Raw genomic sequence first — 57,671 nt, 5'->3', positions numbered from 1 at the left:
GGCGAGTCGGGGCGCGCCGCGCAGCAGCGCGCGTATGCTCGGGAATCCGTAAGCATTGCGCGCGGATTGTTGTAAGGCGCGGGAGTTTGCGCGGGCGTTACGGCGTACCGTTGCGACAATACATCCGGTAGCCTTCACGCGTGGCGAGACGCGTCATATAGGCGTCAACCGCCGGCAAATCGCTGTGCTGCAGCGGTGTTTCCAGCCAGCGGTTGATGGACAGCGCGAGCGGAATGTCCGCGAGCGAAAACGCGTCCCCGGCGATGAACGCGCCGGTTTTCCGCAACTGTCCTTCGATCATGTCCATGTGCCTCGCCCAATTCGCGCAAGACAGCTCGATCTGCCGCGGATCCTGGTGGGCCGGAGAATGCCGGACCAGCGCCAGAAAGGCGTAGCTCCAGGAACGGTTCAATTCGCTCGCCTGCCAGTCGATCCATTGATCGCAGCGGGCGCGCTCGCATGGATCGAGCGGATATAGCCACTCGCCTCGATAGCGGCCGGCCAGATAGCGGATGATCGAATTCGACTCCCACAGCACGAACTCGCCGTCCTTGATGACGGGCACCATGGCGTTGGGGTTCAGCGCGAGAAATTCCGGTACGTTGGTCGCGCGAAATCCGGAGCCCCAGTGTTGCTGTTCGAATGGAAGCGCGAGTTCGGCGCAGGTCCACAAGACTTTGCGGACGTTGATGGATGAGGTCTTGCCGAGTATCTGTAGCATGGGTTCAAAGCGTAACGACGGCTCGATGGAACGGACAGACACAGTTTGCGCCACGCGCGCCGGGCCAGCTCCGCTCAGTGCGAGGCGACGAATACCGTACCCGGCGCGGGCGGCGGCACGGCGAAGGATTTGCGCATCCGTTCCGCTTCTTCGACCGGACTGCGGCCGAACAGGCGCTTGAATTCGCGGCTGAATTGCGAGGCGCTTTCATAGCCCACCTGCACGCACGCGTGCGCCGCCGTCACCTCGTTTCTCACCATCAGCAGGCGCGCCTGATGAAGCCGTGTCGACTTCAGATATTGCATCGGCGACGTACGCGTCACCGCCTTGAAGTGCGAGTGGAAGCTGGGCACGCTCATGTTCGCTTCCAGCGCGAGCTGCCCGATGTCGAGAGGTTCGCGATAGCACGCGTGAATCTTGCGAATCACTCTGGCGATCCGCGCGAACTGGCCTTGCGCGGTCAGTGCGGCGCGCATCGATCCGCCCTGCTCGCCGGTCAGCACGTGGAAGTAGATTTCGCGCACCAGCGCTGGTCCGAGTAGTTCGGCCTCGAGCGGCACGCTCATCGCCTCAAGAAAGCGCAATACCGAAGCGCTCAGCTTCGCGTCGAGCGGCGTCGACATCATGCCGCGCGGTTCGGCCGGCACGCCCGCGTCCCGCTCGTCCAGTTGCAGCATCAGGTCCGCGGCGACTTTGAAGTCGAGGCGGAAATAGATGGCGAGCAAGGGCTTGGCCTCGCTCGCTTCGGTTTCCATCGAGAACGGCACCGGCACGGAGACGGCCAGATAGTGCTGTGCGTCGTACACGTAGACCGTCTCGCCGAGAAAGCCCCGCTTGCGCCCCTGGCAGACGATCACGACGCCCGGGTCGTACAGCACCGGGGTGCGGCTCAGCGGCCGGTTCGACCGCAGAAAGCGCACGTCGGGCAGCACGGTAAGGTTGTAGCCTTCCAGCGGCGCGAGATTTTCGAGCAAGGCCACCATGCGTTGCCGCGCGCCCGGATCCTGATGCTTGTGCTTCATTGCGGGCCCCGTCGATATGGTTAAGCAGATTGGACTCTGCCACCGCAGCGTCGAAAAATCCATCCGTTCATAGGATTAGGCAATCAACGCAGACGACCCGGCATTCGCGCCCGGCCCTGCCGCTCCTACCATTCAGTTCTGGGCCGTTTCCGTCGATGCCCCGCGTTTTCGCCCGAAAGCGCCATGTGATGACGGACAAAATCGAGGAGTGGATCACCATGAGCAAAACGTTTCTGATCACCGGCGTCAGTTCCGGCTTCGGCCGCGCCTTCGCCCAGGCGGCGCTCGACGCGGGCCATACCGTCGTCGGCACGGTACGCAATGAGGCCGCGCGCGATGCGTTCACGGCGTTGGCGGCCGAACGGGCGCACGCGGTCGTGCTCGACGTCACGGATTTCGAGGCGATCACGCCCGCCATCGCCGCGATCACCCACAGCGTCGGCCCGATCGACGTCCTCGTCAACAACGCCGGCTACGGACACGAGGGCACGCTGGAAGAGTCGCCGCTCGACGATCTGCGCCGTCAATTCGACGTCAACGTGTTCGGCGCGGTAGCGATGATCAAGGCCGTGCTGCCCGCCATGCGCGAGCGGCGCTCGGGCCACATCGTCAACATCACGTCGATGGGCGGCTTCATCACGATGCCCGGCATTGCGTACTACTGCGGCAGCAAGTTCGCGCTCGAAGGCATCACCGACACGCTCGCCAAAGAAGTGGCGGGCTTCGGCATCAAGGTCACGGCGGTCGCGCCCGGCTCGTTCCGCACCGATTGGGCCGGCCGCTCGATGGTCCGCGCGGGCCGCAGCATCGCCGACTATGACGCCCTGTTCGACCCGATTCGCGAAGCACGCGAGGCAAAGAGCGGCAAGCAGGCGGGCGATCCGCGCAAGGCGGCGCAGGCGCTGCTGGAAATCGTCGCGGCAGAGAATCCGCCCGTGCATCTGCTGCTCGGCAACGATGCGTTCGACCTGGTGAAGACGAAGCTGGCGGCACTGAACGAGGAAATCGAAACGTGGGAGGCGTTGTCGCGCTCGACTGACTTCGCCTGACGCGATAACTCAATTGAGCTTGCGAATTGCGAGGCGAACGCGTGCCCTAAAACGGAACTACGTTCGTCGGCAAAAAAGCGCGCTGGGTGGGGCACTCGGCCGTCCGTCGTCAACGCCCAATGGCAGGACGTGCGGCGGCCGATCGAGCTCGAATTTGAATCATGCGGCGAAGTGCTTGCGCGAGTAGTGCCTGTGAGCGCGCAATGGGAAATCGAGCGCAATCTGGTGGGGCCGGCGGCGAGGTAGTGGCGGACGCATCACCCCGAACTGCTCAGCCGATGGCGTGCGTGATTGAACCTTAATCCGCCAACCTTTTATCCGACAAAGCATTCTGGCAATCGGCAATGACTTGCCGAACGAGCCGGGCCTGAGGATCGAGTTCATCCGTATCGAGAATCTCCTCGACCGCATCTCTCGCCCAGTCCGCCTCGACAAACCGCGCGTGGCGCCGCGCGATCTCCACCGCGGTAGCGGTCAGCTTGGCGACCGTCAGCCAGTCGGCCTCCCGCGCCCGGCGGTCGAGCCACTTGTGCGCGGCTTGCACGTGGAACGCCGCGTCGGGCCAGTCCTCATTCAGGTAATAAGCGCCAAGACTGCCGCATGTGAGCCAGCACAACAGCTCCAGACGGTCCCGTGGACTCAGATGATGGCGTACATCACTCATGGCGACGCTCGCTGCGGTGGATTGCGTTCCGGTGAGGACGGCGTGTCGCCGGCCTCCGCTTCGATAGAACAATATCACGCAGAATTCAAGCGCGGCAATTCCTGAGTACCCTGGCGCGGCGGCGCCACATCGGCACGGCAGCTGGCCCGCGGGCCGCACCACGCCTCGCTCGCGAGCCCGCGCCGCTAGCGCGTGGCGACGATGAACAGGCGCGGAAACGGCAGCAGCACCGTGCCGTCGGCGAGCGCCGGATAAGCCGCGGCAATCGCCTCGCGGTAACGCCCGAGAAAGGCGGCTTGCTCCGCGTCGTCGAGTTCGGCGAGAAACGGCCGCAGCGCGCTGCCTTTGAACCATTCGACCACGGCGTCCGCGCCACCCGCGAGCGGGTGGTGATAGACGGTGCGCCACACGTCGACCCGCGCGCACAGCGGTTCGAGCAAGGCGTAATACCACTGTGCGCCGTAGCGTATGGTGCGTTCGACACCTTTAAGCTTGTGCGCCCATGGACCATCGGCGGCAATCTCGCGCAGCAGGCGGTGCGCCGGTTCGTCGAGATTGTCCGGCATCTGCACGGCGAGGCTGCCGCCCGGCGCGAGCTTGCCGACGAGCGAAGGAAACAGCCGCTCATGGTCAGGCACCCACTGCAGCACTGCATTGGCGAGGATCAGGTCGTAGGGTCCGGGCGCGTCCCACGTGGCAATGTCGCTCACATCGAAGCGGAATTGCGGCAGTCGCTGGCGGGCCGCCGCGATCATGTCGGGCGAACTGTCCATGCCGCTGACCGCCGCTCCCGGCACGCGCACCGCGAGTGTCTCGGTCGAGTTGCCGGGTCCGCAGCCGATGTCCACCGCAGTCTTCACATTCGCCGTCGGCACGGCCGCCAGCAGATCCCTGACCGGACGCGTGCGCTCGTTTTCGAACATCACGTACTGCTTCGCGTGCCAATCCTTGTTCGACGTCATCCGGGACTCCTTGTGTTCAGGGTGGCCGGATCGGTGACCGTCGATCTGAACCGCGCGGCATTCCAACCGATCCAATCCGCCCATTCTCGGCGGCGCGACGTGCGGAGTAAAATGAATTTATCACTCCGATTCCTCAATTTTACTGATGAAAATCGACACGCTCGGCGTCCAGGCGTTCGTCGCCATCGCGGATCGCGGCAGCTTCCAGAGTGCTGCCGATTCGCTGCACGTCACGCAGACGGCCATCACGCAGCGTCTGCGCAAGCTCGAAACCTATCTCGGCGTCGCGCTGATCGAGCGGACCACGCGCTCCATGGCACTCACCGAAATCGGGCGCGGTTTTCTGCCGCAAGCACGCCGCTTGCTCGGCGAACTCGCCGATGCGCTGGTCGAAATCCGCGAGACGGGCGTGGCGCGCCGCGGCGATGTGTCCATAGCTTGTGTGCCGACGGTTGGCGTGCAGTATCTGCCGCGTATTTTGCAGGCGTATTCGGCGCGTTATCCGCATAACCGCATCCGGATTCTCGATCACGCGTCGTCCGCGGTGGAAGCGGCCGTGCTGCGCCGCGAAGTCGAATTCGGCATCAACATCGCAGGCGAGCATCATCCCGATCTGGCGAGCGTGCCGCTCACGGAGGACCGCTACGTTTTGATTTGCCACGAGGATCATCCATTGGCGAAGCGGCGCCGCATCGCCTGGCAGCAGTTGCAATCGTATGGCTGTCGGTTTGGTCGCGCAGGGTGTGGGCGCGGCGGTGGTGCCGGCGCTTGCGTTGCAAAAGGGCGCGTATCCGACGGTGCGCGTTGTCGAACTCACGCAGCCCACCGTGTCGCGCACGCTCGTGCTCGTGGCGCGCAAGACCGCGCAGTTGTCACCTGCGGCGCAAGCGCTCTACGACATGATTCTCGAGCAGGCGACGTTCAAGGCGTGATGTCAAAAGTTATGCCGCAAGCCCAACACCACCGAAACCTGCCGATCCGTATCCGAATTCACCACATTCGGAATCTGCGCCAGGTTCTCGCTCGCCCCGGTCACCGGATCAACCCCCAAGCCGGCGCCAGAAGATTTCTGCCCAATGGCCACGGCATAAACAGCAGTCCGTTTCGACAAGCTATACACCGCGCCGAGATTGATCTGATGCACGCGGGTCGAGCCACTGCCGCTCGGTTTGACGTCGTTGAAGATATAGGCCAACCCAAGCTGCAAATCCGGCGCGAGTGCATAGGTAGTGTTCAATTCGGCGATATCGAATGAAACGTCAGTGCCGGCCGGCCGCGCCGCGCTCGCAAAGTACTGGCTCTGCGACAGCCGCGTATGCGTATAAGTCACCGCCACGTTCGCCTTGCCGAACGAATATGAGCCCCCCGCCCCGAAAATCCGCACCTTGCTCGCATCCTGCAACAGACAATACGACGCGTCCGCGTTCGCACAACTGAAGTCGCCGATATAGCCACTCGTGCCCCCCAGCGCCGCCTGCAACGGCTGATTCAACTCCAGATACCCCGCGCTCAGCGACAATGGCCCCTGCGCGTAATTCGCCGCCAGCGCCCAGCCCTTGTTCTGCGCAAAATTCCCCGCTACGCCGCCGAGGCTGAACAATCCCCCCAGCGTGAATCCGCCGAAGCTCGGACTGATGTACTTGATCGAATTGTTGAAATTGAACGCCTCGTTCAGGTTATCGACGTCGCCGAAATGCGAGCCGTACAGCGTCGCCCAGTTATTACTCGATGCATACGCACCCATGTAATCCGAGAACGGATCGTATTGACGGCCGAAGGTCAGCGCGCCATACGTCGCATTGTTCACGCCGACCCACGCATTGCGATTGAACAGCGTATTCGATTGCAGCAGCGCGCCGCTGCCGATCAGAAAACTGTTCTCCAACGCAAAGTTGACCGTCGTGCCCGCGCCGATATCTTCCGTGCCCATCAAGCCCCAACGCGACGGCACCAGATTGCCGCCGCCGAGTTGATAGTTCGCGTGTCCGTTGGTGCTGCCGTTGGAGAGCGTGGTCTGCTGGTTGCTCGTGTAGATGAGGCCGGCGTCGACCGTGCCGTAAAGCGTCACCGAAGATTGCGCGTGCGCGCCCATCGAAAGGCCGAATGCGGCCAGCGCAAGCGCCGAGCGCTTGACGAAAGTGTCTGCCATGATTGTCTTGTCGAGAAGTGAGGTAAGTGGTTATCGCGCCGGGTTGACGCGATTCGTGCGGTGCGCGCGGTTCGCTTTTACTGGCCGAAGCGTGCGTAGATATCCGGGCGCTTTTTGCGCAGGATGAGACCGATCAGCACGCCGACCAGCGCCACCGTGAACACGATCCACGGAAACGATTTGACGATCGGACTATCGGAGCCGCTGAGCGCGTCGAGATTGCGCACCAGAATCACACCGATATACAACAGGCCAAAACCACCCACCAGCGGAGCAACGAACGAGTGCCATACGCGCGTGTCCTTGCGCGTCTTGCGGAAGAACGCGATCACCGAAAAACTCGTCACCGCCTGCAACATCACAATGCCGATCGTGCCGAGCGCCGAACTCCAACTGAACACGATATTGAACACGTCGCAGCCTGCCGCGATAAAGAGGCTGAGCAGCACGCAGACAGAGACCGTTTGCAGATAGCTCGCCACATACGGCGAACGATATTTTTCATGCACACGGTTGAGGACTTGCGGCAGGATGCCTTCGAGACTCAGCGCATGGATATAACGCACCAGCGTGTTATGAAACGACAACAGGCTCGCGAAAATACTGCTGAGCAGCAGGAAGCTCATGACCGTCGTCACTGCATTGCCCAGATATTTGCCGGACTGGATGAACCAGAAATCGCCAGGCTGTCTGGTCGCCACCGTGACCACATCGGCGAGGCCGTACGCGCAAACAATCGTCCACGTCACGAAAGCGAAGAACACGAGAATCAGCATCACGGACACATACGTGGCGCGCGGCACGGTCACCTTGGGATCGCGACATTCCTTGCCGTATATCGCGGTCGCTTCGAAGCCGATGAACGACGCGAAGGCGAACATCACCGCAATGCCGAGGTGGCCGCTGAACACATGCTGCGGCGTGAACGGTGCAAGCGTGAGCCCGTTGGGTCCGCCGCCATGCACGACGATCGCGATGGCGAGCACCAGCAGAATGCCCAGTTCGAGGCACATCAACACGCCGAGCAGGCGGCTATTCAGGTCGATACCGCGAATGCCAGTGAATTGCACCACGGCCACGCAGATCAGCGAATACCCGTACCAGGGCAACGCGGTGGGCAAGAGCGGCGAGAGGATCACCGTGCAGAAGAAACCAAACAGTCCGTATAGCGCGATCTGGATGAACGTGTACGACATCAGCGCGACGAGCGCGCCGGCCATACCCAACGGCCGCCCGAGGCCGGCGGTGATGTACGCGTAGAACGCACCGGCGCGCACCACGTGCCGGCTCATCGACGCAAAGCCCACGCTGAAAATCAGCAGCACGGCGCCGGCAATCACGAACGCGCCCGGAATGCCCGCGCCGTTGCCCAGACTGATCGCGGGCGGCACCGCGCCGAGCATGCCGGTCAGCGGCGCGGCCGCCGAAATCACCAGGAACACGATCTGCCATAAGCCCAGCGTATTGCCTTTCAGTTCCACGGGGTTCTCCGCGTCGACCGCTCGGGTCGGAGAATAGGGTTCACTCATCGCTGCCTCTGTTGTGTTGGCTAGTCTGGGACTCGCCTGAACCCTGCACTGCTGATCCAGACGCTCGCTTGACCGATCTCCGATACTTCGGTGTGAGCGCATGGTAGGTAGCTAAAAAATAAAGCGACTTCGCCAACCGCGCCAAATTTTCGATAATTTGCGCCAATGCGGGGAAGCCCGAATACGGTCGTTTTCGGCGAATATTTCGGCGGATATTTAGGAACCTGAACTATTCTCGCGCATTACTTTCAGGTTGAAAGAAAATACGGCCACGTCACGCGCTGTTTTTCTTCCAGCTACGCGTGGCGCGCCATAAGACCGTGGCGTCCGCATAACCGACAGCGCGTGCGATCGCGGCATTCGTGAGTTCTTCCCGTTCGAGCAGGCCTTCGACGCTGCGTTGCCGTTCCTCTCGCACGATCTGCCGCACGGAAGTGCCCTCTTGCGCGAGGTGCCGCTGCAACGAGCGATGCGAGAGACCGAGATCCTTCGCAATATCGGCGACGATCAGCTTTTCGTGCGCGAGCCGCCGCGTCACCAGATCGCGAACCTGCTCGGCAATGCTGTGCGGCATCGCATCCCGTGCGATCAGATCGGTAGCGTGGCGCTCCATCATGCGCGCCATTTGCGTGTCGGCACTTTTGAGCGAAGCGTCGAGATCCTGCGGCCGCAGAATCAAGCCATTGAAAGGCTGCTGAAAGCGCACCGGCACACGGAAGATGCGCGCATACGGTTTGAGATCGGCGGGCGCGGCATGTTCGAAATGCACTTCAACCGGATTCCACGCCGCGCCGCGCACGAGGCGCACCATATGGCACATGGTCGAGAGGCTGTATTCCGCATCCTGGCGGCGCGGCCAGATTTGCGGACTGGCAATCTGGTAGGTCCAGATCGGCCATTCGTCGTCGCGCAGCAATTCGCAGGTCGTGGTGTTTTGCCACGACGCGAGCGCGAGCACGAACTTGCGCATGGCGGCGTTCAAAGTGGGCGATGAGAGAAACACCAGACCTGCTGGCCCGAGTTCCGTCAATTGCAATTCACTGCCTAAACGCAGTCCGAGCGCGGACTCGCCAAGGACCTCCGCGGCACGTTCGAACGCCGCTACGTAGCGCGTGAGCGGCAGGATTTCATACGGATTCGACAGAAGCTTGCGGCTCATGCCGAACTCCTCCAGCAGCGTGTCGCATTGCGCGCCCGATGCATCGAGCGCGCGCACAACCGGTCCCATGACCGCGGCGCGGACCATCGGGAAACTGCCGTTGAGCGTGACTTTCTTCATGCTGAGCGTCTCCTCTCCAGTCTTCGCTGACGATTGCTCGAGCCATTCTCCTGGCGCACTTTATCGTTCATTTGGCGCAATGCGCAAGCGCGAAAATATTATTGGGTTCCTACGATTTGCCATCGACTCAGCGTTCGCCGCGCCTCATTCGCCTCGCGAGCACGCTGTCCGGTCCAGCAACTCCTTACGGGAATCTTATGAACACGAATGCCACGAAAGCCGCTCACGTCCCCGTTCATCCGCTCGATCCGCTGAGCGGCGCAGAAATGCAGCTCGCGTGCGATCTCGTGAAAGCCGCCGAGAAACTCGACTCGCACGCACGTTTTCCCATGGTCGAACTGCGCGAGCCGCCGAAAGCCGAAGTGGTGGCATTCAAAACCGGCAACTATTTTTCGCGCACGGCCTTCGTACTCGCGATCGATCGGTCGAATGGCGCGACGATCGAATTCGAGGTGGACCTGAGAGAAAAGAAAATCGCCGCGCGCCGTGTGATGCCGTTCGGCAAGGCGCCGTACGGCCAGCCGCCCATCATGATCGACGACTTCATGAACGCGGAACAGATCGTCAAAAGCGATGAAGCATGGCGCGTGGCCGTGATGAAGCGCGGCCTCAACGAAAAGGATCTGGAACGCGTCCAGGTCGATCCTTTCTCGGCAGGATGCTTCGATCGCGAGAACGAAAACGGCCGGCGTCTCGTGCGTTGCGTGAGCTATTACCGCGAGACACTGACCGATAACGGCTACGCGCATCCAATTGAAGGCGTGATGGCCGTGGTCGATCTGCTGGAAAAGAAAGTGATCGAACTGGTCGACGACGGCCGCATCATTCCGATTCCGCGTGCCAAACACAATTACGACACACCGAGTCTCGGCGAACCGCGCAGCACGCTCAAACCGTTGTCGATCAATCAGCCCGACGGCCCGAGCTTCACGATCGACGGCTGGCACGTGAACTGGCAGAACTGGAACTTCCGCGTCGGTTTCACGCCGCGCGAAGGGCTGGTGCTGCACCAACTGTCGTGGGACGACGGCAAAAGCACACGCCCGATCATCTACCGTGCGAGCGTCACGGAAATGTGCGTGCCCTACTCCGACCCGACCACTAACCACTACTGGAAAAGCGCGTTCGACGCGGGCGAATACGGTCTGGGCAAACTGGCGAACCAGCTCGAACTCGGTTGCGATTGCCTCGGCACGATCCGCTATTTCGACATTCCGTCCGCGGACGATTTCGGCAACGCGTTCGTGATGAAGAACGCCGTCTGCATGCACGAAGAAGACTACGGCACGCTATGGAAGCACTATGAATTCCGCACCGGCGTATTCGAAATGCGCCGCTCGCGACGCCTCGTGATTTCCTTCTTCGCCACGGTCGGCAACTACGACTACGGCTTCTACTGGTATCTGTACCAGGACGGCACGATTCAGCTCGAATGCAAATTGACCGGCATTGTGCAAACGTCGGCCGTGGCCGATGGCGACACCTACCCGTGGGGCGGCATGATCACGGAGAATCTCGGCGGGCCCACGCATCAGCACTTCTTCAACGCCCGCATGCACATGATGGTGGACGGCGAGCGCAACACGGTGACCGAACACGAATTCGTGCCGCGTCCAATGGGCGAGAACAATCCGTACGGCAATGTGTTCGATACGACCAGGCGCGTGTTGAAGACCGAAAGCGAGGCCGCCCGCAACGCGAACGGCAGCACCGGTCGCTACTGGAAGGTCAGCAACCCGAATGTGAAGAATGCCGTCGGCGCGAATCCGGGCTATAAGCTGGTCGTGAACGACTCGCCGCTGATGCTGGCCGACGAACGTTCGAAGGTGCGTCAGCGCGGCGGTTTTGCCACGCGCCACGTGTGGGTCACGCCGTTCGATCCGGCGCAGCGCTATGCGAGTGGCGATTATCCGAATCAGCATTCGGGCGGCGACGGCCTGCCGCGTTATATCGAGGCGAACCGCACCATCGAGAATGAAGATGTCGTGCTGTGGCATAGCTTCGGCCACACGCATGTATGCAAGCCCGAGGACTTCCCGGTGATGCCGGTGGAATACGCCGGCTTCATGCTCAAGCCGAACAACTTCTTCTCGGCCAATCCGACGATGGACTTGCCGGCCGAGCGTGATCTGAACAGCGTCGAAGACGGCAAGTCCACGGATCATGGCTGCTGCAAGCACTGATCCGGGCATGCTTCGCGCACGTCACGCCGCTCGCGCGAGCACGTTGTGCGCAAGTACGGCCTGCGTGTGCCTCGCGGGCGGCGGCGCTGCGCTGTTGATGCAGGCCGGCCTCGGCCGGCATGCCACCGAGCTATGGATGAGCGCGCTGATGCTGACAGCCATGATGAGCGTCCCACTGCTGATGTCGCGCTCATCGGGCCGAACCACGCTGCTGGCGAGCGCCGCGACGCTTATCGTGACGATCAGCGCAATGAATAGCGTGCCCGCATATTTGAATGATTCGGCGCACGGCATAGCGATTGCCGCGCTGATGATCGCGACGGGCGTCGTCATGTTGCTCAATCGGCTGCGCGCCAACATCGAAACGCGTCATGACGTGGAGCGCGGCACTCAACAAGATTCCGATTCGCTCAGGGGCGCGACTCCTTCAAGCGCGACGGCTCTTCTCGCCTTGCTCGCGGGGCTATCGAGTGGCAGCCTCGCTCGCTTCCAGCTTTTTGCCGTCTGCGGTGTCAGCGGCGCACAACCATTCTGGCGAATCTCGCTTTCGCTTGCGGCCGTCTGCGTGCTGGCATTGATCGCCGACCGCTTACGCAGCAATCGCCTGTTGATCGCGCTGTACATCGCTCGCGCCACGCTGCTCGGCACGCTCGCGACGAACGACAATCCCGCGCTTGCGCAACTTGCGGCCGCGGTCTTTCTAATTCTCGACTGCGTAACGATTCCCGCGCTCGCCAACCTGCGCGGCGTCTCGACCAGAGCGACCAGCGCGACCAGCGTATTGAGCGCGAGCTGCCCCGGCGTCGCACATCACATCGGCATGGTGCTGGGCGCTGCGTTGTCGACCACACCCTACTTTTTCGGCGAAGGATTCGTCTTGCTGTACGCATTGAGCGCGACGGCAAACGTGATCTGCGCCGCGTCGTTAGCAACGCGTTGGCGTGCCAGGCAGCACGTCCACCCACGCCTGAACCCATTCCGCCGTCAGACGAACCCTTCCGGCTAGCGCCACGGCCACTCACCCCCAACGGAGACGAAGCACCATGACCGAACACAAGCTGGCGGCCACATTGCCGCGCACCATGTTCATCAACGGCGAACAAACCGGCAGCGCCGCGGGCCAAACCTTTCCGGTCTTCAACCCGGCCACCGCGGAAGAAATCGCGCAGATTCCCGACGCGTCGGAAGCCGATATCGATCACGCCGTCAGAACCTCGAAGGCGGCTTTCGAATCCGATGCGTGGCGCAGAATGCCGCCGGCCGCCCGCGAGGGCCTGCTGCTGAAACTCGCCGACCTCGTCGAGCGGCATAGCGACGAACTCGCCACGCTGGAAACGCTGAATCAGGGCAAACTAATCGGCTTCTCGAAGATGCTGGAAGTGGCGGGCAGCGTCCAATGGCTGCGCTATATGGCAGGCTGGGCGACCAAGATCGAAGGCAGCACGTTCGATCTGTCGATTCCGTTCCCGCCGGGCACACGCTACAACGCCTCCACCAGACGCGTGCCGGCGGGCGTGGTGGCCGCGATCGTCCCGTGGAATTTTCCGCTGCTGATGGCGGTATGGAAAATTGCCCCGGCGCTGGCCTGCGGCTGCACCGTCGTGCTGAAACCCGCTGAAGAAACTCCGCTGACGGCCATCCGTCTCGCCGAACTCGCGCACGAAGCGGGCTTCCCTGCCGGCGTGTTCAACGTGGTGACCGGCCGCGGCGAAACAGCAGGCGCGGCGCTCGTGCGGCACCCGCTGGTGAACAAGGTCACATTCACGGGATCGACCGAGGTCGGGCGCATCATCGGTCGTCAGTGCGCGGACGATCTGAAGCGCGCGTCGCTCGAACTGGGCGGCAAGAGCCCGGTGATCGTGCTCGACGACTGCGATCCGCGCAAGGCGATCGAAGGCGCGGCCGGCGCGATCTTCTTCAATCACGGCCAGGTTTGCACGGCGGGCTCGCGCCTGTATGTCGCGCGCTCCATTTACGACGAAGTCGTGCAAGGCATTGCCGCCGTCGCTGACGGCATCACGCTCGGCTCCGGCTTCGACGCGGCGACGCAAATGGGCCCGATGGTCTCCGCGCGGCATCGCGACAAAGTGGCCGGCATGATCGCGCAAGGCAAGGACGAAGGCGGCGAGATCGTGTCGCGTGATGCGCGCGTGGAGCGCGAGGGCTACTTCGTGCGTCCGACCGTGATCGCCAATCGCGCCTGCAAGCCGCTTTCCGTCGTCAGGGAAGAGGTGTTCGGCCCGGTGCTGGTCGCCATGCCTTACGACGAGCTGGATGAAGTGCTGGCTCAGGCGAACGCCTCCGAGTACGGTCTCGGCGCGAGCGTCTGGACCAATCAGCTCGACAAGGCTCTGCGACTCGTGGACGGCATCGAGGCCGGAACGGTGTGGGTCAACACGCACAATATGGTCGATCCGGCCATGCCGTTCGGCGGATTCAAGGCGTCGGGCATCGGCCGCGAACACGGCAAGTCGATCATCGATTCCTATACGGAGAGCAAGTCGGTCTGTATTGCTTATTGACGCTGCAACGCCTGCACGGCGCATCATGGGCGCCGCGCCGGGCGGGCAAACCAGTAAAATACCGGGACATCGCGCCGCCGCGCCTTACCTCCCGGTCGAACATCTTGAAACGCAAAATGCCCGCGCTGAACGCGCTAAAAGCCTTCGAAGTCGCCGGCCGCACGGGCAGTTTCACCCGCGCCGCGGAACTGCTCAACGTCACGCAAAGCGCGGTCAGCCGCCAGGTCCGGCAACTCGAGGCGCAATTGGGCGAGACGCTGCTGCAGCGTCACCATCACCATCTGGAACTGTCGGCTGCCGGCCGCGTTCTTCTGCAAGCGCTGCAGCAGTCGTTCGATCGTATCGAACTCACGGTACGCGGCCTGCAGGAAAAGACCCATCGCAATCGCCTGCGCATCAATGCGCCGCCCACCTTCACCAGCCGCTGGCTCATGCCGCGCCTCGGCCGCCTGCGTGACGCGCATCCGCAACTCGAACTGAGTCTGTCGACGCGCGTCGACGACGACCTCGCGGAATCCGGCGTGCTCGATTGCGCGATCCGTTTCGGCAATGGCGAATGGGAAGGTGTCGAAAACCGTCTGTTGATGAGCGAGCGCCATATCGCGGTGTGCTCGCCCGCCTTGCTCGCGCGCCAGGCGGGCGGCGCGGCAATCGATCTGAATCAGTTCACGCTGTTGCATGTGCTCGCGAGCGCCGATCAGCGCTACCTCACCTGGCAGCATTGGCTGAAGGCGGCGGGCATTGAAAACGTGGATACGCGCGGCGGTTATGAATTCGATCTGCTCGATCACGCGATTCGCGCGGCAATCGACGGGCTCGGCGTGACCATCGCCGATCGTCACATGATCGCGCGCGAACTGGCCGAGGGCCAACTCGTGCAGGTGTTGAACGTGCACGTGAACGGGCATCAATCGTACTGGTTCGTCACGCGCGCCGAACAGGACGAACTGCCGCACGTTGTGCTGTTCCGCGACTGGCTGCAGCAGGAAATCTGGTTGAGCGGACGGGCGCTCGATGCGTCGGAATCGGCGCCTTTGAGCGACGCCGGTTGAAGCCGGTTGAAGCGCGCGTTACCGGATCACGCAGCCGCAGCCATCTCCGCCGCCACAGGCCGATACGCAACTTCGCTCGCGGCGTCCTCGAGAATCATGTCGGCGCCCTTCTCCGCCACCATCATGGTCGGCGCATTGATATTGCCCGACGTGATGTTTGGAAAGATCGACGCATCGACCACGCGCAAACCGGCGATACCGTGCACCCGCAACCGCGCATCCACCACCGAGCTTCGCGGGTCGTCGCCCATCGCGCACGAACCGCACAGGTGATAGATCGAACCCGATTGCTCACGGAAGTACCGCAGAAAATCTTCGCGCGTCTTCACCTGCGGCCCCGGCGAGATTTCCTCGACCGTGATCGCCTTCAACGCCGGCGACGCCATCACCTTGCGTACCAGTTCGCAACCCTGGATCACTTCGTCGATGTCCTTCTCCGTGGTCAGCGCGTTGATGCGAATCTTCGCGGCGTCTTCGGCGCGATTCGACGCGATCTCGATCGAACCGCGACTGGTCGGCCGGCACGGATTGAACGCCAGCAGAAAGCCCGAGTACGGTTCAGGTTCGAGATTCGCCTTGTTGCTCTTCGGGATGCGGTACGACAGCGGATTGAAGTACAACTGCAGATTCGGCTGCGCTTGCCGATCGTTGCCCTTGAAGAAGCCGCCCGCCTGGTTCACGCTCATCGCGAGCGGCCCCTTGCGCGTCAGCAGATATTGCAGACCGAGCTTGAGCTTGCCGAGCAGCGGACGCATTTCGTCGTTCAGCGTTTTCATGTTCGCGCGATAGTAGAAGCTCACGCACAAATGGTCCTGCAGATTCTGGCCCACCGCGGGGAGTTCTTTCACCATGGCGATGCGATGCTTCGCCAGCAATGCACTGTCGCCCACGCCGGAGAGTTGCAGCAGCTTCGGCGAATCGACCGCGCCCGCCGACAGAATCACTTCGCGCGTCGCCATGAATTGACGTGTGGTGCCATTCTGCGTGACGCTCACGCCGATCGCGCGTTGGTTGCCGTCGAATAGAACGCGGCTTGCCAGCACGTCTCGTTCGACCGTGAGATTCTTGCGCGACAGCACCGGGTGCAGATACTCGAAGCTGCTCGACGAGCGCTGCCCGTTGCGCGTATTCACGTCGTAAATGCCGGCGCCTTCGAATTGCGCGCCATTGAAGTCGTCGCTGCGCTGATAGCCGGCTTGATCGCAGCCTTTGAGGAACACGTGGCAGATCGGATGCACCGCGTCTTTCATCGGCGAAATACGGATCGGGCCATCGGCGCCATGATAGTCCGTGTTGCCCAGCGGATGCGATTCGAGCTTGCGGAAGTACGGCAGCACGTCGCGGAACGCCCAGCCCGGGTTGCCGGCGGCGGCCCAGTCGTCGAAATCGTGCGGCTGGCCGCGCACGTAGATCATGGCGTTGATCGAGCCGGAACCACCCTGCACCTTGCCGCGCGGACAATAGATCGGCCGGTTGTCGAGTTCTTTTTCCGGCTCGCTGTAGTACATCCAGTTGTAGGTTTCGTTGTAGTACGTCTTGGTGAAACCCACCGGAATCTTGAACCAGAACGAGCTATCCTTGCCGCCCGCTTCGAGCAGCAGCACCGAATATTGACCCGACGCCGACAGACGATTGGCGAGAATGCAGCCCGCCGAACCCGCGCCGACGATAATGTAATCGTAGTTCATGCTCTATATCGCCAGACGGCGCTCAATCCATTGAAACGTAGTAGTGAAACCCGTCAACTGCAAGGCGCACTCAACCCTTGGCCGGCGCGAGATCCTTCACATCGGCCGGTTGCGCCGCCATTTGCAGATGCAAACGCTCCCCGGTGTAGGGCGTGTGCTGCCTGACGACTTCCATGTTCAGCTCGACGCCGAGGCCCGGTTCCTGCGACGGAATGATGTAGCCGTCTTCCCATTGAATCGGTTTCTTCAACACGGCCGCATGAAAACCGTCCCACGTACCGATACTTTCCTGAATTAGGAAGTTCGGCGTGCACGTCGCGAGCTGAATGCTGGCCGCCGCGCCGATCGGCCCGTTGTACAGATGCGGCGCGATCTGCGCGTAGTACACCTCGGCCAGCGTGGCGACTTTCTTCGCTTCGAGCAGGCCGCCCACGCGCGCCACGTTCAATTGCAGAATCGACGCCGCGCCCGCTTCCAGCAGCTTGAAGAATTCGTACTTGGTGGTGAGGCGTTCACCCGCGGCAATCGGAATGCTGGTGTGCCGCGCGACTTGGGCCATCGCGCCTTCCTGCCCCGGCGGCACCGGCTCTTCGAACCATAGCGGGTCGTACTTTTCAAGGCGTTTTGCAAGCCGGATCGCCGACGACGGCACCATCTGCCCATGCGTGCCGAACAGCAGATCCGCCTTGCTTCCGACTGCTTCGCGCACGCGCCGGCAGAAGGTTTCGCAACGGTCCAGCACTTCCATCGACAGTTGATGGCCCGAGTACGCCGTGTACGGTCCGGCCGGATCGAACTTCACCGCCGTGAAGCCGCGCTTGACGTTTTCGAGCGCGCATTCGGCGGCCAGATCGGGATCGTCGTAGTCGTATTCGCCGCGGCTGTTCTTCGGATACAGATACGTGTACGAACGCAGGCGCTGATTCACCATGCCGCCCAGCAACTCATACACCGGCTTGTTAGCCGCCTTGCCGATAATGTCCCAGCACGCCATTTCGAGGCCGCTGACCACGCCCATCATGGTCAGATCGGGGCGTTGTGTGAAACCGCTCGAATACGCTTCGCGCCAGAGCCGCTCGATATGATGCGGGTCCTTGTCGAGCAGGTAGCGGCCGAATACATCGTCGATGATGTGGGTCATCGCTTTCGGATGGAAGGTCGCCGAATAGATTTCGCCGACACCTTCAATCCCGCAATCGGTCTTGAGCTTGACGAAGATCCAGTACATGCCGCCCACATGCGGCGGCGGTACGGCGACGATATGCGTTTCAAGCGAGACGACTTTCATTTACGCAACCTCTTTTCTATTGAGCATGCTTCTCAGCGCGAGCCCGGCAAAGCCGCCGAGCGCCGCCATGGCGGCTACATAGCCGAAGTAGAGCTGGTAGCCGAAGACGCCGGGGAACGTCTGCGTCAGATAGCCGTTGATGAGCGGCAGGAACACGTCCGGCGAATACCCGAGCACGGAGATCAGGCCGATCGCGAGACCCATCGTGGCAACCGGAATGTTGCAGCGATCCAGCAGCGACCAGTACAGGCCGCGAATCGCGTAAGTCAGAATGCCGATGATCAGCACGAGGAACACCAGCAGCACGTGGCTCGAAATACGCGGCGCCGCCATCAGGCCCAGCAGCGACAGCGCGGCCAGAAAGAGCGCGATCACGAGCACCGACACCTTCGAATAGCGATCGCCGAGAAAGCCGCCGCCGATGCCGCCGATCGGCCGCATCCACAGCTTGAGCGTGGTGATCGTGCCGGCCATCACGACCGTGAGGCCGATTTCGCCTTCATGCAGATACGCGGAGAAACTGTAGGTCGCCCAGAACACCTGATAACCGCAGAACACGATCGCCGCGACCAGCCACAGTTCGGGAATCTTCGCGAGCGTCTTCAAATCGACCAGAACGTTGTTGCGTTGACGCGCGGCGCGATTGGCGGCGGCATCTGCTTTGCCCTGCGAATCCTTGACGAGTGCGAGCACGACGCCAAGCGCAATGCAAAGAAACGCGTACATGTACACCACCAGCTTGAATCCGGCCGCGACCGGTTCGCCCCTGGTCTGCGTGATCCATGCGAACAGCGTGATCGCAATGGTCGCGAGCATCGCCTCGATCAGGCCGCGTCCGCCGTCGAGCAAACCGAAGAAACGGCCTTGCTCATGCGTACCGGCAATCATCGTCACACGCTTGATGACCGCGGCCCAGAACGTCAAGCCGGTCGACAAACCCCAGCCACCGAAGATCATCATCAGCATGGGGAAAGAAGGCGCGGTCGAATACCATAGCCCGAGCACGCCGGTGGCGATCAGAGAAAAGCAGATCAGCAAACGCGGCGCGATACGGTCCGCGAGCCAGCCGCTCGGCAGATAACTCAACAGAAAGATCGTGCCCAGCGACGAATACAGATAGCCGAGCTGGCTATCGGTGATGTGGAACACTTCGAGCATCGTCGGCTGATACACCTGCCGCAGATACAGAATCGGATAGATTGCGCCGGCTGCGATCACCAGCAGGATGAGCTGGACATAACGCTGCGTCTTGCTGTCTTGCAGCACGGCCTCTTCGTCGCTTAAAGCGAGCGAAGCATCGGTTCGAACGGGTTGGGATGACACGTGAGCGCTCCTCAGAGACACAGCGTCGGCCCATCGGGCCGCCCGGTCTCCAATATGTTTTGTTATGGACTGGCAGCAGAATCGCTGCGCTTTTCAGGTTGCAAGGCAGACACGCACCGAAGCTTCAACGTGCGGCGCGTGCCAGTTCAGCTTCAGTACTTCATGACCACGAGCCGGGTCTGGGTGAATTCGAGCATGCCGTGCTTGCCGTCGTCGCCGCCGAGGCCCGAACGTTTCCAGCCAGCGTGGAAGCCCTGATACGGATCGGCGGGCGTACGGTTCACGTACAGTTCACCGGCTTCGATGCCGTTGGCGATCTTCATCGCGCTGCGATAGTTCTCCGTATACAACACCGACGAGAGACCGAATTGATGATCGTTGGCCATCTCCAGCGCTTCGTCGAGCGTGCGGTATTTGACGACCGGCATGATCGGACCGAAGGTCTCTTCCTGGATGATTTCCATGTCCTGACGGCAGTTCGTTAGCAACGTGGCCGGATAGAAGAAGCCTTTGCCTTGACCTGGTATGGGCAGCTTGCCGCCGGTTTCGAGCGTGGCGCCCGCTGCGACCGCACGTTCCACCATCGCGTGAATCGATTGGCGCGACGCCTCGTTGACGAGCGGACCCATCAACGACGGCTGTTCGCTGCGATCGCCGCTTTCCACCGCGCTCATGTGCTTTTTCAGCAGCGCGACAAAGCGGTCATGCACGCTTTCCTGCACGTAGACGCGTTCGATCGCCGTGCACAACTGGCCGCAATGCGTGGTCTTGGACGCGACCAGATCGCGCGCGGCTTTCTCGAGATCGGCATCGGCCTCGATGATCGCGGGCGTCTTGCCGCCCAGTTCGAGCGACGGCTTGGCGATGTTCGCCTTGCAATAGTCGAGCACCTTGCGGCCCGCGCCGACGCTGCCCGTCAGCGTGATCATGCCGACCTTGGGATGCGTGCAAAGCGCCTCGGCGGTGGCGTGGTTCATCGCGAGAATGTTGACGACGCCCGCCGGCAAGCCGGCCTTCTCCACCGCCCTGGCGATTTCGAATGCGGATGTCGGCGTGTTGTTGCTCGGACGCACGACGACCGTGTTGCCGGCGATCAGCGCCGGCGCCACTTTGCGCATGAACGTATAGACCGGATAGTTGAACGGGATCAGACACGCGACCACGCCGATCGGCTCGCGATGCAGCACGAGGTTTTCGTCAGGCGTATCGCTCGGAATCACTTCGCCTTCGATGCGGCGCGCCCATTCCGCGTGGTAGCGGGTGATCTGGCCGGCGTAGATCGCTTCGTTGGTGGCGTCGGCCACGCTCTTGCCGGACTCCAGCGCGAGCGCCGCGCCAATGGCGGGCGCGCATTCGGTCAGCGCGTCGGCGAGTTTGTGCAGATAGACCGCGCGCTCGGCCGCCGGCAGCTTGCGCCAGCCCTTTTGCGCAACCGCGGCGGCATCGACCGCGGCGATGACTTCGGCCTGGGTGGCGCCGGTGACATGGGCGATCACGGCCTCGGTGGCCGGATTGCAAACGGCAATGAGCTCGCGGCTAGCGGTGTCGGTCGCGGGTTCGATGAACCGGCCGTTAGCAAAATTCCGATCGAGTCGCATGGTCGTCTCCTGAAAAGCATGGTGCGAAAAACGCATTACCCTCGGCTATGGCCTTCATGCCAAAGGTGCATGAACAGAATTTTTCTCTGGGTCACCGCCCCGCCACAAGCGAATAATTCGCGGAACAAACATTCGAAAAAATCACGTTTATCCAGGGATGTGCCTCATTCGCGATTCCCATCCCGAATAGCAGAATCCGGGCTTTGCCAAAAAGCAGCGGTCGTCGAACGCCTTCGGGTTCGTCCGGGGAATTCGGTCCGCTCACTACCAAGGTATGGAGCTCATGATGAAAAAGAACCGCATTGCGACCGCCGCGTTCGCCGCACTCGCCTCGCTGTCGGCGTCGCCGGCCTTCGCTCAAAGCAGCGTCACGCTGTACGGCGTGCTCGACGAAGGCATCGACTACACCAACAACGCGGGGCACGGCGCGGTGTGGGAAATGGCGAGCGGTTATGCGCAAGGCAGCCGCTGGGGCATGAAGGGTTCGGAGGATCTGGGCGGCGGCCTGAAGGCCGTGTTTCAACTCGAAAACGGCTTCGACGTGAGTTCGGGACGGCTCGCCCAGGGCGGCCGCATGTTCGGGCGTCAGGCGTATGTGGGTCTGAGCGATGGTCGCTTCGGCACGGTCACGCTTGGGCGCCAGTACGATTCCGTGGTCGATTACCTCGCGCAGACCACGGCCAACGGCAACTGGGCCGGCTACCTGTTCGCGCATCCGTATGACAACGACAACACCGACAACTCGTTCCGCCTCGGCAACAGCGTGAAATACGCGAGCCCGGAAATGGCGGGCTTCCAGTTCGGCGGCGCTTACGCCTTCAGTAACGACACCCACTTCGCGAACAACCGCGCGTATAGCTTCGGCGGTCAATATGCGAACGGCGGGCTGCTGGTCGCGGCGGCCTATATGCAGGCGAACAATCCCGGCGTGGGCTCGACCGGCGCGATTACCGCAAACGACGCCAGCTTTATCGCCGGACGCATGCGGGTGTTCGGCGGCGGCATCAACTACACGTTCGGCTCGGCGACGGCCGGTTTTGCCTACACGAACTCGAACTACAAGAATCCGACGGGCAACGGCTATATCGGCATTCCGCTGGCCGCGCCGGGCGTCACGTTGAATACGCTGAAGTATCAGAACTTCGAAGTGAACGGCAAATACCAGTTCACGCCGGCGTTCTTCGTCGGCGCGCAGTACGTGTACACGATGGAAAACTACGATGCGTCGTCAGGCAGCGTGAAGCCGAAGATTCACTCGGTCGGCCTGATGGCGGATTACGACCTGTCGAAGCGCACCGACGTGTATGTGCAGGGCGAGTATCAAAAGGTCGCGGGCGATTCGACTCACTCGATTCTCGACAACGCGTTCATTCCCGGTGTGCAGGCACCATCGTCGACGGGCACGCAGGTCGCCGTTCGGCTGGCGCTGCGGCATAAGTTTTAAGCGACGGTTTTCAGTCCTCCACCGCCGCCTTCAACTTCGACAACGCGTGATCCCACTGCCGCGAGATCGCGTCGAGCGCGCGGCGCGCTGCGTCGAGTTGGGTGGGCTCGAATTCCCACAAGCGTTCACGGCCCACCTTCACGTCGCGCACGAGCCCCGCGTTGGCGAGCACCTGCAAATGCTGCGTGACGGACTGCCGCGTGATGTCCGTTCCCGCAGTGAGTTGGGCGATCGACATCGCGCTGCCCGCGCACAATACCGCGACCAGACGCAGACGTGTCTCGTCGCCGAGCGCCGCGAAAATGGCCGCGGAACTGCGCAGCGCCGCCGCCTTCAGAGCCGTTCCGCCAGACGCTTTCTTAACCCTTGGCGACATGCCGTTCGATGTTGGTCATCTGTTCTTCCCAACCGCCGCTATTCATACGGAACGCTTCTTCGCGGCGGCTGGGGGGAAGTTGATCGAAGCCTGACTCGACCACGCGCAACAGGGTGCCCGACTCGATCTCGGTCAGCTCGAAGACCACCAGCGTGGTCGGCTCCGGCGAATAGTCCACCTTGACATCGACCGCGGCCGGATGCCAGCGCCACGACAGGTGATGCTCCGGTTCGACGCGTTCAACATGCACGTCCATGACCAGATACTCGTAGCCCGGATAGGTAATGTTGCCCTGCACGGACTGGCCGGCCACGAACTCTTTGCCGGTGAGATTCACGCCAAACCAGTTACCGAATTCCTCGGCGTTGGACAATGCACGCCAGACTCGCGAGCGCGGCGCCTTCAGCAGAATCTGTTTTTCGATGCGATCGGTGGATGTGTTCATATACAGCCTCCTGTCGACCAGAGTTCGCGCTTTAGCGCGTTACTCTGGTCCCATGCAAAGCTCGTTACTCTGGTCTCATGCAACATAGTCGCGAGCTGCATATTAGAAACCGCGCGGCCAACATGCAAGTATTTGACTGCATTTTTGCATAGCGGTCTTTCGTAGGCTCATGCGCCCACCGCGCCTTTATTTTTCTTCCTGTTCCCCGCTCTTGAAGAGCCGCGCGCTCGACAGAATGGCCAGCGCGATCGCCACGCTGAGAATCGCCGTGGCCTCGCGCCCGAGCCCCGCCGCCACGCCGACGCCCGCGCTGAGCCACAAGCTTGCCGCCGTCGTCAGACCGCGCACCTCGCGCTCGGCGCTGAGCTTGATGATGGCGCCCGCGCCAAGAAAACCGACCCCGGACACGAGTCCCTGCAAGACCCGGCTCATGTTGTCCTGCGAAAAACCGGCCTGCAGCGGCACGACCACGAACAAGGCCGCGCCGACCGACACCATCATGTGCGTGCGCATGCCGGCGTCGCGCCGTGACATCTCACGCTCGAAACCCAGTATGCCGCCGAGTATCAAGGCCAGCCCGAGGCGCATCAGGACCTGAGTGACGTCGGCCGCGCTGCCGAGATCGGAGAACTCTGCCCGGGCGGCTGCCCACACCGCGTGCCACCAGTTGTACATTACATTTGCCCGACGTTTTGGAAAACGCCAAGCATACGACAATAACGCGGCACTGCGTGGCTCATCCCGCCGAGGTTTTCTTCACGAACGCGCTCACCACTGATTTTTGATCGGCTGCGGCGCACGATCCGCACCGCCACGTCAGCGTGGCAGCCGGATCGCGCGCGTTACTGCGTTACTGCATCACTCCGTTGCGTGCGCGTGCATCACACCGGTGTGCATCGACCACGCCATCCACGGACGGCGCAGCGCGACGATTGCGACGAACGCGCAGGCCGCCAGCGCGCCGAACGTCGCGAAGCCCATCTGATAGCTGCCCGTGCTTTCCTTCGCGATACCCATCACGACAGGCAGATAGAATCCGCCGATGCCGCCCGCGGCGCCGACAATGCCCGACATCAGACCCGTGCGGCCGGCCCAGCGATGCGGCACCAGTTGGAAGGTCGCGCCGTTGCCGAGACCGAAGGCCACGTACAGGCACAGCAGCAGCGCGATGCCACCGGCCATGGTCGGCATAACCGCGGCGAACACGAAGTCGCACAGCGAGATGATCGCGAGCAGGACGGTCAGCGCGCGCACGCCGGACACCTTGTCGGCGATCAGACCGCCGAGCGGACGCACCATCGCGCCAGTCGCGGCGAGCAGCGCCATGAAGAGGCCGGCGTCGATCTTCGAGAGCTGATAGAGGTTGGTCAGCAGCAGCGTGACATACGAGGACATGCCGACGAATCCGCCGAACGTAATGCTGTACACCAGCATGATGGCCCACGTGTCACGCTCGGCCAGCACTGCGCGATAACGCTTGGGCAGCACCGCAATCGCCAGCAGAGCACCGATCACCGGCAACAGCAGCACACCTGTTTTGCCCGAGCCGAACATGCCCGCTTCGACCAGCAGCACCAGCACGATCAAGCCGATCAGCGTCACCGCGAAGCTGCCGAATGCGCGTAGCGCGCTGCCCGTTTTCACGCCGGAGTCGTTCGCCCAGAAATACAGCGTGATCGCGGCGATCGCGAGCAACGGCAGAGCGCCCCCGGCGGCCACCTGCCAGCCGTAGTGCGTCGCCAGTTGCGGGAACAGAAAGCCGTCGAGCACCGCGCCGATATTGCCGGCTGCGGCGAGGCCCAGCACGAGGCCCTGCACCTTCGGCGGATAGTTGCTGCCCGCCATCGGCAGCGCCACCGCGAAACTCGCACCGCCCACGCCGAGGAACACGCCGAGCACCAGCAGCATCGTGTACGACGGTACGGACGGCATCAACGGCAACACGATGGTCGGCACCGCGGACAACAGCACGCCCATCAGCGCGATGCGCTTGCCATGCGCGGATTGATACAGGTTACCGAGCGTCACGCGCAGGATCGCGGCCGACAGCACCGGCACCGCGACCAGCAAACCCTGTTGCGCGGGCGTCATCGCGATGCTCTTGCTGATGAACGGTGCGAGCGGTCCATACAGGACCCACACGGTAAAGCCCGTGTCGAAATAGAGGAAACACGCCACCAGCGCGCGCCAGTCCCCACTCTTTAGGGAGCTCATCACGTTTTTCATCAGATATCCTCACAAAACTGATTTTTCGACTATCCAGCAGATCGCGCTACGCGCCACGCACCGGAATGATCACCATGTTGATAACCGGCATAAACACGCAACCTCCATGCCATGCGGTTCCTTCTTTTGAAGCTGTACTGCGTACTCGTTGAAACCTTGAAACCTTCAAACGCGAGCGCGCTCGTTGCGCTGAAAACCGCATGACTATCAATAAACGTCGCGTGCGTAGCGCTTTTCCTGCGCGAGGCGGTTCACGTATTCGAGAGCTTTTTTATCGCTCATGCCGCCGTGACGGGCCACCACTTCCTTGAGCGCCGCGTCGACATCTTTAGCCATCCGGTTGGCGTCGCCGCATACGTAGAAATGCGCACCGTCTTCGAGCCACGACCACAGTTGCGCACCCTGTTCGCGCATGCGGTCCTGCACATAGACCTTGTCCGCCTGGTCGCGCGAGAACGCGACGTCGAGGCGGGTCAGCACACCGGTATCGCGCATCGCTTCGAGTTCGTCGCGATAGTAGAAATCGGAGGCCGCGTGCTGCTCGCCGAAGAAGAGCCAGTTGCGTCCCGTATCGCCGCGCGCACGCCGCTCGTGCAGAAAGCCGCGAAACGGTGCAACGCCGGTGCCGGGACCGACCATGATCATCGGCGTATCGGAACCATGAGGAGGACGAAAGTGCGCGGACTTCTGCACGAACACAGGCACGTTGACATCGCCCGCGCGGTCGGCGAGAAACGTCGACGACACGCCTTTGCGATGACGCCGGCCATTGCTGTAGCGCACCGCGGCAACGGTCAGATGAACTTCGCCCACATGGGCTTTCGGGCTCGACGCGATCGAATAGAGACGCGGCTGCAGACGCTTGAGCATGCCGGTCAATTCGGCGGCCGTGAGGCTCAGCGGAAATTCGTGCAACACGTCGGCGATCTGCTGGCCCCACAACCACTGCTTGAGGTCGGCCTTGCGCTCGGGCGACAGTAGATCGCGCAGCGTGCCGTTGTTGCTGCGCGCGGCGACGAACGCGAGCAGATCGGGGCTCGGCCGCGCGATCTCGTAGTGCTTGCCGAGCGCATCGGCAAGACGCATTTCGCCCACGCCAGCCACGTTCACCACGGCGTCCGCGCTCACGCCGCTCAGTGTGATCAATTCGTCGACGAGTTCCGGGCAGTTGCTCGGCCAGACGCCGAGCGCATCGCCTGCTTCGTATTCGAGTCCCGAGTCGCCGGTGCGCAGCGAAAAGTAGCGCGTGTCTTTCGCCGCGCCCTGCTTGTTCAGGCGCAGATTGCTGACGAGCCGCGATGCGGCCGGCCGCGTTTTGGTCGCCACCGTGCCCGGCACGACCGCGTTGATCATGCCGCCCGGCGGCACGGCATACAGTGCGGCATCCTCTTCCTTGATACACACGATGATGCGTTCGAGCCACGCGTCCGCGCTTTCCTGATACTCGCTATCGCAATCGACGCGCTCCATCAGGCGCAGCGCGCCTTGTTCGGCGAGCTGTTCATCGAGACGCCGGCCGTGGCCGCAGAACTGATCGTAGTTGCGATCGCCGAGCGCGAGCACCGCGAAGCGCACGCCGTCGAGGCGCGGCGCGCCCTCGCCGTTCAATTGCGTCCACAAGCTTTGTGCGTTGTCGGGTGGATCGCCGTCGCCGAAGGTGCTCGTCATCAGCAGCACGTATTGAGCTTTGGCGAGCGTCGAGGCCTGATAATCCGCCATGCACGACGTGCGGATTTCGAAGCCCGACTCCATTAACCGCGTTGCGTAGGCTTCGGTCAGCGACTCGGTGTTGCCGGTTTGCGAGGCCCACAGCAGCGTGACCTTCGGCCGTGCGCGCACGATGCGCACGCCGGCCGCCCCGTGCAATGTTTCTGCATTCGCCGCGGCGTGCGGCGTTGTCGATGCATCGCCCAGAACGGTCGCACTGCGGCTATAAAGACCGGCCAGCAGACCGTCGACGTAAAGACGGCTCGCCGTATCGAACGGCGCGCTAGCCGGCAGAACCGGAACGCGGTCGATACCTTGCGCTTGCGCCGAGCGCAGTCCATTCACGAAGCCGGCGAGATACGTGCGCTCCTGATCGGTGAACGAAGGCGCGGGAGTCGGCGGCAACTGCAACAGGCTGGTGAGTGCTTCGATACGGGGCATATCCAGGTCCTCGGCGCTAGCCGATACGGTGTCGGCCAGCGCAGCGCTCGCAGCGACTGCAACGGATGCATCCGCCAGCGATACATCGTCGTCATTCAGGAACGGCTCGACGCGCTCGACCGCCACCGGGCTCAGCGCCACAGCGCAGAACTTGAGTTCGGGCTGCTGCGAGACCGGGTCGATGGCGTCGCTCGTCACGGCGTTGATGCACAGGTCGTCGCCGAATACGTCGTTCCAGTGCATCGGCGCAAAGCACTGTCCCGCGCTCACGCGCTCGGTCACGACAGCCGGCAACACCGCGCGACCACGGCGCGAACGAATCTCCACCGGGTCTTTGGCCTTGATGCCGAGCGTGGCGGCATCTTCGGGATGAATCTCGACAAACGGGCCCGGGTTCAGCCTGTTGAGCATCGCGACCTTGCCGGTCTTGGTCATGGTGTGCCATTGATGCTGCAAGCGGCCTGTGTTCAACACGATCGGAAACTCACGATCCGGCAGTTCAGCGGGCGTCGCGTAGGCGCGTGCGAAGAACATCGCCTTGCCGCTCGCCGTCGGAAACACGAGCCGCGCACGGCTGCCGTCGGACCGTTCCTTGAGCGGTTGACTCACGCCGTCGTTGAGGTAGCGAACCGGGTTGCGGTCTGCTGAATCGTCCGATGCAAGCGGCCATTGCAACGGCGTTTCCTTCAGGCGGCGATGGCTCGCGCCGCGCAGGTCGTACCCGGTTTTCGGATTCGACGCGCGGGTGATTTCCGCAAAGACTTCCTCGCCGCTCGCGTACGTGAATGCATCGGCGAAACCCATTTCACACGCGACGCGCGCGATGATCTGCCAGTCCGGCAGCGCCGCGCCCGGCGGCTCGATGCCCTTTTGCATCAGCGTCAGATTGCGCTCGGAGTTGATCATCACGCCTTCGGCTTCGGCCCACAGCGCGCCGGGCAACAGCACGTCGGCATATCGGTTGGTTTCGGTATCGAGGAACGCGTCCTGCGCGATCACGAGTTGCGCCGCGCTCAATCCGTCGATCACGTTCTGACGATTCGCCACGCTCGCCACCGGATTCGTGCAGATGATCCAGCACGCCTTGATCTCGCCCGCCGCCATGCGCGCGAACATATCGATCGTGCCGTTGCCGACTTGCGGCTTGAGCGAGTCCTTCGGAATGCCCCACAGGTCTTCGATAAACGCACGGTCTTCTTCCACGAGTACCGAGCGTTGACCCGGCAGGCCCGGCCCCATGTAACCCATCTCGCGGCCGCCCATCGCATTGGGCTGGCCCGTCAGCGAAAACGGGCCGCTGCCGCGCCGGCAAATCTTGCCCGTCGCCAGATGCAGGTTGCAGATCGCGTTGGTGTGCCATGTGCCGTGCGTGCTCTGATTCAGGCCCATGGTCCAGCAACTGATCCACTCTTTGGCGGCGCCGATCATCCGCGCGGCCTCGCGGATATCTTCGACGGCGAGGCCGGTGATTTGCGCGACGTTTTCCGGCGTGTAATCGGCGAGAAATGCGGGCATTGCATCCCAGCCTTCGGTGGCCTCGGCGATAAATGCGGCATCTGTATGGCCGTTTTCGTGCAACAGATGCAGCAGCCCGTTGAGCAACGCGAGATCGGTGCCCGGCTTGATCTGCATGAACAGATCGGCTTTCTCCGCCGTGGTGTTGCGGCGCGGATCGACGACGATCAGTTTGGCGCCCGCCTTCACGCGATCCATCATGCGCAGGAACAGAATCGGGTGGCAGTCGGCCATATTCGCGCCGATCACGAAGAACAGGTCAGCGTGATCGATGTCTTCGTACGATCCGGGCGGGCCGTCCGCGCCGAGCGACAGCTTGTAGCCGCTGCCCGCGCTCGCCATGCACAGGCGCGAATTCGATTCGATGTTGTTGGTGCCGACAAAACCCTTGGCGAGTTTGTTGACGAGGTACTGCGCCTCGATCGACATCTGCCCGGATACGTAGAACGACAGCGCGTCCGGCCCATGTTCATCGAGCAGGCCGCGCAAACGCGCTGCGGTGGTGCTGATCGCCTGTGCCATCGGCAGCGGCGCCGGGTCCTGGCCACGCGCGTGGCGCACGAACGCGCCTTCGAGACGCCCCGACTTGCGCAATGCCACATGCGCCGATTGCCCCTTCGTGCACAGCCGTCCGAAGTTGGCCGGATGCTCCTTGTCGCCGGAGATTTTTACGACCTGGCCGTCCTCGACGTGCAGCACCATCCCGCAGCCAACGCCACAGTAGGGGCACACGGTTTTTACGTTTGTAGAGGACATGAGCGGGCGACGTCGTTAAGAAAGCATTCAGCGATTCAAACCGCGACCCACACCTGGCCGTTTTCCACACGCGCGGCAAACGCGCCGACGGAATGTGCCGGTGTTTCGAGGCACTCGCCGGTACGCAGATCGAAGTGATGCTTGTAGATCGGCGAGGCCACGACGATGCGTTCGCCGAGGCTGCCGATCAATCCGCGCGAGAGCACCGCCGCCTGCGAGCCCGGGTCGAAATTTTCGATCGCGTACACGATCGGGTCCGCGTCACCGTTGTTCACGTGAAAGACCGCGACCTGTTCGCCGTTGACGAGCGCGCAAACACCCGTGTTGGGCACGATGTCGTCGAGCAGGCAAACCGGCGTCCAGGAGCGTGGCAGGCGATCGTTGTTCATGACGGAAGTCCTCGGTGAATAGTGCGGTTCAATCAAACGGTTTCAACGACAACGGGAATCGCAGCGAGCTTCGAACGCCGCTCGGCGGGTGTGGCCGGCCGGATCTGGCCGCGCTCCTCGACGAACGCGACATGGCTGTCCGACTCGGCGCTGTTGACGAAATGACGGAAGCGTTTGCGCGTTTCGGGATCGGTGACGGCCTTCTTCCATTCGCACTCGTAGGTGTCGACCACGTGCTGCATTTCCGACTCGAGTTCTGCGGCCACGCCGAGACGATCGTTGACGACCACGTCGATCAGATAATCGAGGCCGCCTTCGAGGCTCTCGCGCCACACGCTGGTACGTTGCAGACGGTCGGCGGTGCGCACGTAGAACATCAGGAAACGGTCGATGTAGCGCACCAGCGTTTCCTTGTCGAGGTCCGACGCGAGCAGTTCGGCGTGGCGCGGCTTCATGCCACCGTTGCCGCACACATAGAGATTCCAGCCCTTTTCGGTCGCGATGATGCCGACGTCCTTGCCCTGCGCTTCCGCGCATTCACGGGTGCAGCCCGACACGCCGAACTTGATCTTGTGCGGCGTGCGCAGGCCCTTGTAGCGGTTCTCGATCTCCACCGCGAGACCCACCGAATCGCCGACGCCATAGCGGCACCACGTCGAACCGACACACGACTTCACGGTACGCAGCGACTTGCCGTACGCGTGGCCGGATTCGAAACCGGCGGCGATCAGTTCTTCCCAGATGAGCGGCAGTTGCTCGACGCGCGCGCCGAACAGATCGACACGCTGACCGCCGGTGATCTTCGTATAGAGGCCGTACTTCTTGGCGACCTGGCCGACCGCGATCAAACCATCGGGGGTGACTTCGCCACCCGCCATGCGCGGCACGACCGAGTAGGTGCCATCACGCTGAATGTTGGCGAGGTAGTAGTCGTTGGTGTCCTGCAGCGAAGCGTGCTCCTTCTTCAGCACGAACTCGTTCCAGCACGACGCGAGCACGCTCGCCACCACCGGCTTGCAGATATCGCAGCCGAGGCCGTGGCCGTGCTTCGCGAGCAGTTCGCCGAAGCTGCGCACGCCTTCCACACGCACGATGTGATACAACTCCTGGCGCGAATACGCGAAGTGTTCGCAGACATGGTTATTGACCGCGAGGCCCTGCTTCTTCATCTCGGCCTTCATCACCTGGGTGACGAGCGGCACGCAGCCGCCGCACGAGGTGCCGGCGGTCGTCGCGCATTTCAAAGCGCCGATATCGGTCGCGCCGGCACAAACGGCGGCGCACAACTCGCCCTTCGAGACGTTGTTGCACGAGCAGATTTGCGCGGAAGCCGGCAACGAATCGACGCCGAGCGCGGGTTTCGCATTGCCGTCGGCCGCCGGCAGAATCAGGAATTCAGGCGACGCGGGCAATTCGATGCGGTTCAACATCATTTGCAGCAGCGTGCCGTATTCGCCGGCGTCGCCCACCATCACGCCGCCCAGCAGATATTTGCCGCACTCGGACACCACCAGCTTCTTGTAGATCTGCTTGCGCTCGTCGCTGAACTGATACGCGCGGCTGCCCGGCGTGTTGCCGTGCGCGTCGCCGATGCTCGCCACGTCCACACCCATCAGCTTGAGCTTGGTGCTCATGTCCGCGCCGGCGAATTCGGCCGTGTCGCCGAGCAGTTGTTTCGCCACCGCGCGAGCCATGTCGTAGCCCGGCGCCACGAGGCCGAACAACTGGCCGTTCCACAAAGCGCATTCGCCGATCGCATAGATGTGCGGATCGCTCGTGCGGCATGCGTTGTCGATCACGATGCCGCCGCGCGGGCCGAGCGTCAGTCCGCTCGCGCGCGCCAGGTCGTCACGCGGACGAATGCCCGCGGAGAACACGATCATGTCGGTGTCGAGGTGGCTGCCGTCGGCGAATTGCATGCGGTGCGTGCCCTGCTCGCCATCGACGATCGCCGTGGTGTTCTTCTGCGTATGCACCGTCACGCCCAGCTCTTCGATCTTGCTGCGCAGCACGCGGCCGCCGCCGTCGTCCACCTGCACGGCCATCAGACGCGGCGCGAATTCGACTACGTGCGTTTGCAGGCCCATGTCGCGCAGCGCCTTCGCGCATTCGAGCCCGAGCAGTCCGCCGCCGACCACCGTGCCCGTCTTCGAACGCGCGCCGCACTCACGCATCGCTTCGAGATCGTCGATGGTTCGGTACACGAAGCAATCCGCGCGCTCGCGCCCCTGCACGGGCGGCACGAACGGATAGGAGCCGGTGGCGAAAACCAGCTTGTCATAAGGCAGCGTTTCGCCCGTCGACACCGTCACGGTGCGCGCATCGCGATCGATCGCCACAGCCTTTGCGTTCAGCTTCAGCAGCACGTTCTGGCGTTCGAAGAAACCCGGTTCTACCAGCGACAGATCGTCCGCCGTCTTGCCCGCGAAAAACTCGGACAGGTGCACGCGATCGTAGGCCGGCCGCGATTCCTCGCACAGCACGGTGATGTCGAGGCCGTGCGCGGCGTCCTGGGCGAGGCACTCGACCAGTTTGTGACCGACCATCCCGTGACCGATAACGATGATTTTCATGAGCGCGGTTTCCTCAATGTGCTGGTTGCGAGCGACGCCGTATGGCAGGTGGCGAAAACGATTCTGGAAATAAAAACGGCGTCCCGCGAACCCAGTCGATGACTGAATTCGGGGGACGCCGTTGTCCTGACCTGTCCTGCAGCGAGTGCTTTGTGTTGCACTCGCGCCGGATCCACGTTGATCCGATGGCAAGGCTTAATGCAAAGCCCATGCCAGTTGCACCAAATGCCCGTAAGGAGGCCGTGGCGCGGGGGTTTGCGGCGAATCGCATGCGTGTGCGGCAAGGCGGGCGCACGACGCGTTTTGATGCAGCGTGGCACATGGATGGTGCGACGCAGCACCCTGCGCGTGCGGGGAGTGCGCTCACGAACGGTGCGTGGCGTGCGCGCGGGCGGCGTTATTTGCGAGGCGTGGCAAGGCGTACAGCGCGCATGGCCGATGCATGGCGTAGTCCTTGCATAAGCAGTGGCGAGTTCATGGCGGCAACGCGGCAGCCACGACATGCAGCACATACCCACGCGGGCGAAACACGACGCTGTGTTTCACCGTGCTGGAAGCGAAACGGCAGAGCAGCACACACGCAGCAAACGGACAACGGCGTCCCCTCGTGATCATCACGAGCGGACGCCGTTTTTTATTGGGCGCCGGCGCGACAGCGATCGCCGGCCGACACAGAAGCGAAGGACACCGTGATAGATACCGCGATGAACACGAACACCGGCAAGGTCACCTTATTGAGCGCCGGCCCCGGCGATCTCGATCTGCTTACTCTCAAGGCCGCGAAAGCGCTGGCCGCCGCCGACGTCGTGCTGCTCGACGACCTCGCGAATCCCGAGATCGTGACGCTGGCGCCGCAAGCGCGGGTGATTCGCGTCGGCAAACGCGGTGGCTGCCGCTCGACACCGCAAGCGTTTATCGAACGGCTGATGCGGCGCTATGCGCTCAAGGGCTTGCACGTGGTGCGGGTGAAAGGCGGCGAAGCGCTGCTGTTCGGACGCGCCGGTGAAGAACTCGCAGTCTTGCGCGGCGCCGGCATTCCGGTGGAGATCGTCAACGGCATCTCATCGGGGTTCGCGGCCGCCGCCGGTCTCGGCATTTCGCTCACGCATCGCCGGCATTGCCACGGCGTCAGTTTCGCGACCGCGCATACCGAAGATCACGGCGAGCCGGATTGGGGCGCGTTGGCCGCGACACGCACCACGCTGGCGATCTATATGGGGATGCGCCGCATCGACAGTATCGCGGCCGCGTTGCTCGCGAGTTTGCCGGGCGATACACCCGCTGCCGTGGTGCAATGGGCCGGTGGCAGCAACGAACGGCGTCTGATGAGCCGCCTCGATCGGCTCGCCGCGGATGCGACGGACGCGGGCTTCGATAGCCCGGCAGTGATTCTGGTAGGCAGCGCGATCGGCGAGAGCGTCGAGCGTGTGTGGGCGGGAGATAACGCACGGCGCGGCGAAGCGAACGCGATGCAAAGCGACATGCCGAGCGCGCGCGAGGCAATCGCGCAGGCCGCGTGAGCAGTTCGCGCGTTTCTCGACCAATCAAGTCCGCTCGCTACTCTCAGGCGCGAGTTCGACACCTCGGCCGGGATTCGGCTCAATCGCGCAGAGATTACCGAAATAGCTGCCGTCGGGAAAAATGATCGGTACGGAGATATAACTGCCCAGCTTGTAGATTTGCGCCGTGACGCGGGCCACGGCGGCAAAGCCGATGCTGTGTTCTTGCGGATCATGGGCGGGGTGGAAGGCATCGCGTGGAGATGCTGGACCGCCTCGATATCCCGCGCGATGCAGGCGTCTGCATCGTTGCCGGGCGGTAATTTATTCGTGAGAAGCGGTGCTGCCTATCCTTACCGATCCGGCCTGAAAGTCACTTGATGGAGCGTTGATTCTGTCGGGACTTCAAATTGCTCACCTAACAGGATCACAACCTGAGGGAAATCAGATGGCCCATCACGCAGCCGCACGCCTTCTGATCGCCGACGACGACGCGAATCTGCTGGCCGCTTACGTACACTACTTCAGCGCGCATGGCTTCGAGATCCGAACGGCGCGCAACGGCCTCGACGCGCTGGCTCAATACTGCGCATGGCATCCGCAGGCCGCGCTGCTGGACGTCGAAATGCCGCGTCTGGACGGACGCGCGGTGGCGCGGCGAATCCGCTACGTGGGCGATATTCCGGCGCCGACGCTGGTCGCGGTCACCGGGCTCGAACGTGCCGAGGAAGTGAGCGAATCGCTGCGCTCGGGCTTCGACCATCATTTCGTCAAGCCAGTGCCGATGCCGGTGATTCTCGCGGCGTTGACCGTGGGCGTCCGGCACTAGCCCTCAACTCAATCGCCGAAGCCCAATTCCGCTTCCACTGCCTGCCCGACTCGCAGCCACGTCCCGGCGCCACTCGCGACAAGCGCATTGTTGCCGAACGTGATGGCCCCGTTTCGCTGTGGATTCGCGCGATAGACGCTCATCGTGTCGGTCGGCTCGTTCGGCCAGTCGGGATCGGGCGCGCCTTTCGCCTGGTCGATGGTCGGCATCGGGCAGCGCGTGCACGGCTTGACCAGTTGCAGTTGCGCGCCCCCGCCTGCTTCGCCAGCCACGCTCAGCGTCTCCACATAGTCTTCCTCATACGCGTCGAGCCCCGTCAGCACCACGTTGGGACGGAAGCGGTCGATCGGAATCGACGGCGCGCCCTTGCCGTTCAGGCGCGTGTTCAGATCGTCCAGCGACGCCTGGCCGATGACCAGCAGCGGAAACCCATCCGCGAAATGGGTGGTGGCGCCGCCCACGCTCTCCGTGTAGTCCGGATCGACAACGCGTTCGCGTTCGGGATTGAAGCGCAAGAGCCGCGCGGGCACGCCGAGAAATGTCGAGAACCACGCGGCGCATGCGTCGCCGGTGTCGAGTCCATAGGCCGCGTCGCGCCAGACCTTGGTCTGCACCGCCGGCGGCGCGTCGAGCCGCGCGCTTTCCAGCGGCGTGCGCAACTCGCTCATGCCGGGGGCGCGAATCACGAGCTCCTCGGCGCCGAGTTCGACCTGGATCAGCGCCATGCGCGGATACGCGCGCTGCGTGAGCATGGCGCCGGCCGGGTCGGTGACCATCCAGCAGCGGTCGTATTCGAGGCCGGTGGCGAGCAGCCGCGCCTCATTGAGGGCAATGCCCGCGCAGGATTTGATCGGATAGACGAATAGTTCGCTGATGGTCGGCATGGCGTGGGGGCGCACGTGGGGAGCGTGCGAATTCTTGTGTGCGATGCCTGATTGTAAAGCCCGCCGCTCGCTTCGTTCCAGCCGGAATAGCGGCCAAACGAACCGCCGAATACCGAAGCGCGCGATGCCGCCGTTTCATCCGGCGGCGCTTGGACGTAAAATCCCCAAGCAAAGCGCTTGGGCAAGGACCAGGCCGGCGCTGCGGCATTCGCGCACAATGCGGATACTGGAAGGCTGCGTGCAACCCGCGCCGTCACCGAATATCAACGCGGCCGCCGCGCGCGTGCACTGTGTAATTCCCGCGCGGCGCGGCCAGCCATCGAGGCCGAAGCCATCGTGCAAAGCGCGAGTGGCGGCGGGGCCGAGCCGATCCTTACCCTACACGAACCAGGAAATTCACTATGCTGAGCAAACCCATGTTGACCGTCGCCGAAACGACCCGCATTCTCGAAACCGCCCGCGCCGAAGCCGAGAAACACCAGTGGGCCGTCGCCATCGTGGTGGTCGACGATGGCGGCCATCAACTCGGCATGCTGCGTCTGGACGGCAGCGCGCCGGCCAGTTCGTACATCGCGACCGAAAAGGCCCGCACTTCGGCGATCGGCCGCCGCGAAACCAAGGTATACGAAGACATGATCAACAACGGCCGCACCGCGTTCCTCAGCGCGCCGTTGCAAGGCACGCTGGAAGGCGGCGTGCCGGTGATCGTCGACGGCCACGTGGTCGGCGCGGTCGGCGTGTCGGGCGTCAAGTCGGATCAGGACGCGCAGATCGCCAAGGCGGGTATTGCCGCTATCGCGGCCTGAGTTTTCAGTGCGGTTCCGTTCGCAAGCCGACCAGAACGGCCGCCATGAATCAAAGAAACTAACCGTTGCACAACGCGGGCCGATGCCCCCTCATCGGCCCCATTCAGATAGATGGAGCAGTCGATGACTCAGATGAACACGCGCGGCGGACTGCAAGTCGCCGCCAACCTCGACCAGTTCGTCGAAACCGAAGCCCTGCCCGGCACCGGACTCGACAGCGCCGCATTCTGGTCAGGTTTCGACGCCCTCGTGCACGAGCTGGCGCCCAAAAACCGCGCGTTGCTCGCCGAGCGCGACCGCCTGCAAACCGAGCTGGACAACTGGCATCGCGCCAATCCGGGTCCGGTGCGCGATCTGCGGGCGTATCGTGCGTTTCTCGAAGGCATCGGCTATATCGTGCCGGTGCCTGCCGGCGTCAAAGCCACGACGGACAACGTCGACACCGAAATCGCCGAACAGGCCGGCCCGCAACTCGTGGTGCCGCTGTCGAATCAGCGCTATGCGCTGAACGCGGCGAACGCGCGCTGGGGCAGCCTGTACGACGCGCTCTACGGCACCGACGCGATTCCCGAGACCGGCGGTGCCGAAAAGCAGAAAGCCTTCAATCCGGTGCGCGGCGCCGCGGTGATCGCCTATGCCCGCAAGTTCCTCGACCAGGCCGCGCCGCTCGCGAATGGTTCCCACACGGACGCCACGCGCTATAGCGTCGAAGCCGGCAAGCTGGTCGTCACGCTGAAGAACGGCACGAGCGAGTTGAAGACGCCGGCGCAATTCATCGGCTATCAGGGCGAGCCAAGCGCGCCGTCCGCCGTGCTGCTCAAGCACAACGGCCTGCACTTCGAAATCCAGATCGACGCGAGCGACTCGATCGGCCGGACCGACTCCGCGCACGTGAAGGACGTGGTGGTCGAAGCGGCGGTGAGCACGATCATCGACTGTGAAGACTCGGTCGCCGCCGTGGATGCGGACGACAAGGTCCTGCTCTACCGCAACTGGCTCGGCCTGATGACCGGCGACCTGACCGAAGAGGTCACGAAGAACGGCAAGACCTTCACGCGCCGGCTGAACGCCGACCGCGTGTACACCGCCGCGAACGGCACGGCGCCGGTGGTGCTGCATGGCCGCTCGCTGCTGTTCATCCGCAACGTCGGTCACTTGATGACCAATCCCGCCGTGCTGACCAAAGACGGCCACGAGATTCCGGAAGGCATTCTCGACGCCGTCATCACCACGCTGTGCGCGTTGCATGACCGCAAGCACCAGTTGAATTCGCGCACCGGTTCGATCTATATCGTCAAGCCGAAGATGCACGGCCCGGCCGAAGTCGCCTTCGCGAGCGAGCTGTTCGCGCGCGTGGAAGACCTGCTGAAGCTGCCGCGCAACACGATCAAGATGGGCATCATGGACGAGGAGCGCCGCACCAGCGTGAATCTGCTCGCCTGTATCGCCGAAGCGTCTGAGCGGGTCGCGTTCATCAACACGGGTTTCCTCGACCGCACCGGCGACGAAATGCACTCGGCCATGGAAGCCGGTCCGATGATGCGCAAGGGCGACATGAAGTCGAGCGCCTGGATTGCCGCTTATGAACGCAGCAACGTGCTGGTCGGTTTGAGCGCAGGCCTGCGTGGCCGCTCGCAGATCGGCAAGGGCATGTGGGCGATGCCTGATCTGATGCACGCCATGCTCGAACAGAAGATCGCGCATCCGAAGGCCGGGGCGAACACCGCGTGGGTGCCCTCGCCGACCGCCGCCACGCTGCATGCGTTGCACTACCACCAGATCGACGTGCAGGCGGTTCAGCGGGAACTGGAGCGCACGGATTACGCGCAGGTGCGCGACGAACTGCTCGACGGCCTGCTGACGATTCCGGTCGTCGCGGAAACGAAGTGGAGCGACGACGAGATCCGCAGCGAGATCGACAACAACGCCCAAGGCATTCTCGGCTACGTGGTGCGCTGGATCGATCAGGGCGTGGGTTGCTCGAAGGTGCCTGACATTCATGACGTCGGCCTGATGGAAGATCGTGCCACGCTGCGTATTTCCAGCCAGCACATTGCCAACTGGCTGTATCACGGCGTGGTGAAGCGCGAGCTCGTCGAAGAGACGTTCAAGCGCATGGCGAAGGTGGTGGACGAGCAGAATGCGGGCGACCCGCTCTACAAGCCGATGGCGCCGGGCTTCGATACGATCGCTTTCAAGGCCGCGCAGGCGCTGGTGTTCGAAGGACGCCAGCAGCCGAGCGGCTACACGGAACCGTTGCTGCACAAGTTCCGGCTGGAAGTGAAGAAGGAAGTTTGACAGCGGGTTGGCCGGGCTGCGTGTGATGCGTGGGCCGGCTGAAAGAAAGACGGGCGCCGTGGTTTACGACGCCCGTTTTTTGTTGTCGTTCGCGGTAACTGCCCCGGTGCAATACCGGGGCTACGATCGGGTTCCGACGGTCATTGTTTGCGGCTTAGTGGCGCAGCATCAGATAAACGACGAAAGTGCCAACGAGCACGGCACCTGATGTGTAGAACACGATGCGATTTCGCAGGGCATCGAGTTTGGACGGAGAGGATTTTTTCTCCCCATCCAGGTCCCAATAGTCGACGCCGGGGTCCCCGGTGAGATTGATAACGATAAGCCCCGCCGAGCCGACAAAGAGCACGAGCAGAATCACGAACAGCGGCGTTGGCATGTCGGTCAATCGTTCATCCAATGCATGAAGGCAGGCAGTTCTTCCTGATACATGTCGTTGGTCGCCTGGCCGGCCAGGCCGCCCAGATTGCTACCAATGCATACCAGTGCGACGGCGCATGCAGGTTCAGCCGGTCCGCACACGAAAGAAACCGCAAACCCTGCCAGACCGCCTCCAATCATACCGCCCGCGATGATACTTCCCTGTCTCGCGACCTCTTTGACTCTATCCGTCGCCGCAACCACTTCACCCGTGGCAATAACAGCAGTAAAGATGATGGCAACCCTGGCGCTGACCTGCAACCGACGCACCTTGGTGGTGACATCGGCGTTGGCGCCGCCCGCCTTTTTGAGCACCGTATAGTAGACGGCGTGGCGCTCTTCGAAAGTCAAGGTATCAAAGTTCTTGCTGAACTGAACTTGCGCGTACCTGTTAAGGTAGTAGTCGAAACCGCGAGCCTCGAGCTTGAGCTTTTCCGCACGGGCGACGCCAACAGCCGACGTATATTTCCGGTATTCAACGAAGAGCCTGTCGCGCAACTGGCTGCAGTACTCAGCCCCGTCCTTGACCGTCATGTTGCCGTAGGCAACTTCCTGCCTGACATCGTCCGAAATTTCCTTGATGTGCTTCACATATTGCTTGCGCACCATGTCATCGGTAATGGCGTTGGCGGCGAAAGTGGTTCCGATGGCCTCGTAGTCCGCGATGGCTGCTTCGAGAATTGCCGTTTGAACCTCATGAGTTTTCCGGGTGTTGAAAGACCCGCTGGCAACGGTGTTCCGGGTTGCGGTAGTATCGGACATGCTTATCCCACCATCGCCATCAGAAGGTCGCCCATGACTGAACGAGCGCTTTCCTGTGCATTGCCCGGCACGACTTCAACCCTATGGCATGGCGAGGCGTTAGGGCGGTCGAAATGCGCCGTGTTACCTGAATCGAAGACGCCGTCTGCAACTGAACCGTCGGCAAAGTAGGCACGGCAGCGCAAACCCTCGCAACTGCCGGCATCCTTGACGGCAAACCGAATCCAATGGGCGCCCGGCGCTACTTCGGCTAGAGCATCGTTCCCCAGTCCATAACCCATGCTCGCCAGCGCGTGACTGTCAAAGCTCTGTGACATTGTGTCCTGAGAAGCGATCATCACAGGGTGTGGATCGCATCTGCACATGCAGATATCGCCTTCCAAGGCCGGATCTTTGCCCATTATGCGTCCAGGCCACCGTGGGCCTTTCTGACCTATATGGCCGGTAATCCGGCACGCTGGGCAGATAACCTGGGCACCCACAAAGGTCAACGCCGTGCCGTGGTGAGTCGCGGACGGAACGCCTTCGATCACCGTTCCGCCCGCCGACGATTTGTCACCCACTTTTAGATAGAGACGTCTCATGTCTGTGATGTCCTGTACTCAACAGACGCATTGGTAGCACGAGCATCAAGAACTCAACAAGGAAAACCGTGTCAAGATTCGTCAAGGTCCGCCGACAGCAGCAGAACGGCAACCCGGAACGGCATTGCCTCACTTTCGACTCAGTGAAGAAGGAGGCTTGCGGACGCAGTCGCCAGACTACGCGCAACGCGTGGGCCGGCTGAAAGGCTGAAAGAAAGACGGGCGCCGCGTGGTTTGCGGCGCCCGTTTTAATGTGCGCGATGCTGCTGCGCGTTACCTCTGCGTGGTAAGTGTTGCGGCGGCTGTCGTGCCGGCGTTTTTGAAGTTCGCGTCGCAGCCGCTCAAGCTTGCCTCAGCAGTTGACGTGGCGCTTAAGCCGCTTAAGCCGCTTCCGCCGCAAACTGCGCCGGCACGCCTTCCTGCATATTGCCCTGCATATACGCCTGCAAATAAGCCTCGAATTCCGCCTTCACTTCCGGATGGCGCAGCGCGAATTCCACCGTTGCCTTCAGATAGCCGAGCTTGCTGCCGCAATCGAAACGCGTGCCGAAATAGCGATACGCGAGCACCTGCTCTTCGGTCAGCAGCGATTGCACCGCGTCGGTCAATTGCAGCTCGCCACCCGCGCCCGGCTTCAACGCGCGAATATGTTTGAAGATGGTGGGCATCAGCACATAGCGGCCCACCACGCCGAGATTCGACGGCGCCTTGTCCGGCGCCGGCTTCTCGACAATGCCCGACAGCTTGATCACGTTGTCTTCCCACTCGCGGCCGTCCACCACGCCATACGACCGGCTGTCTTCACGCGCGATGGTTTCGACGCCGATCACCGAGCTGTGATAGTGGTTGAACGTATCCACGAGCTGGCTCATGACCGGCTTCGAACTGTGCAGCAGGTCGTCGGCCAGAATCACGGCGAACGGGCTGTCGCCCACCAGCTTCTCGGCGCACAGCACCGCGTGGCCGAGACCGAGCGCTTCGGCCTGGCGCACGTAGAAACAGTCGACGTTGGCCGGCTTGATGCTGCGCACCAGATCGAGCAGCTTCTGTTTGTTGCGCGCCTCGAGTTCGGCTTCGATCTCGTAGGACTTGTCGAAGTGATCTTCAATGGCGCGCTTGCTGCGCCCCGTCACGAAGATCATCTCGGTGATGCCGGCGGCAATCGCTTCTTCCACCGCGTATTGAATCAGCGGTTTGTCCACGATCGGCAGCATTTCCTTAGGACTTGCTTTGGTAGCCGGCAGGAATCGTGTCCCGAGGCCCGCTACGGGAAACACGGCTTTGGTGACTTTCAGCATGGTAGGCATTCCCACATCGGTTAGAAATTAGTGTGTCGCGGGCCTGGCGGCCAATCGATGTCGCCGGAAAGACTAGCAAAAAATTACGCCAGTACGTATGTGAAATTTCCGCAATCGGAATAAATAAATCCATTCTTTTTCGATATGCCGCATCGTGACAAACAGCGGGCAACAATTACGCGACGAAATCGATTTATTTTCCGCTAATTCCGAAATTTTACATATCCTGACAACTGGCCTTCAGCTGCGCGAGGCGCGCCCGTGGATTCGACCGCGGGTGCGCCTCGCGCCTCTTCCAGGCCGCGTTAGTCGTTCTCGTCCAGCTGCGGCAGCTTGCCGGGGGTCATGCGAAAACGGCGAATGGGCTCATTGCGCAGCGCCTCCCGATAGGCGGAGGCGGCGACAAGGATCAGCAGCACGGCAATGCCGGCGAGTAAATGCAGGTTCATGACTTCACCTCGGGTCAAGAGAATCCGTGGCTTAAATTAGCACAACAAAAGCGGCAAATAATTCGCGGCTGCATCTGCTTATGCTCAATTACAATTAGTCACACAATCGCCGTTTAATTCAATTCAATACGCAATTTTTTATCGATTTTTTACCTGCGTCGTGCACTAGCATGTCATGCACCGCGGGCGCGTACGGCGCCCGCGCGAATCTGCGAATCCGCATTTCCCCTCCGTCAGAATAAGGACCGCGTATGAGCGACTCAGCACTGGATGCCGCCGGCTCATCCCTGCCCCTCTCCCCGCCTCGCAAGACTGCCGCGCCTCGCGCCCAGAACGAGGCGCGCGCCGACAGCGCCGGCAAGGAGCATGTCATCGACGCCATGCGGGGCTTCGCCGCGCTGCTGGTGGCGTATTTTCATTGCCGTCAGGTGGAATGGGTCGGCATTCAGGCGTTTCATCAGAGCGTGGGCCATGCATTCAGCCTGAATGCGATTGCCGCGTACCTGACGTTCCCGATTGCATGGGGCTCCGCCGGCGTGCCGATTTTCTTCGTGATCAGCGGTTATTGCATTCACCGGGGCGGCGCGCTGCGGTTGGCCGGCAATCCGGCTTACCGGCTCGATACGGGCAATTTCTGGGTGCGCCGCTTTGCGCGCATTTATCCCGTGCTGCTCGCGGCGCTGGTGCTGACCTTCGCGCTCGACTGGTTCAGCCTGCAACTGCCGCCCGTCAGCCACAAGATCCGCGAGATCGGCCTGCAGGCCTTCCTTGTCAATCTGTTTTCGCTGCAAGGCGTGGCCGGCAAGACGTTCGGATCGAACGGCGCGCTCTGGACGCTCTCCCTCGAAGTGCAGTTCTACGCGATCTATCCGCTGCTGTTCGCGCTGCGCCGGCGTATCGGCATGAACTCCGTGCTGGCGATCGTCGCGCTCGTCAACGTAGTGTCCGCCTATGTGCTCGAACGCCACGACATCCAGTTCTTCACGTCGTACTGGTTTTCGTGGACGCTCGGCGCGTGGATCGCCGACGCCCGTGCGCATCGCACGCCGCGGGCCCGCTCCTCGGTGTGGCTCTACGCGCTCGCCGCGGGCTTCGTCGCGCTCGGCTGCGCCGCGTTTCATTTCGGCCAGTACGGCGCGTTCCAGCTCTGGGCGGTCGGCTTCGCGTTCTACCTGTACAAGGCGCTGGAGCGCGGCAACCGGGAGCGCGGCCCGGCCTTCGGCACGCGTCTTTTGTCGCGCTTCGGCGATTTCAGCTTCTCGCTCTATCTGATCCATCTGCCGATCTTCGTGCTGCTGTCGTCGCTGCTGTTCCGCTCGTCGCTGCAAATGTCGATCTGGCCGTCGTTCGGCTACATGCTGGTGGCCGTGCCGGTGGCTTATGTGTTCTACCGGCTGGTCGAGTTGCCGGCGATGAAGTGGTCGGCCAGCTTCAAGCCGAAGGCGGCATTGAAAAAGGCCTGAACCACGCAGCAAAAACCGCGCGATAAAAAAACGGAGCGAATGTCGCGAGACTTTCGCTCCGCTGCGCCAACGGCAGGAACCGGCCGAGTCCCTGCCTACCCCCGCGTAGAAACCTTCCTAAGCCGTTTCCGGCCCCGTCACACGCTTCAGAATCCGCTCGACACCCTCGACATAGGTGGCGGTGCCGAACCGGCTCAGCGCCGTCTGATACCCGTTTCTGACCAGCCGGTTGCGCAATTGGTCGTTCGAGCGCAATTCGGCGAGCGCGTCGGCGAGGCCGTGCGCGTCTGCCGGCGTGCACAGCACGCCGTTCTCGTAGTCGTCGATGATCTCCAGCACGCCGCCCGCGCGCGCCGCCACCACCGGCCGCTGCGCCAGCATGCCTTCGACGATCACGCGGCCGAACGGCTCGGGCGTGATCGACGTATGGACGACCGCATCGACCGCGCACATGCAGGCCGCGATATCGTGCTGGAAGCCGAGAAAATGCACCCGCCCGCCGAGGTTGTGCGCGGCGACGAACGCATGCAGTTCGATCTCGTACTGGTCCTCGCCGAAAAGCGGCGCGCCCACCAGCACCGCATGCATCTGCGGATTGAGCACCATCGCTTCGAGCAGCACATGCTGCCCTTTCCAGCGCGCGAGGCGGCTGAACGAGCCGATCAGAAACGCGTCTTCCGGCAAGCCGAGGCGTTTGCGCAGCGCTGCTTGCGGCACCGTGCGCAAGGCGTCGAACGGCGCGGCGGAAATGCCGTTGAATACCACGTCGATGCGCTTTTCGTCGAACTGCGTGAGCTCGGCGAACGCGCGCGCCGACGCGGCCGAATTGGCGATCACATGCGTGAGGCCAAGACGCGCGCACCATTTGATGATGGCCAGTTGCTTGCCGCCGAAATGCTCGGGGCTCACGATATCGCGCAGATGCCAGACCACGGGACGCCGCGCCAGCTTGCCGGCGAGCGCGCCAATCACCATGGCGCGCTGGGTGTTCGCATAGATCACGTCCGCGTTGCGCGCGCGTTTGGCCGTGGCGCGCACGAGCGATACCAGACCCTTGAGCGCCTGGCCCTTCGGCATCGAGCCGCCCTGCTTACGAACATGGCGCAGCGCGCCTGCATCCAGCACGTCGACGGCCACGCCGGCTTCGGCGAGCGCGGTGCGGAACGGACCATCGTCGAACAGCACGACTTCGATGCGCGAGCGCAACGCCTTGACGATTTCCAGCAGCGACAGTTCGGCGCCGCCGAGCACGCCGCTTTGATCGACGGCCAGAATGCGCGGACCGCCAGCGACGGTTGGCGCCTTATACGGCGCGTACGGCGGCAGCGTCGCCGTGCGCAGCGCCGGCACCGCCGTCCGCACATGCGCGAAGAAGCGCTCGCGGAAATGCGCGGCGGAGAACTGCTCGGCGTTCGCGCGACAGTCCAGCGGCGAGAAACGCTTCACGTGGCCGTCGAAACGCTCGACCGCGGCGATGATCGACTCGACGTTCTGTTCGTCGAAGAACATGCCGGTGGGCCGCGGCTCGGACAGATCGCGCACGGTTTCGAGCGCGCCGCCCTTGCCGTAGGCGATCACCGGCGTGCCGCAGGCCTGCGCTTCCACCACCGAAATACCGAAGTCCTCTTCCGCGGCGAACACGAAGGCCTTGGCCCGGCTCATCTTTTCCTTGAGCACCTTGAACGGCTGATAGCCCATGATCTCGACGTTCGGCCCCGCCTTCGCACGGATCTTCTGCATGTCGGGACCGTCGCCGATCACGACGAGCTTGCGCTCCGGCATGCGCGCGAATGCCTCGACAATCAGATCGATCTTCTTGTACGGCACCATGCGCGAGGCGGTCAGATAAAAATCGTCCTTGTCGGTGCACAGTGCGAAAGCTTCGACATCGACCGGCGGGAAGATCACCTGCGCGTCGCGTTGGTAGACCTTCTTGATGCGCCGCGCGATGAACTCGGAATTGGCGACGAAGCCATCCACCGCATTCGAAGTGCGGATATCCCAGTTGCGCATGTAATGCAGAATCAGCCGCGCCATGGCCGACTTCGGGCCGTTGGTCAGCTTCGACTGCTTGAGATACTGATGCTGCAAATCCCACGCATAGCGGATCGGCGAATGCACGTAGCTGATATGCACCTGGTCGGGGCCGGTCAGAATGCCCTTGGCGACCGCGTGGCTGCTTGAAATCACCACGTCGTACGCGGACACGTCGAGCTGCTCGATCGCGAGCGGCATGAGCGGCAGATACGAGCGGTACTTGGTGCGCGCGAGCGGCAGCTTCTGGATAAACGACGTGGTGACGGACTTGCCGCGCAGGAAGCTGCGGTCGTCGAGAAAATCGACGAGGCTGAACAGGTCCGCGTCCGGAAAGCACGCCACGATCTGTTCGAGCACTTTCTCCGCCCCCGCATAGGTAACGAGCCAGTCGTGCACGATCGCAACGCGCACCGTTTTATCGGCGCGCATCGCGGCGCGGCGCGGTGGCGTCTGAACGCCGGGAACGGTAGTGAGTTCGGCCAGTGCGCTGCGCGTCGCGGGTTGCAGCACGGCTTCTTCAAGGACTTCGTGGTTCATGCGCTTTTCCTCGGATTCAGTCGCAACAGCAGTGAACGCGCAAGATCGCGCAAGGCGGGTGTCATCGTGATCGACCAGGCGACATTCGCGCCTACCATCAATACCCCGGCGACAATCGCCATGGCGAGACCCGGCAGGATGCTGGCGAGCCATAGGCTGGCCAGCAGGAAAGCAAGGTGAGCGAGCATGTCGAGCGCGATCTGCTTCGCGCGGATCGCGGACAGTCGCAGCAGCACCGCGTAGTCGAACAGCGCGCGGCCGGCCACGGCCACCGCCGCGCCGGTCAGGCCGAAATGCGTGATGCCGAACCACAATGCCCCTGCAAACAGGGGCAATTCGAACAAACCGACGCGCGCGGCCGTGGCCGGATTGACCTGTGACTGGATCAGAATCCGCGTGACGTTCGCCTGGCCGACGAGCCACACGGCGACGATCATGATGCGGCCCACGGGTGCTGCCACGGTGGCGATCTCATTGCCCACCCACAGATGCAGGAACGGTTCGAGCACCAGCATCGCGACCAGCGCGACCGGCGTGAACACGCCATTGAGAAATTCGAGCGACTGCTGGGTGATGGTGTCGGCGTCGGCGCGTCCCACTGCGGAGAGCCGCGGAAACAACGTGCGCACCAGCGCCGTCGGCACAATGTTCAGGCGCGTCACGAGGTTCTGCGGCACCGTGTAATACGTGACGAAACGCGCGCCGAGACTCGTGCCGAGCATCACGCGGTCGAGCGAGTCGGCGATCATGGTGGTGACGCTAGCGATCAGCATCCAGCCGCCGAAATTGAACAGCCCCTTTGCCACGCCGAATTGCGGCGGAAGAACGCGGCGTATTTCCAGCACTTTCAGCGCCGAGCGGCCCAGCAGAAGCGCGGCGACGATCCGCGCAAACACCGCGGCGGCCAGCACGTTCTGCAAGGTCGCGCCCATCCACAGCGCGGCGCCGAGCGGCAGCAACTGGAACAGAAACGTGCCGATGGTCTGATTGGTGTTGTAGACGCCAAAGCGTTCCGCGCCGTTGATCGCGCCCGCGAACACCCACGACACGTTGGCGATTGGAATCGCCACCGCGAGCCACGGCAGCGCCATATACACCTCGTGCTGCAACTCAGGCGACACCTTGGTGAAATACGCGGTGTAGAGAAACGCGCCGAAATAGATGATCAATCCGCCGATCACGCCGGTCGCGAGATTGAGCCACGTCGCGCTCCAGAACACGCGCGCGCTCTCCTCCTTGTCGCCGGACGCGCGCGCCTTCGAGATGTGGTTCTGCGCGGCCATGCTCATGCCGAGATCGAGAATGCCGAAGTAGCCGATCAGCGTCCACACGAGGCTGATCACGCCGTAGCGCTCGACGCCGAGCAGCTTGATATACGACGGCACGGTCACGAGCGAGACGAAAGTGGGCAGCACCAGCCCGAAGAAATTGATCGCTACGTTCTTGAGAATGCCTTTGTCCATCGGATGCCTTGGGTTTGACTACGTTTGCCTGCGGGTTGCCTTGTCATGCGCTGAAGCGCTCATGCCTTGTTCATCAAGGCTTCCAGCGGTACATCATCACTTTGCCGCGCGCGTCTTCCTCGACGAACACGAGGTACTCGCCGTTCGCGCGTTTGGCGGCGCTGATACCGTTCGGCACATCGACCCAGCCCGACGCGCGGCCCACCTCCGGGCCCGGCCGGATCACGCCGATCTCCTTGCCGCTGTCCTTGTCCCACACGTGGACCGCGCCGACCGGCTCGACGCCGAAAATGTATTGCCCTTCGACCGTCAGCCCGATGATGGTGGCGATGGGTTTGCTCTGCGTCTGCCACGGCAGCGTGATCGCATAGCGCTGCACGGGATTGCCGCTCGACCATTTGTCGTAGCGCACCAGCACGCGGCCCACTTCTTTCCAGAAGCCGCGATCGACCGGCGTGTCGGGTGTATAGCCGGTCACGTACATCGTGTCGCTGTCCGGCTCGTAGATCGCGCGATGCAGTTCCGTGAACGGTTGCGGCACCGGGTACTGCGTCATGTTCGAATATGCGTAGACCGGATTACCCTTCGCATCCAGCCCGCCGAAACGGAAGCGATAGATGCCTTTGGTGTCGCGTGTGCGCCAGATGTCGCCGGCGGTATCGACCCACCAGCCCCAACCGCCCGCGAGCTTCGTGCCGCTGGTGTTGAGCGTGAATTCGTCGGTGTTGAACTTGCCGTCGCCGTTCGCATCGCGCCAGATCCAGTCGCCGCCCGGCGGCGCATTCGGCACCTTGGCCACCGCACGCTCGCGTCCTGCGATGAAGCCGGAAGGAATCGCCGTTTCGCCATCGTGTTGCGGGTCGAAGCGATAGATCTTCAGATGGTCCGCGTACATGTCCGTGAGATACAGGAACGTGTGGCCCTTCAGTTTGCGGGCGATCGGCAGGCCCGGATACTGATCGGTGTGGAACACCGGATCGTCCGGGTACTTGAAGCGGTTCGACAGGAAACCTGCATATTTCCAGTCCTGTCCGGCAGGCTTCGACAGATCGAGTTCGAAGCGCTTGTTGCCGGTATAGACGCTGTCCGGGCGCGACGGATCGATCCACGCGCCGTCGACGAACAACAGGCCCTGCACCTGCCAGTTCTGCTTGCCATCCGGCGCGTAGCTTTCGAGCGTCGCGCCGAGGCCTGCGCCGATCGGCTCGTAACGCGGACCGATGCCGTTGGTCGACACGTACACGTTGCCGCGCGCATCCACGCCCACGCCAGTGAGTCCGTTGAACCGCTGCGGGCCCGGTTTGCCGGCGACGCCGCTGAAAATGCCGCCGCGCTCGCCGAGCGCGCCCGATTCGCTATAACGACCGTTGTTCTTGCTGAAATACAGCACCTGCTGACGTGGACCGTTATCCGCAATCAGCACGCGTCCTTGTGCGTCGACCGCGATATCCACTGCGATCGTTCCGGCTGGCAGCGTAAAGTTTTCGTCGACGCGTTTGCCCGCCGCCGTGTAGTGCTCGACATGCGGTTCGCGATCGTTGCGCGTGCCGCTCAACACCCACAGCGTGCCGTCCGCCGCCAGCGCAATCCGCCCTGGTTCACGCACGCTCCAGGTAGTTTTCTGCTGCATCGATTCCGCGTCGTACACCTCGATGCGATCGCGCGCCGTGTTCGCCGCGTACAGCGTAGTGTCGTTCGCCGCGAGGCCACCGATCTCGGCGCTCGTGCCGGTCGGCACTTCGTTCATCATCAGGAAGCCGGCCGCCAGTTGCGCATGCGGGTCGGCACTTTTCGCGGCGGGCTGGAACGGCGCGGCACGCTTCGGATCGGCGATCTGCCGGCGCGAAATGCCGTACCACTGCTTGCCCTTCTCCGGCCACACGCCCTGCTCGACCAGGCGTCCTTTTTCATTGCCGACCGCGATCGCGACGAACGCGTACTTGCGATTCACGGCGACCGCGTTGCCGCCGCCGTTGCCCCAGCCATGCGTGCCGCCCGCGAAGCCGAGCATCTTGCCGTTCTGATAGACGCTCGCCTCAGCGCCGCTCTCGTCCCACGGCGCGTTCGTATAGACCTTGCCGTCGGGCGCCACCGCGATCGCGGTGATGTTGATCTGCGCCCAGCTGCCGTCGCCGAAACCGAAGGTATTGCCGATCCACGACGTTTTCGCGTTCAACGCGGTTTCCGCATGCGCCGTGAAACTGGCCGCTCCCGCAGCCAGTCCGGCGGTGCATGCAAAAACAGCGAGCCGGCTTTTGAACGTGAAACGGGGCAAAGGTATTTCCTCCAATCGGCGCCGCGCGCGGGCAAATAAGGCTCGCGCGGAAACACAACTCAGTGAATGACGCTACGAAGCGCGGTCGATCATCGTGACGCGGACCGCTAGAAGCCATGCAAGGACGTATGACAGATTCGCGCGGGAACAGGACCTGGGTACAGCATCGACGGGACGAACGCCGCAAGTCCGGGCGCCTCGACAGCAATCTGAGTGTGAAGCCCACGCGCCGTCCCTGGCCACCCAATCCGCACAGCTCACATTACGCGGAAAAAACGCCGCAACGAAAATCGAAAATAATTCAAAAATATTCGATGCTTTAAGCGTTGCGAAAGAAACCAATTAAAAATTGATTAAAACGAAATCGGCTATGCGGCGTTGTGCGCCGATCTGTCAGCCCCCATCCTTACCGATGCCCAGCAAATCAATCCGCACTTATTACATATCCCGTCATCCGTTCGACACAAGCATAAAAATTCATTGCGAATGGCTAACGAAACACCCTGTTGCAATCTGATTCATTTATCCAATTCATTCCCGTTTTTTCACGATTTTATTTTCCCTAGAATCGATTGCACTTCCGTTGCGATGCGAAGCGAGCGCGCCTGCTCCACGAAACCCTCGCGCGATCCTTCGCCCGGCCCATCTGCTTCACACCATGGACGGTTCATGACTGCCAGCGCACTGCCCTTAGCGCCTTCCCACTCCCGCCGCATCGTGCAGCTCGACGGCTTGCGCGCCATCGCCGTGCTCGCGGTGTTCGCGCAGCACGCGTTGAAAGCGCCGCTGTGGATGGGTGTCGATCTGTTTTTTGTTCTGAGCGGTTTTCTGATTACCGGCATCCTGCTCGAACGCAAAGCGCGCCAGCAGTCGTATTTCGGCTATTTCTACGCACGCCGCGCGCGCCGCATCCTGCCGCCTTATGTGCTGCTGATGGTGGTGTCGTCGATTCTGTTCGGCCTCGGCTGGGCGGAACACTGGCAGTGGTACGCGTTCTTCGCGACCAATATCGGCGACGCGCTCAATCAGAGCGGTCACGACAGCCTGAACGTGCTGTGGTCGCTCGCCGTCGAAGAGCAGTTCTACATTGTCTGGCCGTTCGTGATCCTGCTGGTGCCCGAGCGCGTGCTCGGCTACGTCGCGGCCGCGTTGATCCTGCTGGTGCCGGTGCTGCGCGCGGTGGCCACGCCCTGGTTCGACTCGTTCTGGCCGATCTATTACTTGACGCCGTTCCGCATGGACCTGCTTGCGGCCGGTGCGCTGCTGGCTGTCGCCGTGCGGCGTGATCGCAATGCGCTCGAGCCTTACAAAGGCGTTGCGGTGCTGGGCTTATTCGCGGCGCTGGCGATACTCGCGTGGCTGCATCTGCACTTTCCGCGCTTTCGCGCGGCCAATACACCGCTTTCGAACGCCGGGCTCTACAGCGTTTCGTTGGTGCTTTGCACTTCAGTCGTGGTCATCGCCCTGCAGAGCAAGGGCATCGTCAAACGGCTGTTGTGCAATCCCGTGCTGGTCTACATCGGCACCATCAGCTACACGATTTATCTGATTCACCTGAGCGTGTTGTATGCGCTGTGGCCGCTGCATCTGAACCGCTTCGTGACCGCCGCGCTCGCGCTCGCGATCACGCTCGTCTATGCCAGCGTCACGTGGTTCGCGTTCGAGAAGCGCCTGATTTTCGGCTCAGCGGGCAAGGCGGCGGCGCATGCGCCGGCCCAGGCCGCCAACGGCGGTGGCGTCAGCACGGCGCCGCAAGCACCGCAAAGCCGCGCATGAAGCGCATGAAGCGCCGGGCATGGCTCGCTGCAAGCGTATGCGCCGCTGCATCGCTCTTCGCCTGCGCCTCGTTCGGCGCGGCGCCGGGCCGACGATCGCAAGTGTTGATCGAGGCCTACGGCGATTCGACGACGCTCGGCATTACCTGCAGCGAAGGCCATTGCGGCCCGCAAGCGCAAAACGCGGTGGTGTATCTGCAGGACGAATTACAGGCGCGCCACGGCGAACGGGTGCGCGTGACGAACTACGGCGTGGGCAACACGATGGCGACGCAACTGCGCGACGGCACCGGCAATCGCCGCGCCGGACCGGCGGCGGGTCTGCCGTGGCAGGAACGGCTCGTCGCTTCGTCCGCGCAGATCGTGCTGATCAACTACGGCATCAACGAAGTGATGCAGAACCAGACGCCCGAGCAGTTCTACACGGCCGAAACGACGCTCGTGAAAACCGCTCGCGCGCTGGGCAAACAGCCGGTTCTGCAGACCGCCAACCCGATGCCCGACAACCGCCTCAACGCGCGGCTCGCGACGATGGTCGCGATGACGCGCCGCGTGGCCGCCGAACAGCAGGTGCCGCTCGTCGACCAGTTCGCGTACATCAGCAATCTGCCGGACTGGAAGACGCTGATGTCCGACGGTGCGCATCCCAAGCCGGCTTTGTATCAGCTAAAGGCCGAACAGGATTTTCAGGTCGTCGAACCCCTGGTGCGGCGACTGTTGGAAGGCACGTCCTGAAGCGCTTTTTCTTTTTCTTTTAACAATCACGAAGGCAAGCTATGAGCCAACCACGCAAAGCGATCATCACCGGCGTATCCGGACAGGACGGCGCCTATCTGACCAAACTGCTGCTCGACAAAGGCTACATCGTGACCGGCACTTACCGGCGCACGAGCTCCGTGAATTTCTGGCGCATGCGTGAGCTCGGCGTGCTCGATCATCCGAATCTGCGTCTGGTCGAACACGATCTGACCGACCTCGGTTCGACGCTGCGCCTGCTCGAAGGCGCGCAGGCCGACGAGCTGTACAACCTCGCCGCGCAAAGCTTCGTGGGCGTTTCGTTCGACCAGCCGGTGACGACTGCCGAAGTGACCGGCATCGGCGCGTTGAATCTGCTCGAAGGCATCCGCATTCTGAATCCGAAGACCCGTTTCTACCAGGCGTCGACGTCGGAAATGTTCGGCCTCGTGCAAGCGGTTCCGCAACGCGAGGACACGCCCTTCTATCCGCGCAGTCCGTATGGCGTCGCCAAGCTGTTCGCGCATTGGTCGACCATCAACTATCGTGAGTCGTACGGCCTCTTTGCAAGCAGCGGGATTCTGTTCAATCACGAATCGCCGCTGCGTGGCCGCGAATTCGTCACCCGCAAGATCACCGACACCGTTGCCAAGATCAAGCTCGGCAAGCAGGACATGCTCGAACTCGGCAACCTGAGCGCCAAGCGCGATTGGGGCTTCGCGCTCGAATACGTGGAAGGCATGTGGCGCATGCTGCAAGCCGACGAGCCGGACACCTTCGTGCTCGCCACCGGCCGAACTGAAACGGTCCGCGATTTCGTGCGCATGGCGTTCGCGGCAGCGGGCTATCAGCTCGAATGGTCGGGTAAGGAAGAGCGCGAGTCAGGTATCGATGTCGCCACCGGCAAGACCCTGGTGCGCGTGAATCCGAAGTTCTATCGCCCGGCCGAAGTGGACCTGCTGATCGGCTGCGCCGACAAGGCCCACGAAAAACTCGGCTGGAAGCCGGCAACCACGCTGGAGCAGTTGTGCCACATGATGGTTCATGCGGATCTGGGACGGAACGAGCATCACGAGACGTTTTGAGTCGCGATGAGCGCGTGCGGCCACCGAAACGGCCGCGCGTTAAACCGCGCTCCTGAATCTCAGCGAAAAAAACGCGGGGCCTGATCTTTAAACCAGGCCCCGCGTTTTTGTTGTGCGTCCTTCCTCGGCGTTAGTGCACCCCACCCGCCGCAATCGCCTCCCCATACACGGACGCCACCCGCTTCGCGATCACCGGGTTATCGAAGTTCTCACGCGCATAACGGCGGCATGCATCGGCATCCGGCAATTTCAGCGTGCCGTTGAGCGCACCGGCAAGTCCATCCGCGATGGCCTTCGCGCCCGTCTCCGGCAGCACCAGGTTCGGCGACAAGCCGGCCACCGCTTCCGGCAAGCCGCCCACCGGCGTCACCAGAACCGGCGTACCCGAAGCCAGCGATTCGACCGTGATCAAACCGAAGCCTTCCAGCGCCACCGTCGGCACGATGCTGATATTCGCCGCGCGATACAACGCCGCCAGATGCTGATCGGGCACGAAACCCAGCAGCTTCACGTTGTCCTCCAAACCCGCCTCGGTGATACGCGCCTGCAACTCGCCTTCGAGCCGCCCCTTGCCCGCGATCAGAAGCAACACATCAGGCGCCGTGCGCTTGAGCAGCTTCACCGCGTCGATCAGATCTTCGAGGCCCATGCGGCGTACCAGACGGCGGACCGCCAGCACGATCGGCCGGTCCTGCGGCAACTGCAGCTTCAGACGCGCCTCGGCGGGCGAGATCGGCAGATTGAACTGCTCGACATCGACGCAACCGGGCACCACGCGCACGCGGTCCGGCGAGATGCGATAGCGCGACGTCAGAATCTTGCCGAACGCCTCGGACAACACGATCAGCCGCGACGAGCGCGCATAGACCGATTGTTCCAGATACCGCTTGGCGCGCTGACCGAGCGAATCGGCGCCTTCCACGTGACTTTCGTCGGCCCACGGCCCCTGAAAATGCGAAACCTGCGGAATGCCGCGCGTCACGTCGAGACCCGGAAAGGTGTAGAGCGCGAAGTGCGACGAAATCACATCGGGACGCGACGTGCTGATTTCGTGGCGCAGCGCGCGGCGTGCCGCCATCAGCCGCAATGGCAGCGATTGCGCGGCTGAGCCGAAGCCATTGATCGCGCCGCCGGTGTCGGCGGCTACTTTCGGCGAGCCGGCCACCACGCCGCGCACCGCCACGCCCGCGCCCGGCAGTGCACCGATTAGCGAGTAGTACATGCGGTCGAGACCGCCCGCGCGCTCGGGGAACCAGTGCATCCCGATCTGCAGCGATTTGATAGAGCTCGTCGTCATGGTTGTGACCCCTGTGCGTTCTGAGAGTTGTGATGGTGAAGCGTTGAAGACATCGAGCGGTTCCGAAGCACCGCGCGAGGTCATTCCGCGCTCTTGCGGCCAGCCAGCGTGTTCAGCGTCAGCGCGTCGGTGCTGGCGACCGCGGCCGCTTCCGCCTCGCTTTGCCGGCGATTTTTCTGCTGCCCCGCCAACTGGCGATACAGCGCGATGTATTGCGCGGCCATGCGCGCCCAGCCGAAACCGGTCGCGAGTTCGTTAGCGGCGACGCCCATGGCGCGGCGCTCGACGTGGTTATCGGCGAGGCGTGCGACCGCGCGGGCCAGCGCCTTGGGATCGTCCGGATCGTCGAGCACGATGCCGCATTCCGGCGTGATGATTTCGGCGCCGCCCGCGGTGCGCGCCGTGACCACCGGCAAACCCGCCGCCATCGCTTCGAGCAGCGACAGGCTCATCGCTTCATAGCGCGACGGGAACACGAAGGCGTCGACGGAATGCATCAGCACCGGCATCTCTTTCACGAGCCCGAGAAAATGCACGCGATGCGCGATGCCGAGCGCCTTCGCCTCTTCCGGATATGGACTGCCCGGCAGGAAACCGGCGACTGCGATCTGCACGTGCTCGGGCAGATGCTTGAGCGCGGCGAGCACGGTGCCGAGGTTCTTGCGCGGCGTGCGCAGGTCGCCGACGAACAGCAGCAGGAATGCGTCCTTCGGTAAACCGAATTTCTCGCGATCGCCCGTGGCCGCGGCGAAGCCTTGCGTATCCACGCCGTTGTAGATCACGTCGACGCGGTTATCCGGCGTGAGCCCGATCGCGCGGATTTCGTCGGCGACCTTTTGCGACACCGCCGTGATCACCTTCGAGCGGCGGTAGGCCCAGCGTTCGAGCAGCGCATTACACCGCGTATAGACGGACTGATAGGCGGACCACACTCCCTTGGTGAGTCCGAACGGGTAGTACTTGCTGCCGAACCAGCCGCTATGCACGAAGTGCGAGGTGTTGACGTCGGCGGGCATCCACGTGATGAAGCCGTTCACGTGCAGCACGTCGTATTCGCGGCGATGCGCGCGCAGCCACATTGCGCTCTTGAACGCGAACACCTGCTGGCGCAGCAGATTGGTCGGCCACCAGCGGCCGATCCTGATCGGCGCCCAGCGGACGTTCGGATGCGCGAGCAGATCCGGCGCGACGTGCGAGGCGACCAGCGTGACGCCGATGTTCTCGTCGAGCGCCGCGCGCGCGATCTCGTGGTTGACGCGCCCCTGGCCGTCGTTATGGCGCACGACGTGCGTGACAATGGCGACTCTCAATCCGTGCCTCCGTGGAAAAATAGCGTGTGGTTTGACATACGTGCGCGGTTGATCTTTTCGTAATGCACCGCGGAGAGAATCGAAAAAACACTCATGAAAAGCAGCAAGCCGCCCGTGCCGACCAGCGAATTGGTGAACACCAGCATCGCGAAGGTTGCGAGGCTCAGGCTCATGCAGGCGGACACGAACTTGTCGTTGCGCATCCTGAACGACGCGAGCACCGCGCGCGTCACCAGCCAGATGATTCCGGACATGTAAAGCAGCGTGCCGGGCCAGCCGAGCACGAACGGAATGTTCATCACGCCGCTGTCGAAGTTGCCGTACTGGCCGAGCTGGCCGCCATCGTTCGAGAGCTTGGTGGAGGTGCCGGTGGCGCCCATGCCTTCGCCCGACACATCGGTGAAGGCTGTTTTGGCAAAGGTCGCATAGAACTCGTTACGCGCGGCGTAGCTCTGGTCGTCGTTCAGGTTGACGATGGTCGTGAGGCGCGCCTGCATCCGCTCGGCCACCGGACCGACCGCCAGCAGCGGCACACACAGCCCGGCCAGCAGCACCGCGCTGGCGACAATGCGCAAGCGCACCTTGTTGTTCGATTTGACAAGCTGGATCAGAAGCGCGATGACCCAGCCGCCCCACGTCGAGCGCACGAGGCTCAGCGCGAACGCGAAGAAGCCGAGCGCCGCGGCGATCCAGCGCACCCGGTGCGTGGCCGCCATGACGAACACCATCGCGCCCATCATCGCGAACGCGAACGGTCCCGACGAGTTCATCGTACTGAACACGCGCACGCCCATCGGCACGGGGTCGCCTTGCGAATTCATCTGCGAGCCTAGCATCCACAGCGCGTCCCACTGCGGCATGATGAAGAACTGCACGAGGCCGTAGCCGCCCATCACCAGCATGCCCCAGATGAACGTATTGACGATGGTGTCGCGGTACTTCGGATACTGGCGCGTGTGCGCCA

Annotated in this window: 44 protein-coding genes and 1 pseudogene (1 of these 45 running past the window's edge); 15 read left to right on the top strand and 30 right to left on the bottom strand. The window is 62.6% G+C overall.

Annotated features, from left to right (window positions below; translation table 11 throughout):
- Positions 1 to 97: 97 nt before the first annotated feature.
- Together B0G71_RS10020 and B0G71_RS10015 are read right to left on the bottom strand one after the other, a co-directional pair.
- Positions 98 to 721: a glutathione S-transferase family protein gene (locus B0G71_RS10020; RefSeq protein WP_116141369.1), complete on the bottom strand. Its 624-nt coding sequence runs from the start codon at positions 719 to 721 to the stop codon at positions 98 to 100.
- A 74-nt stretch (positions 722 to 795) separates the two neighbouring features.
- Positions 796 to 1,743, bottom strand: coding sequence for an AraC family transcriptional regulator (locus B0G71_RS10015; protein ID WP_116141367.1), 948 nt, complete (start codon positions 1,741 to 1,743; stop codon positions 796 to 798).
- A 218-nt stretch (positions 1,744 to 1,961) separates the two neighbouring features.
- Between B0G71_RS10015 and B0G71_RS10010 the strand changes: the two genes are divergently transcribed.
- The gene (locus B0G71_RS10010; RefSeq protein WP_116148458.1) at positions 1,962 to 2,792 is read left to right on the top strand and encodes an oxidoreductase; all 831 of its coding nucleotides are present in this window, start codon (positions 1,962 to 1,964) and stop codon (positions 2,790 to 2,792) included.
- A gap of 298 nt (positions 2,793 to 3,090) precedes the next feature.
- Here the strand turns inward: B0G71_RS10010 and B0G71_RS10005 are convergent, their stop codons facing one another.
- Both B0G71_RS10005 and tam read right to left on the bottom strand, forming a co-directional pair.
- The gene (locus B0G71_RS10005; RefSeq protein WP_106281226.1) at positions 3,091 to 3,456 is read right to left on the bottom strand and encodes a hypothetical protein; all 366 of its coding nucleotides are present in this window, start codon (positions 3,454 to 3,456) and stop codon (positions 3,091 to 3,093) included.
- 185 nt (positions 3,457 to 3,641) lie between these two features.
- Positions 3,642 to 4,418, bottom strand: a complete 777-nt coding sequence (tam, locus tag B0G71_RS10000) for a trans-aconitate 2-methyltransferase (RefSeq protein WP_116141365.1) — start codon at positions 4,416 to 4,418, stop codon at positions 3,642 to 3,644.
- Positions 4,419 to 4,563: 145 nt separating this feature from the next.
- Here tam and B0G71_RS09995 point away from each other — a divergent pair.
- Positions 4,564 to 5,350, top strand: a pseudogene (locus B0G71_RS09995) (LysR family transcriptional regulator).
- 2 nt (positions 5,351 to 5,352) lie between these two features.
- Here the strand turns inward: B0G71_RS09995 and B0G71_RS09990 are convergent.
- The 3 genes from B0G71_RS09990 to B0G71_RS09980 all read right to left on the bottom strand — a co-directional run bounded on the left by B0G71_RS09990 (position 5,353) and on the right by B0G71_RS09980 (position 9,375).
- Positions 5,353 to 6,567, bottom strand: coding sequence for a porin (locus B0G71_RS09990; protein ID WP_116141363.1), 1,215 nt, complete (start codon positions 6,565 to 6,567; stop codon positions 5,353 to 5,355).
- Positions 6,568 to 6,644: 77 nt separating this feature from the next.
- Entirely contained in the window at positions 6,645 to 8,096 is a 1,452-nt protein-coding gene (locus B0G71_RS09985) for an APC family permease (protein WP_181916747.1), read from the bottom strand.
- Positions 8,097 to 8,370: 274 nt separating this feature from the next.
- Positions 8,371 to 9,375, bottom strand: a complete 1,005-nt coding sequence (locus B0G71_RS09980) for an AraC family transcriptional regulator (RefSeq protein WP_116141360.1) — start codon at positions 9,373 to 9,375, stop codon at positions 8,371 to 8,373.
- Positions 9,376 to 9,572: 197 nt separating this feature from the next.
- On the opposite strand from B0G71_RS09980, the gene B0G71_RS09975 reads away from it, so the two are divergent.
- From B0G71_RS09975 to B0G71_RS09960, 4 genes are all read left to right on the top strand, one after another.
- On the top strand, positions 9,573 to 11,558 hold the full coding sequence (locus B0G71_RS09975) for a primary-amine oxidase (RefSeq protein ID WP_116141358.1): 1,986 nt from the start codon (positions 9,573 to 9,575) through the stop codon (positions 11,556 to 11,558).
- A gap of 7 nt (positions 11,559 to 11,565) precedes the next feature.
- Positions 11,566 to 12,564, top strand: a complete 999-nt coding sequence (locus B0G71_RS09970) for a hypothetical protein (RefSeq protein WP_147308666.1) — start codon at positions 11,566 to 11,568, stop codon at positions 12,562 to 12,564.
- Between the two features lie 37 nt (positions 12,565 to 12,601).
- Positions 12,602 to 14,080 carry a phenylacetaldehyde dehydrogenase StyD gene (gene styD / locus B0G71_RS09965; protein WP_116141354.1) on the top strand — a complete coding sequence of 493 codons (1,479 nt, stop codon included), beginning with the start codon at positions 12,602 to 12,604 and terminating at the stop codon, positions 14,078 to 14,080.
- A gap of 116 nt (positions 14,081 to 14,196) precedes the next feature.
- On the top strand, positions 14,197 to 15,132 hold the full coding sequence (locus B0G71_RS09960; protein ID WP_116148456.1) for a LysR substrate-binding domain-containing protein: 936 nt from the start codon (positions 14,197 to 14,199) through the stop codon (positions 15,130 to 15,132).
- Positions 15,133 to 15,158: 26 nt separating this feature from the next.
- On the opposite strand, the gene B0G71_RS09955 is transcribed toward B0G71_RS09960, so the two are convergent.
- The 4 genes from B0G71_RS09955 to aldA form a co-directional block, all read right to left on the bottom strand.
- Positions 15,159 to 16,820 (bottom strand): GMC family oxidoreductase, encoded by a 1,662-nt coding sequence (locus tag B0G71_RS09955; protein WP_116141352.1) that lies wholly within the window; start codon positions 16,818 to 16,820, stop codon positions 15,159 to 15,161.
- 70 nt (positions 16,821 to 16,890) lie between these two features.
- Positions 16,891 to 18,108, bottom strand: a complete 1,218-nt coding sequence (locus B0G71_RS09950; RefSeq protein WP_116141351.1) for a mandelate racemase/muconate lactonizing enzyme family protein — start codon at positions 18,106 to 18,108, stop codon at positions 16,891 to 16,893.
- Entirely contained in the window at positions 18,109 to 19,431 is a 1,323-nt protein-coding gene (locus tag B0G71_RS09945) for a nitrate/nitrite transporter (protein WP_116141345.1), read from the bottom strand.
- Positions 19,432 to 19,583: 152 nt separating this feature from the next.
- Positions 19,584 to 21,029, bottom strand: a complete 1,446-nt coding sequence (gene aldA, locus B0G71_RS09940; RefSeq protein ID WP_116141343.1) for an aldehyde dehydrogenase — start codon at positions 21,027 to 21,029, stop codon at positions 19,584 to 19,586.
- A 286-nt stretch (positions 21,030 to 21,315) separates the two neighbouring features.
- On the opposite strand from aldA, the gene B0G71_RS09935 reads away from it, so the two are divergent.
- Positions 21,316 to 22,473, top strand: coding sequence for a porin (locus tag B0G71_RS09935; protein ID WP_116148454.1), 1,158 nt, complete (start codon positions 21,316 to 21,318; stop codon positions 22,471 to 22,473).
- 10 nt (positions 22,474 to 22,483) lie between these two features.
- Here the strand turns inward: B0G71_RS09935 and B0G71_RS09930 are convergent, their stop codons facing one another.
- The 7 genes from B0G71_RS09930 to nirB form a co-directional block, all read right to left on the bottom strand.
- Positions 22,484 to 22,849 (bottom strand): helix-turn-helix transcriptional regulator, encoded by a 366-nt coding sequence (locus B0G71_RS09930; RefSeq protein ID WP_116141341.1) that lies wholly within the window; start codon positions 22,847 to 22,849, stop codon positions 22,484 to 22,486.
- Positions 22,833 to 23,294, bottom strand: a complete 462-nt coding sequence (locus tag B0G71_RS09925) for an SRPBCC family protein (protein ID WP_116141339.1) — start codon at positions 23,292 to 23,294, stop codon at positions 22,833 to 22,835. The genes B0G71_RS09930 and B0G71_RS09925 overlap by 17 nt, the downstream gene beginning before the upstream one ends.
- A 186-nt stretch (positions 23,295 to 23,480) precedes the next feature.
- Entirely contained in the window at positions 23,481 to 23,969 is a 489-nt protein-coding gene (locus B0G71_RS09920; RefSeq protein ID WP_106281196.1) for an MgtC/SapB family protein, read from the bottom strand.
- 183 nt (positions 23,970 to 24,152) lie between these two features.
- On the bottom strand, positions 24,153 to 25,520 hold the full coding sequence (locus B0G71_RS09915) for an MFS transporter (RefSeq protein WP_116141337.1): 1,368 nt from the start codon (positions 25,518 to 25,520) through the stop codon (positions 24,153 to 24,155).
- A gap of 207 nt (positions 25,521 to 25,727) precedes the next feature.
- A complete protein-coding gene (locus B0G71_RS09910; protein ID WP_116141335.1) occupies positions 25,728 to 29,939 on the bottom strand; it encodes a bifunctional nitrate reductase/sulfite reductase flavoprotein subunit alpha in 4,212 nt (1,403 codons plus the stop codon).
- A 35-nt stretch (positions 29,940 to 29,974) separates the two neighbouring features.
- Positions 29,975 to 30,328: a nitrite reductase small subunit NirD gene (gene nirD / locus B0G71_RS09905; protein ID WP_116141333.1), complete on the bottom strand. Its 354-nt coding sequence runs from the start codon at positions 30,326 to 30,328 to the stop codon at positions 29,975 to 29,977.
- 32 nt (positions 30,329 to 30,360) lie between these two features.
- Positions 30,361 to 32,901 (bottom strand): nitrite reductase large subunit NirB, encoded by a 2,541-nt coding sequence (nirB, locus tag B0G71_RS09900; RefSeq protein WP_116141331.1) that lies wholly within the window; start codon positions 32,899 to 32,901, stop codon positions 30,361 to 30,363.
- Positions 32,902 to 33,605: 704 nt separating this feature from the next.
- Between nirB and cobA the strand changes: the two genes are divergently transcribed.
- Both cobA and B0G71_RS09890 read left to right on the top strand, forming a co-directional pair.
- Positions 33,606 to 34,421 (top strand): uroporphyrinogen-III C-methyltransferase, encoded by an 816-nt coding sequence (cobA, locus tag B0G71_RS09895; protein ID WP_116141329.1) that lies wholly within the window; start codon positions 33,606 to 33,608, stop codon positions 34,419 to 34,421.
- Positions 34,422 to 34,848: 427 nt separating this feature from the next.
- A complete protein-coding gene (locus B0G71_RS09890; protein ID WP_116141327.1) occupies positions 34,849 to 35,229 on the top strand; it encodes a response regulator in 381 nt (126 codons plus the stop codon).
- Between the two features lie 8 nt (positions 35,230 to 35,237).
- On the opposite strand, the gene B0G71_RS09885 is transcribed toward B0G71_RS09890, so the two are convergent.
- Positions 35,238 to 36,113, bottom strand: a complete 876-nt coding sequence (locus B0G71_RS09885; RefSeq protein ID WP_116141325.1) for an MOSC domain-containing protein — start codon at positions 36,111 to 36,113, stop codon at positions 35,238 to 35,240.
- Between the two features lie 401 nt (positions 36,114 to 36,514).
- Here B0G71_RS09885 and B0G71_RS09875 point away from each other — a divergent pair, with 401 nt between their 5' ends.
- Both B0G71_RS09875 and B0G71_RS09870 read left to right on the top strand, forming a co-directional pair.
- On the top strand, positions 36,515 to 36,919 hold the full coding sequence (locus B0G71_RS09875) for a heme-binding protein (protein ID WP_116141324.1): 405 nt from the start codon (positions 36,515 to 36,517) through the stop codon (positions 36,917 to 36,919).
- A 123-nt stretch (positions 36,920 to 37,042) separates the two neighbouring features.
- Positions 37,043 to 39,217: a malate synthase G gene (locus B0G71_RS09870; RefSeq protein WP_116141322.1), complete on the top strand. Its 2,175-nt coding sequence runs from the start codon at positions 37,043 to 37,045 to the stop codon at positions 39,215 to 39,217.
- A gap of 154 nt (positions 39,218 to 39,371) precedes the next feature.
- On the opposite strand, the gene B0G71_RS09865 is transcribed toward B0G71_RS09870, so the two are convergent.
- The 5 genes from B0G71_RS09865 to B0G71_RS41300 form a co-directional block, all read right to left on the bottom strand.
- The gene (locus tag B0G71_RS09865; RefSeq protein ID WP_116148452.1) at positions 39,372 to 39,596 is read right to left on the bottom strand and encodes a hypothetical protein; all 225 of its coding nucleotides are present in this window, start codon (positions 39,594 to 39,596) and stop codon (positions 39,372 to 39,374) included.
- Between the two features lie 5 nt (positions 39,597 to 39,601).
- Complete coding sequence (locus B0G71_RS09860; protein WP_116141320.1) at positions 39,602 to 40,399, bottom strand: hypothetical protein; 798 nt, start codon at positions 40,397 to 40,399, stop codon at positions 39,602 to 39,604.
- A gap of 2 nt (positions 40,400 to 40,401) precedes the next feature.
- On the bottom strand, positions 40,402 to 40,983 hold the full coding sequence (locus B0G71_RS09855) for a PAAR domain-containing protein (RefSeq protein ID WP_116116945.1): 582 nt from the start codon (positions 40,981 to 40,983) through the stop codon (positions 40,402 to 40,404).
- 380 nt (positions 40,984 to 41,363) lie between these two features.
- Positions 41,364 to 42,281: a UTP--glucose-1-phosphate uridylyltransferase GalU gene (galU, locus tag B0G71_RS09850; protein WP_106281427.1), complete on the bottom strand. Its 918-nt coding sequence runs from the start codon at positions 42,279 to 42,281 to the stop codon at positions 41,364 to 41,366.
- A 305-nt stretch (positions 42,282 to 42,586) separates the two neighbouring features.
- On the bottom strand, positions 42,587 to 42,730 hold the full coding sequence (locus B0G71_RS41300; RefSeq protein WP_181916746.1) for a hypothetical protein: 144 nt from the start codon (positions 42,728 to 42,730) through the stop codon (positions 42,587 to 42,589).
- Positions 42,731 to 42,981: 251 nt separating this feature from the next.
- On the opposite strand from B0G71_RS41300, the gene B0G71_RS09845 reads away from it, so the two are divergent.
- On the top strand, positions 42,982 to 44,193 hold the full coding sequence (locus B0G71_RS09845) for an acyltransferase (protein ID WP_116141318.1): 1,212 nt from the start codon (positions 42,982 to 42,984) through the stop codon (positions 44,191 to 44,193).
- A gap of 117 nt (positions 44,194 to 44,310) precedes the next feature.
- Here B0G71_RS09845 and B0G71_RS09840 read toward each other — a convergent pair whose 3' ends face one another.
- From B0G71_RS09840 to B0G71_RS09830, 3 genes are all read right to left on the bottom strand, one after another.
- Positions 44,311 to 46,767, bottom strand: a complete 2,457-nt coding sequence (locus B0G71_RS09840; RefSeq protein WP_116141316.1) for a glycosyltransferase family 4 protein — start codon at positions 46,765 to 46,767, stop codon at positions 44,311 to 44,313.
- Positions 46,764 to 48,230, bottom strand: coding sequence for a flippase (locus B0G71_RS09835; RefSeq protein WP_116141314.1), 1,467 nt, complete (start codon positions 48,228 to 48,230; stop codon positions 46,764 to 46,766). The genes B0G71_RS09840 and B0G71_RS09835 overlap by 4 nt, the downstream gene beginning before the upstream one ends.
- A gap of 73 nt (positions 48,231 to 48,303) precedes the next feature.
- Entirely contained in the window at positions 48,304 to 50,505 is a 2,202-nt protein-coding gene (locus B0G71_RS09830) for a hypothetical protein (RefSeq protein WP_116141312.1), read from the bottom strand.
- Between the two features lie 669 nt (positions 50,506 to 51,174).
- On the opposite strand from B0G71_RS09830, the gene B0G71_RS09825 reads away from it, so the two are divergent.
- From B0G71_RS09825 to gmd, 3 genes are read left to right on the top strand one after another with little or no spacing between them, the layout of a single operon-like run.
- Positions 51,175 to 52,281 (top strand): acyltransferase, encoded by a 1,107-nt coding sequence (locus B0G71_RS09825; RefSeq protein WP_116141310.1) that lies wholly within the window; start codon positions 51,175 to 51,177, stop codon positions 52,279 to 52,281.
- Between the two features lie 5 nt (positions 52,282 to 52,286).
- Positions 52,287 to 53,015, top strand: coding sequence for an SGNH/GDSL hydrolase family protein (locus tag B0G71_RS09820; protein ID WP_116148451.1), 729 nt, complete (start codon positions 52,287 to 52,289; stop codon positions 53,013 to 53,015).
- A 41-nt stretch (positions 53,016 to 53,056) separates the two neighbouring features.
- Entirely contained in the window at positions 53,057 to 54,100 is a 1,044-nt protein-coding gene (gmd, locus tag B0G71_RS09815) for a GDP-mannose 4,6-dehydratase (protein WP_116141308.1), read from the top strand.
- A gap of 130 nt (positions 54,101 to 54,230) precedes the next feature.
- Here the strand turns inward: gmd and B0G71_RS09810 are convergent, their stop codons facing one another.
- The 3 genes from B0G71_RS09810 to B0G71_RS09800 form a co-directional block, all read right to left on the bottom strand.
- Positions 54,231 to 55,397 (bottom strand): glycosyltransferase family 4 protein, encoded by a 1,167-nt coding sequence (locus tag B0G71_RS09810; RefSeq protein WP_106281163.1) that lies wholly within the window; start codon positions 55,395 to 55,397, stop codon positions 54,231 to 54,233.
- A gap of 80 nt (positions 55,398 to 55,477) precedes the next feature.
- On the bottom strand, positions 55,478 to 56,707 hold the full coding sequence (locus B0G71_RS09805; protein WP_116141306.1) for a glycosyltransferase family 4 protein: 1,230 nt from the start codon (positions 56,705 to 56,707) through the stop codon (positions 55,478 to 55,480).
- On the bottom strand, positions 56,704 to 57,671 hold the 3' portion of the coding sequence (locus B0G71_RS09800) for a glucose-6-phosphate isomerase (RefSeq protein ID WP_116141304.1). The gene runs 514 nt beyond the window's last position; only the last 968 of its 1,482 coding nucleotides appear in the window; the start codon falls outside the window, past its right edge; its stop codon occupies positions 56,704 to 56,706. Before B0G71_RS09800 ends, B0G71_RS09805 begins: the two co-directional genes overlap by 4 nt.

The sequence above is a fragment of the Paraburkholderia sp. BL27I4N3 genome (assembly GCF_003386115.1).
GTDB lineage: Bacteria > Pseudomonadota > Gammaproteobacteria > Burkholderiales > Burkholderiaceae > Paraburkholderia.
Note: the sequence above shows the minus strand (reverse complement) of the source record. Positions and strands in the feature narration are given on the sequence as shown.

What these genes read in the sequence shown, in the direction of transcription:
- aldA (WP_116141343.1), bottom strand. Translation starts at nt 21,029, where the DNA reads ATGCGACTCGATCGGAATTTTGCTAACGGCCGGTTCATCGAACCCGCG.
- B0G71_RS09865 (WP_116148452.1), bottom strand. Translation starts at nt 39,596, where the DNA reads ATGCCAACGCCGCTGTTCGTGATTCTGCTCGTGCTCTTTGTCGGCTCG.
- cobA (WP_116141329.1), top strand. Translation starts at nt 33,606, where the DNA reads ATGAACACGAACACCGGCAAGGTCACCTTATTGAGCGCCGGCCCCGGC.
- nirD (WP_116141333.1), bottom strand. Translation starts at nt 30,328, where the DNA reads ATGAACAACGATCGCCTGCCACGCTCCTGGACGCCGGTTTGCCTGCTC.
- B0G71_RS10020 (WP_116141369.1), bottom strand. Translation starts at nt 721, where the DNA reads ATGCTACAGATACTCGGCAAGACCTCATCCATCAACGTCCGCAAAGTC.
- galU (WP_106281427.1), bottom strand. Translation starts at nt 42,281, where the DNA reads ATGCTGAAAGTCACCAAAGCCGTGTTTCCCGTAGCGGGCCTCGGGACA.
- B0G71_RS09935 (WP_116148454.1), top strand. Translation starts at nt 21,316, where the DNA reads ATGAAAAAGAACCGCATTGCGACCGCCGCGTTCGCCGCACTCGCCTCG.
- B0G71_RS09980 (WP_116141360.1), bottom strand. Translation starts at nt 9,375, where the DNA reads ATGAAGAAAGTCACGCTCAACGGCAGTTTCCCGATGGTCCGCGCCGCG.
- B0G71_RS10005 (WP_106281226.1), bottom strand. Translation starts at nt 3,456, where the DNA reads ATGAGTGATGTACGCCATCATCTGAGTCCACGGGACCGTCTGGAGCTG.
- B0G71_RS10015 (WP_116141367.1), bottom strand. Translation starts at nt 1,743, where the DNA reads ATGAAGCACAAGCATCAGGATCCGGGCGCGCGGCAACGCATGGTGGCC.
- B0G71_RS09885 (WP_116141325.1), bottom strand. Translation starts at nt 36,113, where the DNA reads ATGCCGACCATCAGCGAACTATTCGTCTATCCGATCAAATCCTGCGCG.
- B0G71_RS09870 (WP_116141322.1), top strand. Translation starts at nt 37,043, where the DNA reads ATGACTCAGATGAACACGCGCGGCGGACTGCAAGTCGCCGCCAACCTC.
- B0G71_RS09915 (WP_116141337.1), bottom strand. Translation starts at nt 25,520, where the DNA reads ATGAAAAACGTGATGAGCTCCCTAAAGAGTGGGGACTGGCGCGCGCTG.
- B0G71_RS09860 (WP_116141320.1), bottom strand. Translation starts at nt 40,399, where the DNA reads ATGTCCGATACTACCGCAACCCGGAACACCGTTGCCAGCGGGTCTTTC.
- B0G71_RS09975 (WP_116141358.1), top strand. Translation starts at nt 9,573, where the DNA reads ATGAACACGAATGCCACGAAAGCCGCTCACGTCCCCGTTCATCCGCTC.
- B0G71_RS09875 (WP_116141324.1), top strand. Translation starts at nt 36,515, where the DNA reads ATGCTGAGCAAACCCATGTTGACCGTCGCCGAAACGACCCGCATTCTC.
- B0G71_RS09890 (WP_116141327.1), top strand. Translation starts at nt 34,849, where the DNA reads ATGGCCCATCACGCAGCCGCACGCCTTCTGATCGCCGACGACGACGCG.
- B0G71_RS41300 (WP_181916746.1), bottom strand. Translation starts at nt 42,730, where the DNA reads ATGAACCTGCATTTACTCGCCGGCATTGCCGTGCTGCTGATCCTTGTC.
- B0G71_RS09835 (WP_116141314.1), bottom strand. Translation starts at nt 48,230, where the DNA reads ATGGACAAAGGCATTCTCAAGAACGTAGCGATCAATTTCTTCGGGCTG.
- B0G71_RS09840 (WP_116141316.1), bottom strand. Translation starts at nt 46,767, where the DNA reads ATGAACCACGAAGTCCTTGAAGAAGCCGTGCTGCAACCCGCGACGCGC.
- B0G71_RS09925 (WP_116141339.1), bottom strand. Translation starts at nt 23,294, where the DNA reads ATGAACACATCCACCGATCGCATCGAAAAACAGATTCTGCTGAAGGCG.
- B0G71_RS09910 (WP_116141335.1), bottom strand. Translation starts at nt 29,939, where the DNA reads ATGTCCTCTACAAACGTAAAAACCGTGTGCCCCTACTGTGGCGTTGGC.
- B0G71_RS09990 (WP_116141363.1), bottom strand. Translation starts at nt 6,567, where the DNA reads ATGGCAGACACTTTCGTCAAGCGCTCGGCGCTTGCGCTGGCCGCATTC.
- B0G71_RS09970 (WP_147308666.1), top strand. Translation starts at nt 11,566, where the DNA reads ATGCTTCGCGCACGTCACGCCGCTCGCGCGAGCACGTTGTGCGCAAGT.
- styD (WP_116141354.1), top strand. Translation starts at nt 12,602, where the DNA reads ATGACCGAACACAAGCTGGCGGCCACATTGCCGCGCACCATGTTCATC.
- B0G71_RS09845 (WP_116141318.1), top strand. Translation starts at nt 42,982, where the DNA reads ATGAGCGACTCAGCACTGGATGCCGCCGGCTCATCCCTGCCCCTCTCC.
- B0G71_RS09985 (WP_181916747.1), bottom strand. Translation starts at nt 8,096, where the DNA reads ATGAGTGAACCCTATTCTCCGACCCGAGCGGTCGACGCGGAGAACCCC.
- B0G71_RS09855 (WP_116116945.1), bottom strand. Translation starts at nt 40,983, where the DNA reads ATGAGACGTCTCTATCTAAAAGTGGGTGACAAATCGTCGGCGGGCGGA.
- B0G71_RS09920 (WP_106281196.1), bottom strand. Translation starts at nt 23,969, where the DNA reads ATGTACAACTGGTGGCACGCGGTGTGGGCAGCCGCCCGGGCAGAGTTC.
- tam (WP_116141365.1), bottom strand. Translation starts at nt 4,418, where the DNA reads ATGACGTCGAACAAGGATTGGCACGCGAAGCAGTACGTGATGTTCGAA.
- B0G71_RS09950 (WP_116141351.1), bottom strand. Translation starts at nt 18,108, where the DNA reads ATGAAAGTCGTCTCGCTTGAAACGCATATCGTCGCCGTACCGCCGCCG.
- B0G71_RS09820 (WP_116148451.1), top strand. Translation starts at nt 52,287, where the DNA reads ATGAAGCGCCGGGCATGGCTCGCTGCAAGCGTATGCGCCGCTGCATCG.
- gmd (WP_116141308.1), top strand. Translation starts at nt 53,057, where the DNA reads ATGAGCCAACCACGCAAAGCGATCATCACCGGCGTATCCGGACAGGAC.
- B0G71_RS09825 (WP_116141310.1), top strand. Translation starts at nt 51,175, where the DNA reads ATGACTGCCAGCGCACTGCCCTTAGCGCCTTCCCACTCCCGCCGCATC.
- B0G71_RS09960 (WP_116148456.1), top strand. Translation starts at nt 14,197, where the DNA reads ATGCCCGCGCTGAACGCGCTAAAAGCCTTCGAAGTCGCCGGCCGCACG.
- B0G71_RS10010 (WP_116148458.1), top strand. Translation starts at nt 1,962, where the DNA reads ATGAGCAAAACGTTTCTGATCACCGGCGTCAGTTCCGGCTTCGGCCGC.
- B0G71_RS09955 (WP_116141352.1), bottom strand. Translation starts at nt 16,820, where the DNA reads ATGAACTACGATTACATTATCGTCGGCGCGGGTTCGGCGGGCTGCATT.
- nirB (WP_116141331.1), bottom strand. Translation starts at nt 32,901, where the DNA reads ATGAAAATCATCGTTATCGGTCACGGGATGGTCGGTCACAAACTGGTC.
- B0G71_RS09810 (WP_106281163.1), bottom strand. Translation starts at nt 55,397, where the DNA reads ATGACGACGAGCTCTATCAAATCGCTGCAGATCGGGATGCACTGGTTC.
- B0G71_RS09930 (WP_116141341.1), bottom strand. Translation starts at nt 22,849, where the DNA reads ATGTCGCCAAGGGTTAAGAAAGCGTCTGGCGGAACGGCTCTGAAGGCG.